This window comes from Allobosea sp. NPDC055353 (genome assembly GCF_053644975.1).
This window is the reverse complement of record NZ_JBSHMC010000001.1, coordinates 1942319-1999231: the sequence shown is the minus strand read 5'-3', so window position 1 is coordinate 1999231 and position 56913 is coordinate 1942319. Positions and strand designations below refer to the sequence as shown.

48 protein-coding genes and 1 pseudogene (2 of these 49 only partly in view) are annotated in these 56913 nt (G+C 67.6%); 24 read left to right on the top strand and 25 right to left on the bottom strand.

The window, feature by feature from the left end:
- The 4 genes from ACWIEX_RS09200 to ACWIEX_RS09185 form a co-directional block, all read left to right on the top strand.
- Positions 1-801 carry the 3' portion of an amino acid ABC transporter ATP-binding protein gene (locus ACWIEX_RS09200; protein WP_454032753.1) on the top strand. 12 nt of this gene lie to the left of the window's left edge, so the window shows 801 of its 813 coding nt (coding positions 13-813); its start codon lies beyond the left edge, outside the window; it ends in the stop codon at positions 799-801.
- 7 nt (positions 802-808) lie between these two features.
- Positions 809-1297 (top strand): RidA family protein, encoded by a 489-nt coding sequence (locus ACWIEX_RS09195; protein WP_454032752.1) that lies wholly within the window; start codon positions 809-811, stop codon positions 1295-1297.
- Between the two features lie 52 nt (positions 1298-1349).
- Positions 1350-2549, top strand: coding sequence for an aminotransferase class V-fold PLP-dependent enzyme (locus ACWIEX_RS09190; RefSeq protein ID WP_454032751.1), 1200 nt, complete (start codon positions 1350-1352; stop codon positions 2547-2549).
- 214 nt (positions 2550-2763) lie between these two features.
- Positions 2764-3606 (top strand): IclR family transcriptional regulator, encoded by an 843-nt coding sequence (locus ACWIEX_RS09185; RefSeq protein ID WP_454032750.1) that lies wholly within the window; start codon positions 2764-2766, stop codon positions 3604-3606.
- 104 nt (positions 3607-3710) lie between these two features.
- On the opposite strand, the gene ACWIEX_RS09180 is transcribed toward ACWIEX_RS09185, so the two are convergent.
- The gene (locus tag ACWIEX_RS09180; protein WP_454032749.1) at positions 3711-5021 is read right to left on the bottom strand and encodes an amidase family protein; all 1311 of its coding nucleotides are present in this window, start codon (positions 5019-5021) and stop codon (positions 3711-3713) included.
- Between the two features lie 342 nt (positions 5022-5363).
- On the opposite strand from ACWIEX_RS09180, the gene ACWIEX_RS09175 reads away from it, so the two are divergent.
- From ACWIEX_RS09175 to purU, 4 genes are all read left to right on the top strand, one after another.
- Positions 5364-6827, top strand: a complete 1464-nt coding sequence (locus ACWIEX_RS09175) for an NAD-dependent succinate-semialdehyde dehydrogenase (protein WP_454032748.1) — start codon at positions 5364-5366, stop codon at positions 6825-6827.
- A 154-nt stretch (positions 6828-6981) separates the two neighbouring features.
- On the top strand, positions 6982-7752 hold the full coding sequence (locus ACWIEX_RS09170; protein WP_454032747.1) for a DeoR/GlpR family DNA-binding transcription regulator: 771 nt from the start codon (positions 6982-6984) through the stop codon (positions 7750-7752).
- A 74-nt stretch (positions 7753-7826) separates the two neighbouring features.
- Positions 7827-10241: a GcvT family protein gene (locus ACWIEX_RS09165; RefSeq protein WP_454032746.1), complete on the top strand. Its 2415-nt coding sequence runs from the start codon at positions 7827-7829 to the stop codon at positions 10239-10241.
- Positions 10242-10258: 17 nt separating this feature from the next.
- The gene (gene purU, locus ACWIEX_RS09160) at positions 10259-11164 is read left to right on the top strand and encodes a formyltetrahydrofolate deformylase (protein ID WP_454032745.1); all 906 of its coding nucleotides are present in this window, start codon (positions 10259-10261) and stop codon (positions 11162-11164) included.
- A 5-nt stretch (positions 11165-11169) separates the two neighbouring features.
- Here purU and ACWIEX_RS09155 read toward each other — a convergent pair whose 3' ends face one another.
- Together ACWIEX_RS09155 and pbfA are read right to left on the bottom strand one after the other, a co-directional pair.
- The gene (locus ACWIEX_RS09155) at positions 11170-12183 is read right to left on the bottom strand and encodes an NAD(P)-dependent oxidoreductase (protein WP_454032744.1); all 1014 of its coding nucleotides are present in this window, start codon (positions 12181-12183) and stop codon (positions 11170-11172) included.
- Between the two features lie 6 nt (positions 12184-12189).
- On the bottom strand, positions 12190-13551 hold the full coding sequence (gene pbfA / locus ACWIEX_RS09150) for a (R)-1-hydroxy-2-aminoethylphosphonate ammonia-lyase (protein WP_454032743.1): 1362 nt from the start codon (positions 13549-13551) through the stop codon (positions 12190-12192).
- 144 nt (positions 13552-13695) lie between these two features.
- On the opposite strand from pbfA, the gene ACWIEX_RS09145 reads away from it, so the two are divergent.
- Entirely contained in the window at positions 13696-14565 is an 870-nt protein-coding gene (locus tag ACWIEX_RS09145; protein WP_454032742.1) for a LysR substrate-binding domain-containing protein, read from the top strand.
- Between the two features lie 6 nt (positions 14566-14571).
- On the opposite strand, the gene ACWIEX_RS09140 is transcribed toward ACWIEX_RS09145, so the two are convergent.
- From ACWIEX_RS09140 to ACWIEX_RS09110, 7 genes are all read right to left on the bottom strand, one after another.
- Positions 14572-15303 carry a metallophosphoesterase family protein gene (locus ACWIEX_RS09140; protein ID WP_454032741.1) on the bottom strand — a complete coding sequence of 244 codons (732 nt, stop codon included), beginning with the start codon at positions 15301-15303 and terminating at the stop codon, positions 14572-14574.
- 9 nt (positions 15304-15312) lie between these two features.
- Positions 15313-17028, bottom strand: a complete 1716-nt coding sequence (locus ACWIEX_RS09135; RefSeq protein ID WP_454032740.1) for a putative 2-aminoethylphosphonate ABC transporter permease subunit — start codon at positions 17026-17028, stop codon at positions 15313-15315.
- Positions 17025-18116, bottom strand: coding sequence for a putative 2-aminoethylphosphonate ABC transporter ATP-binding protein (locus ACWIEX_RS09130; protein ID WP_454032739.1), 1092 nt, complete (start codon positions 18114-18116; stop codon positions 17025-17027). The genes ACWIEX_RS09135 and ACWIEX_RS09130 overlap by 4 nt, the downstream gene beginning before the upstream one ends.
- A 120-nt stretch (positions 18117-18236) precedes the next feature.
- Positions 18237-19256, bottom strand: a complete 1020-nt coding sequence (locus ACWIEX_RS09125; protein ID WP_454032738.1) for a putative 2-aminoethylphosphonate ABC transporter substrate-binding protein — start codon at positions 19254-19256, stop codon at positions 18237-18239.
- Positions 19257-19363: 107 nt separating this feature from the next.
- Positions 19364-20815 (bottom strand): phosphonoacetaldehyde dehydrogenase, encoded by a 1452-nt coding sequence (phnY, locus tag ACWIEX_RS09120; RefSeq protein ID WP_454032737.1) that lies wholly within the window; start codon positions 20813-20815, stop codon positions 19364-19366.
- 1 nt (position 20816) lies between these two features.
- Positions 20817-22064, bottom strand: a complete 1248-nt coding sequence (gene phnA / locus ACWIEX_RS09115) for a phosphonoacetate hydrolase (RefSeq protein ID WP_454033489.1) — start codon at positions 22062-22064, stop codon at positions 20817-20819.
- A gap of 17 nt (positions 22065-22081) precedes the next feature.
- Positions 22082-23227: a 2-aminoethylphosphonate--pyruvate transaminase gene (locus ACWIEX_RS09110; RefSeq protein ID WP_454032736.1), complete on the bottom strand. Its 1146-nt coding sequence runs from the start codon at positions 23225-23227 to the stop codon at positions 22082-22084.
- A gap of 108 nt (positions 23228-23335) precedes the next feature.
- Between ACWIEX_RS09110 and ACWIEX_RS09105 the strand changes: the two genes are divergently transcribed.
- Positions 23336-24214, top strand: coding sequence for a LysR substrate-binding domain-containing protein (locus ACWIEX_RS09105; RefSeq protein ID WP_454032735.1), 879 nt, complete (start codon positions 23336-23338; stop codon positions 24212-24214).
- Between the two features lie 64 nt (positions 24215-24278).
- Here the strand turns inward: ACWIEX_RS09105 and ACWIEX_RS09100 are convergent, their stop codons facing one another.
- From ACWIEX_RS09100 to ACWIEX_RS09085, 4 genes are read right to left on the bottom strand one after another with little or no spacing between them, the layout of a single operon-like run.
- The gene (locus tag ACWIEX_RS09100) at positions 24279-24926 is read right to left on the bottom strand and encodes a sarcosine oxidase subunit gamma (protein ID WP_454032734.1); all 648 of its coding nucleotides are present in this window, start codon (positions 24924-24926) and stop codon (positions 24279-24281) included.
- On the bottom strand, positions 24919-27903 hold the full coding sequence (locus ACWIEX_RS09095) for a sarcosine oxidase subunit alpha family protein (protein ID WP_454032733.1): 2985 nt from the start codon (positions 27901-27903) through the stop codon (positions 24919-24921). Before ACWIEX_RS09095 ends, ACWIEX_RS09100 begins: the two co-directional genes overlap by 8 nt.
- On the bottom strand, positions 27900-28175 hold the full coding sequence (locus ACWIEX_RS09090; protein ID WP_454032732.1) for a sarcosine oxidase subunit delta: 276 nt from the start codon (positions 28173-28175) through the stop codon (positions 27900-27902). The genes ACWIEX_RS09095 and ACWIEX_RS09090 overlap by 4 nt, the downstream gene beginning before the upstream one ends.
- 24 nt (positions 28176-28199) lie before the next feature.
- A complete protein-coding gene (locus tag ACWIEX_RS09085) occupies positions 28200-29450 on the bottom strand; it encodes a sarcosine oxidase subunit beta family protein (RefSeq protein WP_091855324.1) in 1251 nt (416 codons plus the stop codon).
- Between the two features lie 70 nt (positions 29451-29520).
- Between ACWIEX_RS09085 and ACWIEX_RS09080 the strand changes: the two genes are divergently transcribed.
- The 7 genes from ACWIEX_RS09080 to ACWIEX_RS09050 all read left to right on the top strand — a co-directional run bounded on the left by ACWIEX_RS09080 (position 29521) and on the right by ACWIEX_RS09050 (position 36786).
- On the top strand, positions 29521-30507 hold the full coding sequence (locus tag ACWIEX_RS09080) for a GlxA family transcriptional regulator (RefSeq protein WP_454032731.1): 987 nt from the start codon (positions 29521-29523) through the stop codon (positions 30505-30507).
- An 89-nt stretch (positions 30508-30596) separates the two neighbouring features.
- The gene (locus ACWIEX_RS09075; protein WP_454032730.1) at positions 30597-31415 is read left to right on the top strand and encodes a transporter substrate-binding domain-containing protein; all 819 of its coding nucleotides are present in this window, start codon (positions 30597-30599) and stop codon (positions 31413-31415) included.
- A gap of 161 nt (positions 31416-31576) precedes the next feature.
- Entirely contained in the window at positions 31577-32317 is a 741-nt protein-coding gene (locus ACWIEX_RS09070; RefSeq protein WP_454032729.1) for an amino acid ABC transporter permease, read from the top strand.
- A complete protein-coding gene (locus ACWIEX_RS09065; protein WP_454032728.1) occupies positions 32314-33165 on the top strand; it encodes an amino acid ABC transporter permease in 852 nt (283 codons plus the stop codon). Before ACWIEX_RS09070 ends, ACWIEX_RS09065 begins: the two co-directional genes overlap by 4 nt.
- Positions 33162-33920: an amino acid ABC transporter ATP-binding protein gene (locus tag ACWIEX_RS09060; protein WP_454032727.1), complete on the top strand. Its 759-nt coding sequence runs from the start codon at positions 33162-33164 to the stop codon at positions 33918-33920. The genes ACWIEX_RS09065 and ACWIEX_RS09060 overlap by 4 nt, the downstream gene beginning before the upstream one ends.
- An 80-nt stretch (positions 33921-34000) precedes the next feature.
- Positions 34001-35611, top strand: coding sequence for an FAD-dependent oxidoreductase (locus ACWIEX_RS09055; protein ID WP_454032726.1), 1611 nt, complete (start codon positions 34001-34003; stop codon positions 35609-35611).
- A gap of 8 nt (positions 35612-35619) precedes the next feature.
- Positions 35620-36786, top strand: a complete 1167-nt coding sequence (locus ACWIEX_RS09050; protein ID WP_454032725.1) for an NAD(P)/FAD-dependent oxidoreductase — start codon at positions 35620-35622, stop codon at positions 36784-36786.
- Positions 36787-36807: 21 nt separating this feature from the next.
- Here the strand turns inward: ACWIEX_RS09050 and ACWIEX_RS09045 are convergent, their stop codons facing one another.
- The 3 genes and pseudogenes from ACWIEX_RS09045 to ACWIEX_RS09035 form a co-directional block, all read right to left on the bottom strand.
- A complete protein-coding gene (locus ACWIEX_RS09045; protein ID WP_454032724.1) occupies positions 36808-37971 on the bottom strand; it encodes a serine hydrolase domain-containing protein in 1164 nt (387 codons plus the stop codon).
- Complete coding sequence (locus ACWIEX_RS09040; RefSeq protein ID WP_454032723.1) at positions 37968-39548, bottom strand: ABC transporter substrate-binding protein; 1581 nt, start codon at positions 39546-39548, stop codon at positions 37968-37970. The genes ACWIEX_RS09045 and ACWIEX_RS09040 overlap by 4 nt, the downstream gene beginning before the upstream one ends.
- A gap of 111 nt (positions 39549-39659) precedes the next feature.
- Positions 39660-39761, bottom strand: a pseudogene (locus tag ACWIEX_RS09035) (AtuA-related protein); the annotation flags it as partial.
- 49 nt (positions 39762-39810) lie between these two features.
- On the opposite strand from ACWIEX_RS09035, the gene ACWIEX_RS09030 reads away from it, so the two are divergent.
- Positions 39811-40701 carry a LysR family transcriptional regulator gene (locus tag ACWIEX_RS09030; RefSeq protein ID WP_454032722.1) on the top strand — a complete coding sequence of 297 codons (891 nt, stop codon included), beginning with the start codon at positions 39811-39813 and terminating at the stop codon, positions 40699-40701.
- A 126-nt stretch (positions 40702-40827) separates the two neighbouring features.
- Here the strand turns inward: ACWIEX_RS09030 and ACWIEX_RS09025 are convergent, their stop codons facing one another.
- The 7 genes from ACWIEX_RS09025 to ACWIEX_RS08995 are packed head-to-tail and all read right to left on the bottom strand — an operon-like array spanning position 40828 to position 49489.
- Complete coding sequence (locus ACWIEX_RS09025) at positions 40828-41964, bottom strand: M24 family metallopeptidase (protein WP_454032721.1); 1137 nt, start codon at positions 41962-41964, stop codon at positions 40828-40830.
- On the bottom strand, positions 41961-43181 hold the full coding sequence (locus ACWIEX_RS09020; RefSeq protein ID WP_113585843.1) for a M20 family metallopeptidase: 1221 nt from the start codon (positions 43179-43181) through the stop codon (positions 41961-41963). The genes ACWIEX_RS09025 and ACWIEX_RS09020 overlap by 4 nt, the downstream gene beginning before the upstream one ends.
- Positions 43182-43197: 16 nt before the next feature.
- Positions 43198-44814, bottom strand: a complete 1617-nt coding sequence (locus tag ACWIEX_RS09015) for a dipeptide ABC transporter ATP-binding protein (RefSeq protein WP_454032720.1) — start codon at positions 44812-44814, stop codon at positions 43198-43200.
- A gap of 3 nt (positions 44815-44817) precedes the next feature.
- The gene (locus tag ACWIEX_RS09010) at positions 44818-45642 is read right to left on the bottom strand and encodes an ABC transporter permease (RefSeq protein ID WP_061963484.1); all 825 of its coding nucleotides are present in this window, start codon (positions 45640-45642) and stop codon (positions 44818-44820) included.
- Positions 45635-46582 (bottom strand): ABC transporter permease, encoded by a 948-nt coding sequence (locus ACWIEX_RS09005; RefSeq protein ID WP_454032719.1) that lies wholly within the window; start codon positions 46580-46582, stop codon positions 45635-45637. The genes ACWIEX_RS09010 and ACWIEX_RS09005 overlap by 8 nt, the downstream gene beginning before the upstream one ends.
- Positions 46583-46601: 19 nt before the next feature.
- Entirely contained in the window at positions 46602-48155 is a 1554-nt protein-coding gene (locus ACWIEX_RS09000) for an ABC transporter substrate-binding protein (RefSeq protein ID WP_454032718.1), read from the bottom strand.
- Positions 48156-48166: 11 nt separating this feature from the next.
- Entirely contained in the window at positions 48167-49489 is a 1323-nt protein-coding gene (locus ACWIEX_RS08995) for a M20 family metallopeptidase (protein ID WP_454032717.1), read from the bottom strand.
- A gap of 135 nt (positions 49490-49624) precedes the next feature.
- On the opposite strand from ACWIEX_RS08995, the gene ACWIEX_RS08990 reads away from it, so the two are divergent.
- Entirely contained in the window at positions 49625-50437 is an 813-nt protein-coding gene (locus ACWIEX_RS08990) for a GntR family transcriptional regulator (protein WP_454032716.1), read from the top strand.
- Between the two features lie 51 nt (positions 50438-50488).
- Here ACWIEX_RS08990 and ACWIEX_RS08985 read toward each other — a convergent pair whose 3' ends face one another.
- Positions 50489-51394 (bottom strand): GNAT family N-acetyltransferase, encoded by a 906-nt coding sequence (locus tag ACWIEX_RS08985; RefSeq protein ID WP_454032715.1) that lies wholly within the window; start codon positions 51392-51394, stop codon positions 50489-50491.
- Positions 51395-51677: 283 nt separating this feature from the next.
- Between ACWIEX_RS08985 and ACWIEX_RS08980 the strand changes: the two genes are divergently transcribed.
- The 5 genes from ACWIEX_RS08980 to ACWIEX_RS08960 all read left to right on the top strand — a co-directional run.
- Entirely contained in the window at positions 51678-52601 is a 924-nt protein-coding gene (locus ACWIEX_RS08980; protein WP_454032714.1) for a 2-hydroxyacid dehydrogenase, read from the top strand.
- Positions 52602-52631: 30 nt separating this feature from the next.
- Entirely contained in the window at positions 52632-52991 is a 360-nt protein-coding gene (locus tag ACWIEX_RS08975) for a cupin domain-containing protein (protein WP_454032713.1), read from the top strand.
- Positions 52992-53120: 129 nt separating this feature from the next.
- Positions 53121-54584, top strand: coding sequence for an aldehyde dehydrogenase family protein (locus tag ACWIEX_RS08970; RefSeq protein WP_454032712.1), 1464 nt, complete (start codon positions 53121-53123; stop codon positions 54582-54584).
- A 12-nt stretch (positions 54585-54596) separates the two neighbouring features.
- Entirely contained in the window at positions 54597-55640 is a 1044-nt protein-coding gene (locus ACWIEX_RS08965; protein ID WP_454032711.1) for a tartrate dehydrogenase, read from the top strand.
- 13 nt (positions 55641-55653) lie between these two features.
- Positions 55654-56913, top strand: the 5' portion of a protein-coding gene (locus ACWIEX_RS08960; RefSeq protein ID WP_454032710.1) for an NAD-dependent succinate-semialdehyde dehydrogenase. The gene runs 201 nt beyond the window's last position; only the first 1260 of its 1461 coding nucleotides appear in the window; it begins with the start codon at positions 55654-55656; its stop codon lies off the right edge, out of view.

The window sequence follows — 56913 nt, the reverse complement described above, 5'->3', positions numbered from 1 at the left end:
GATGCCCGTGCTTCCGCCGCGACCCCGGTGATCGCGATCGAGGGCCTGACCAAGGCCTTCGGCGCCAATCAGGTGCTGAAAGGCGTCGATCTCACCGTCGGCAAGGGCGAGGTCGTCGCGATCATCGGCCCCTCCGGCAGCGGCAAGACCACGCTGCTGCGCTGCATCAACTTCCTGGAGGAGTATGACGGCGGCTCGATCCGGATCGACGGCACCGAGGTCGGCTATCGCGACGGCGCGGGTGGCCGCAAGCGCCGCAGCGACCGCGAGCTCGCCGCGATCCGCGTCGATGCCGCGATGGTGTTCCAGCAGTTCAACCTGTTTCCGCATCTCACCGCCGCGCAGAACATCATGCTGGGCCTGATGAAATCGCGCGGCCGCCCCAAGGCCGAGGCCCGCGCCATCGCCGAGAAATGGCTCGCCCGCGTCGGGCTGGCGGCCAAGGTCGATGCCATGCCCTCGCAGATGTCCGGCGGCCAGCAGCAGCGCGTCGGCATCGCGCGTGCGGTGGCGATGGAGCCGAAGGTGCTGCTGCTCGACGAGATCACCTCCGCGCTCGATCCGGAGCTCGTCGGCGAGGTGCTGGCCGTGGTGCAGGAACTCGCCGCCGAGGGCCGCACCATGATCCTCGTCACCCATGAGATGGCCTTCGCGCAGGAGGTGGCGGACCGCGTCGTCTTCACCGACCAGGGCCGGATCGTCATCGACGCGCCGCCCGCGAAGGTGTTCGGCGAGCAGCCGCATGAGCGGCTGCGCTCCTTCCTGTCGCGCTTCGCCGGCTTCCGCCCCAATCCGGCGTGAGGACACCATGAGCGCCGTCCTGTCCACCCTGCCCGACACCGCGCCCTACCGGCGCCTGGCGGAGCTTGGCCTCATGCTTCCGGCGCTGCCGCGGCCGATCGGCAATTTCGCCACTTATATCCGCGAAGGCGACCTGATCTATCTCTCCGGCCAGGGGCCGACGCATGAGGACGGCCGGCTCCATACCGGCAAGGTCGGCCGCGATGTCGGCATCGCCCAGGCCTATGACCATGCCCGGCTGACCGGCCTCAACCTGCTCGCCGTGCTGCATGGTGCGCTCGGCGACCTCGGCCGCGTCAGGCGCGTCGTCAAGCTGCTCGGCATGGTCAATGCCGAGCCGGATTTCAGCGACCATCCCGCCGTCATCAACGGCTGTTCCGACCTCTTCGTCGCCGTGTTCGGCGAGGCCGGAAAGCATGCCCGTTCGGCTGTCGGCTTCGGCTCGCTGCCCCGCCAGATCACCGTCGAGATCGAGGCGATCGTCGCCGTGTCCTAGAGCATCGAGCCTAACCGGGGCAGAAGCCCCGCCCGCCTTCCAGGAGAAACCGATGACCGCCCCCGATATCCGCCCCTCCCTCGGCCTGCGCCCCGTCATCAACGTCTCGGGTACGATGACCGCGCTCGGCGCCTCGATCGCCGTGCCGGAAGCGATCGCGGCGATGACCGCGATCCTGCCGCAATTCGTCGAGATCGACGATCTCCAGCGCAAGGCCAGCGCGGTGATCGCGCGGCTCTGCGGCAGCGAGGCCGGCTTCGTCACGGCCTCCTGCTCGGCCGGGATCACGCTGGCGATCGCCGGCGCGATGACGGGCGACGATCTCTACGCCGTCGAACAGCTGCCGGATGCCAGCGGCCTCAAGGACGAGGTCGTGGTGATGATGGGGCATATGGTCGGCTATGGCGCGCCGGTCGAACAGGCGATCCGGCTTGCGGGCGCGACGCCGATCGTCGTCGGGCAGGCCACCAGCGCCCGCGCCTATCAGCTCGCCGGCGCGATCTCGGAGCACACGGCGGCGGCGCTCTATGTCGTCTCGCACCATACAGTCCAGTACGGGCTGCTGCCGCTTGAGGAGTTCGCGGCGATCTGCCACGAGCGCGGCGTGCCGGTCATCGTCGATGCGGCCTCCGAATACGATTTGCGCGGCTTCCTCGAGGCCGGCGCCGACATCGTGCTCTATTCCTCGCACAAGTTCCTGGGCGGGCCGACCGGCGGCATCGTCGCCGGGCGCAAGGCGCTGGTTCGCGCCGCCTTCATCCAGAATGGCGGCATCGGCCGCGGCATGAAGATCGGCAAGGAAAGCGTGCTCGGCACGATGGCCGCGCTGGAAGCCTGGGAGAAGCGCGACCATGCCGGCATCAGGGCGCGCGAGCAGCGCGCGCTCGATCTCTGGCTCTCCCGTTTCACCGAGCGGCCCGGCGTGACGGCCGTCATCGAGCCCGACCCGACCAACAATCCGCTCGACCGGATGAAGCTCTCCGTCGATCCCGAGCAGGCGCATATCACCGCCTGGGACCTGGCCGACGCGCTGGCCCGTGGCACGCCGCCGGTCATCGTCAGGGATCACGAGGTCGAGCACGGCCATTTCTTCCTCGATCCCTGCAACCTGCATCCGGATGAGGAAGAGATCGTCGCCGCGCGCATCGTCACCGAACTGGAGACCGCGCGGCGCAGCAACACGATCATCGCAAGCCCGCTGATCGAGCGCCGCAACCGGCGCGCCGCCTCGCTGGCGAAATGGCCGGACTAGAGTATCGGACTGAATTTCGTATTCAGTCCGATACTCTAGCTCTTTGATCTTGCATCGGCTTTGCCCGAAAACCGGATGCCACTTTTCGGGCCGATGCTATAGCGACCGGCGTTGACGAAACTGGCGGCAAAGCGGAGAGGTTCGCGGCCCCGCCGGAAACCCCTGCGGGACACCGCCGTTTGAGTCGATACGCGGCAGGGATGAAAGCCCGGACATGACCAAAGCCACGACGACGGAAGCCAGCGGAGACGAGCCGGAGCGCGCGCCGCAGCGGCGCTCGCGCGTCAGCGGCATCGACCGCGCCGTGCAGATCCTCGACCATCTCCAGCAGGAGGGCCGGGCCCAGACGGCCTATGAGGTCGCCCGTGCGATCGGCGCGCCGCTTTCGACCGTCTACGCCATCGTCGAGGATCTGCTCGACAAGAGCCTGCTGGCGCGCTCCGGCGATGGCGGCGTCTGGCTCGGTCCCCGGCTCTACCATTACGGCCTCGCCTATGCCCGCGACCTCCAGGTCATCAATGTCGCGACACATGAGATGCATGTGCTGGCACGCGAGGTCGGCGAGACCGTGCAGATCTGCGGCCGCGACGGCGGCATGATGGTGGTCGAGGCGATGGCCGAGGGCCCCGGCCATTTCGTCATCACCTCGCGCGTCGGCACGCGCGTACCGCTGAACTGGACCGCCTCAGGCCGGCTGCTGGTCGCCGGGCTGGACGATGCCGAGCGGTCCGCGCTCTTCCGCAGGAGCGCCAAGGCCTCGCCAACCGGGCGCGCCGTCACCGATCCCGCCGCCTTGCTCGCGCAAGCGCGCGACGCGCTCGCGGCCGGCGTGTCGATCCAGGCCGGCGAGTCCGACTATGCGGTTGCCTGCATCGCGGCGCCGGTTCTGGACGAGGCCGGCGCCTGCCCGATCACCGTCTCGATCGTCCTGCCCGAGTTCCGCGTGAACGAGGAGCACGCGAACTTCGTCGAGGCGGTCAAGGCAGCCGCCCGGCGGATCGAGGACAAGCTCGGCTGGCGCGTCGGCCCCTTCGCCAACGGGCGCAGATACGGCTAGACCGCCGCGCCTCCAGCCGAGCGTAAATCGGCCGATCCCCCGGCGTTGATCGGCTGGATTCCGGCGGGATCGGGGAAGCGGTGTTTCCGGCTTCCCCTGTTCGCTCACACGCGGGCGAGCGCGACCTCGGCGCTTGCAGCCATTGCCAGCAGCGGACGATCCGCGCCACGCCTGCCGATCAGCATCATCCCGACCGGGAGGGCGCCCGCCGGGACCGGCAGAGGCAGCGAGAGCGAGGGGGCATCGAGCAGATTGCCGATGCGGGGATTGCGCAGGACGAGGCCGTTGGCATGGTGGAAGCCGGCATCGTCGGCGACGGATGCCAGCAAAGGCGCCCGGATCGGGGTCGTCGGCACGAGGTAGACGGTATCGTCGGTCATCGCCGCCGCGAAAGCCGCGACAGCCGCCGCGCGCCGGCGCTGCATGCGGACATAGTCGACACCGAGGATGCCGGCGCCGGCCTCGATGCGCACGCGGGTCTTGGGGTCGACCTCGTCGAGGCCGTCGACGCCGAGATCGCGCAAGGTCGCGCCGAGCTCGATCGATGGGAAGCCGCCGATCTTGTCGAGCGCGGCCAGGGCATCGAGGCTCGGGTCGAGCGAACCATCCTCAACGCTGAGGCCGGCACGCCGCAGTCGGTCCAGCCCCGCCTCGAACGCCTCGGTGACCTCCGCCTCCATTGCATCGAACAGGCGCCCACGCGCCACCACGAAGCGGGCCTGCGGCCGCGGCGCCAGCGGCGATGGCGCCTGCCCTGCCAGAACGGCATCGGTCAGGGCGCAATCGACGACGGATCGGGCGATCGGGCCGACCGTGTCGAGCGTGCTCGAAAGGGAGAAGGCGCCGGTCGTCGGAACGCGGCCGGAGGTCGGCTTGAAGCCGACCGCACCGGTCAGGGCCGCCGGGATGCGGATCGAGCCGCCGGTGTCGCTGCCGATGGCGATCTCGGCCATGCCGTCGATCACCGAGACGACGGCGCCCGAGGACGAGCCGCCCGGCGCGCGGCTGCGATCATGCGGATTGCCGGCAACCGGATCATGGGCGTTGGTGCCGAGCGCCGAAAAGGCGAATTCGGTCATCTGCGTCTTGCCGACGATGACGGCGCCGGCGGCGCGCAGACGCTGGACGATCGGCGCGTCGGCCGTGGCCGGCGGCTGGCGGCGCAGGACAGCTGCTCCGGCGCGCGTCGTCTCGCCGGCCACGTCGAACAGGTCCTTGATCGAGACGATCCGGCCATCCAGCGGCCCCAGCGGCTTTCCAGCAGCGACCCGGGCGTCCGACGACTCGGCCTCGCGCCGTGCCGAGGCTTCATAGAGCGTGGTGAAGACCTTGCCGCCTTCGAGCTTGGGATCGCGAATCCGGCCGAGAGCCTGGTCGAGGCGCGCAGCGGCGGACGGGCGGAGGCTTTCGGTCATCTGAACACCTTTCTCGAACCATGGTGACGGCTGCATCGGGCAGAGGCCGGCATCGAAGGGAATCGGGGTGAGCGTATCCGCTGCGCGCGCACCGTAAATGGCCACGCGCGACGAGGGGCAATGTCGAAACCGCGGCCGGTCCGCCAGACGGTTGCCGCGATGATGCCGAGGCAGCAGCAGATCGCCGCACCGGGCAGAGCGCCCAGCTTGTTCACATAGCGCCGGCTGGCGACTAGAAAGGACTCGCGACGTCCCGTCCGCAGCAGAACCTCACCGTCAACGCACGCCTTGTCCGCAAGGGCAAGCAACCGTGCCTCCCCCGCATTTCCGAAAGGCTGAATCATGTCCCAGTGGAGCGATTTCAAGCGCGACGCGATCTTCGTCGGCGGGCGCTGGCTGGACAAGGCATCGGGCGGAACGATCGACGTCACCGATCCGGCGACGGGCAAGTCCATTGGCACGGTTCCCTCGGCCGGCGTGGCCGAGACGCGCGCCGCGATCGAGGCCGCGCATGCCGCCTTCCCGGCCTGGGCCGCCAAGACCGCGCAGGAGCGCGCCGTGCTGCTGCGCAAGCTCGCCGACGAAATCCTGAAGCATCAGGACGCGCTGGCCGAGCTCCTGACCCGCGAGCAGGGCAAGCCGCTGGCCGAAGCCAAGGGCGAGGTCGGCATGAGCGCGGCCTATGTGCTCTGGTTCGCCGAGGAGGCACGGCGCGTCTATGGCGACGTCATCCCCTCGCCCTGGGCCGACCGGCGCATCATCGTGACCAAGCAGCCGCTCGGCGTGGTCGGCGCGATCACGCCCTGGAACTTCCCCTCCTCGATGCTGGCCCGCAAGATCGGCCCGGCTCTGGCCGCCGGCTGCACCATCGTCGCCAAGCCGGCCTCGCAGACGCCCTATTCGGCGCTGGCCTGGGGCATCCTCGCCGAGAAGGCCGGCATCCCGGCCGGCGTCGTCAATGTCGTGACGGGTGATGCCCGCACCGTCGGCGGCGAGCTCACCGGCAATCCGCTGGTGCGCAAGATCACCTTCACCGGCTCCACCCCGGTCGGCAAGGTGCTGCTGAAACAGGCGGCCGAGACCGTGAAGAAGGTCTCGATGGAGCTCGGCGGCAACGCGCCCTTCATCGTCTTCGACGACGCCGATCTCGACCGCGCGGTCGAGGGCGCGATCGCCGCAAAATTCCGCAATTCCGGCCAGACCTGCGTCTGCACCAACCGCTTCTACGCGCAGGCCGGAATCTACGACGCCTTCGTCGAAAAGCTGACCGCTGCCGTGAGGAAGCTCAAGCTCGGCTCCGGGCTTGAGACCGGCGTGACGCAAGGCCCGCTGATCGACGACAAGGCGCTCGCCAAGGTCGAGGAGATGGTGGCCGACGCCACGGCCAAGGGCGGCACCGTCGCGACCGGCGGCAAGCGCTCGGAACTGGGTCTCAGCTTCTACGAGCCGACCGTGATCGCGGGTGCGACCGGCACCATGCTGTTCGCGCGCGAGGAGATATTCGGGCCCGTCGCGCCGGTCTTCCGCTTCGAGACCGAGGAGGAGGCCCTGCGCCTCGCCAACGACACCGAATACGGGCTCGCCTGCTATTTCTACACGCGCGATCTCGGCCGCACCTTCCGGGTCTCGGAAGCGCTGCAATACGGCATCGTCGGCGTGAACGAGGGGCTGGTCACGACCGAGGTCGCGCCCTTCGGCGGCGTCAAGGAATCGGGACTGGGTTCGGAAGGCTCGAAATACGGCCTGCAGGACTATCTCGACGTCAAGTACACCTGCATCGGCGGACTTGGCGCCACAGCGCGCTAGCCTTTCCGAAAGGGCGCAGCTTCGACGAGCCGCGCCCTTTTCGCTTCCCGGCTGAAAAACAGCGGCACCGCCGTTTCGATTGCCAAGCCCGGATCAACTTCCTATCCCTGCCCTGCCGGACCTGAAGCCGGCGAGCAGGGCTGGCCCGGTTTCCATGACACGCGACATCGCAGCGCGACGGCATCACGCCATCATGGCGAAGCTCGACGAGACCGGCTCGGTTACTGTCGAGGAGCTGGCGCAGGCGCTCGACGTCTCGCGCGAGACGGTTCGGCGCGATCTCAAGGCCCTCTCGGCCGGCAGCCTGCTCGCGATCGTCCATGGCGGCGCGATCCGCAACGAGCGCTCGGAAGCCTCCTTCGCCAGCCGCCGCACCGTGAACCGCGCCGGCAAGGAGACGATCGCCGATCTCGCGGTCTCGCTGATCGGCGACGGCATGACCATCCTGCTGGATTCCGGCACGACGACCGAGGCGCTGGCGCGCGCCTTGGCACGGTCCGATCGCAAGCGCCTGATCGTGCACACGACCTCGCTGGAGAATGCCCGGCTCGTCAGCCGGTTGGCCGGCGCCCGCGTCTTCCTGATCGGCGGCGAGTTCGATCGCAACGAGGATGCGGCCACCGGCCCGGAGACGCTGCGGGCGATCGCACGGCTCTCGGCGGATTTCGCCTTCGTCAGCGTCGGCGGCGTCGATCCGGAGGGACACGTCACCGACTATACCCGTGCCGGTGCCGCCACTCGCACAGCCCTTTTGAATGCGGCTGAACAAGGCTTCGTGATGGCGGATCACAGCAAGTTCGGGCTCGTCCTGCCCAGCCGCATCGGCGGCGACAAGCCTTGCGCCGGGCTTCTGGTCGATCAGGCCCCGCCCGCCCCGCTCGCCGAGAAACTGGCCGAGCAAGGGGTCCGAATTCAGGTCGGATGAATTGACTGTTTTTGTGGTTTTTTGTTGTTTTCTGATTTCGACGCGCTAAGCTGCCTTCCATCGCGGAGGCGCTCATGTCCATTCCCACCCAATCCCGTGTCGTCATCATCGGCGGCGGTATCATCGGCTGCTCGGTCGCCTATCACCTGACCAAGCTCGGCTGGCGCGACGTATTGCTGCTGGAACAAGGGCGCCTCTCCTCCGGCACGACCTGGCATGCGGCCGGCCTCGTCGGGCAGCTCCGCAGCCAGTCCAGCATGACGCGGCTGATCCGCTATTCGACAGAGCTCTACGCCTCGCTGGAGAGCGAGACCGGCCTGGCGACGGGCTGGAAGCGCTGCGGCTCGGTCTCGGTTGCGCGTACTGAGGAGCGCATGACGCAATTGCGCCGGACGATCTCGGCAGCACGCGCGCAGGGCGTCGAGATCGAGGAACTCAGCCCGCAGGAAGCCGGCGATAAATGGCCGGTGATGCGCACCGACGACCTCGTCGGCGGCGTCTGGCTGCCGGGCGACGGCAAGGCCAATCCCTCCGATATCACGCAGGCGCTGGCCCGCGGCGCCCGCAGCGGCGGCGCAACCGTGCGCGAGGGCATCCGCGTCACCGGCATCGAGACCGAGAAGGGCCGGGTCAAGGCGGTGCAGACCGATCAGGGCCGGGTCGAATGCGAGGTGCTGGTGATCTGCGCCGGGCAATGGTCGCGCACGATCGGCCAGATGTGCGGCGTCTCGGTGCCACTGCATTCGGCCGAGCACATGTACATCGTCACCGGCAAGATCGCCGGCGTGACGCCGGACCTGCCGGTGATGCGCGACCCCGACGGCTATATCTATTTCAAGGAAGAGGTCGGTGGCCTCGTCATGGGTGGCTTCGAGCCGGATGCGAAGCCCTGGGGCATGGACGGCATCCCCCACCCGTTCGAGTTCCAGCTCCTGCCCGACGACTGGGACCAGTTCGGCATCCTGATGGAGAACGCGCTGGAGCGCGTGCCGGCGCTGGAGACAGCCGAGATCAAGACCTTCCTCAACGGCCCCGAGAGCTTCACGCCGGACAACAACTTCCTCCTCGGCGAGGCGCCGGAGGTGGCGGGCGTCTATGTCGGGGCCGGTTTCAACTCGATGGGCATCGCCTCGGCCGGCGGCGCCGGCCGGGCGCTGGCGGAATGGATCGTCGAGGGCGAGGCGACGAGCGATCTCTGGCCGGTCGATATCCGCCGCTTCGCCGATTTCAACAACAACCCGGCCTGGCTGAAGGACCGCATCAAGGAGACGCTCGGCCTGCATTACGCCATGCCCTGGCCGAACCGCGAGCTCGATACCGCCCGCCCCTTCCGGCGCTCGCCGCTCTATGACCGGCTCGCGGCCAAAGGCGCCGTCTTCGGCTCCAAGATGGGCTGGGAGCGCGCGAACTATTTCGCCCGCACCGAGGCGGAGCGCTCGATCGGCTATTCCTTCGGCCCGCAGAACTGGTTCGAGACCGTCGCGGCCGAGCATCGCGCCTGCCGCGAGGCGGCCGGCCTCGTCGACATGTCGAGCTTCGCAAAATTCCTGCTGCAGGGACCGCAGGCCGAGGCCGCCTTGCAGCGCCTCGCAGCCAACGATGTCGCCGTGCCGGTCGGCACCTCCGTCTACACGGCGCTGCTCAATGCCCGAGGTACGTTCGAGAGCGATCTTACCGCCGCCCGGATCGCTCCCGACGCCTATCTCCTGCTCACCGGCACGGCGCAGGCGACGCGCGACGCCCACTGGATCAGGCGCCAGCTCCCGGAAGGCGTGACGCTGACGGACGTGACCGCTTCCTATGCGGTGCTCTCGCTCGCCGGGCCGAAGGTCCCCGAGCTTCTGGCCCGCCTCTCGCCGACATCGTTCGACCTCGCCGACTTCCCGGCCAACGCGATCCGCAAGATCACGATCGGCTATGCCACGACCTGGGCCTGCCGCCGTTCCTATCTCGGTGACGGGTTCGAGCTCTATGCGCCCGTCGAGTTCACGGCTGCGATCTACGACGCGCTGCACGAGGCCGGGGCCGATCTCGGACTGGTGGATGTCGGCTATTACGCCGTGGACTCGCTGCGCATCGAAAAGGGCTTCCGCGCCTGGGGCCGTGAGCTGACTCCGGACGTCAATCCCTACGAGGCCGGGCTCGGCTTCGCCGTGAAGCTCGGCAAGGGCGAGTTCCTCGGCCGCGGGGCGCTCGTTGCCGCCAAGGCCGCGCCGCGCACGAAACGCCTGATCGCTGTTGTCGGGCCGCGCCCGGACGGGCAAATGGCCTGGGGCGGCGAAGCGATCCTCGCGGATGGCAAGCCGGTCGGCGAGATTACCTCGGCGGCCTTCGGCGCGAGCCTCGACGGCATCGTGGCGCTGGGCTGGGCTTCAAGCGACCAAGCGATCGACCAGGCCTGGCTCGATGCACGGAGCTGGTCTATCGACCTCGCCGGCACCACCGTTCCGGTCAGCGCCAGCCTCGCGGCGCCACTCGACCGCAAATAGATCCGGGACGAGAGACGATGACTGAAGCCCATTCCGCGCATGCCCCGGCCCCGGGGCGGGACTTCAAGGTGCAGAAGCCCGACCGCATCCTGACCTTGTCCTGCGAGGACCGGCCGGGCATCGTCCATGCCGTCAGCGGCGTGCTCTACCGCCATGGCTGCAACATCCTGGAGAGCGCGCAGTTCAGCGATCCGCGCGACGGCCGCTTCTTCATGCGCGTCGCCTTCGCGACCGGGGAGCGCTTCGACGAGGCTGCATTCCGGCGCGAGTTCGACGGCGTCGCTGGCACCTTCCGCATGGAATGGGACGCGATCGACGCCGCCGCCCCGGCGCGGGTGCTCCTGATGGTCTCGCGCTTCGGCCATTGCCTGAACGACCTGCTGTTCCGGCAGGCGACAGGCAATCTCAACATCGAGATCCCCGCCATCGTCTCCAATCACCGCGATTTCGAGGCGCTGGCCAAGAGCTACGGCATCCCGTTCCACTACCTGCCAGTCACGCCCGCGACCAAGGCGGAGCAGGAGGCACGGCTGCTCGAGATCGTCGCCGAGACGAACTCCTCGCTGGTCGTGCTCGCGCGCTACATGCAGGTTTTGTCGAACGATCTTTGCCGGGGGCTCGACGGGCGGGCGATCAACATCCACCATTCCTTCCTGCCCAGCTTCAAGGGCGCCAAGCCCTATCACCAGGCCTATGATCGCGGCGTGAAGCTGATCGGCGCGACCGCGCATTACGTCACGCCCGATCTCGACGAAGGCCCGATCATCGACCAGGACGTCGGCCGCGCCGACCATTCGCTGGCGCCGGACGATCTGGTCAGCGCCGGCCGCGATATCGAGGCGGTGGTGCTGGCGCGAGCGCTCAAGCTGCATATCGAGCGCCGGGTGATGCTCGCCGGCCGCCGCACGGTGATCTTCCGCTAGCTCCTTCAGGCGAAGGCGACGTTCCGCGTCTGCGCCCGCAGGCGCGGGTCATGCGAGCGGATCTGGACCGGTCTGCCGTCGAGGATCTCGAAGCAGCGTGCCAGCGTGTCGTCCGAGAGCCGCCGCATCGCCTCGGCGGTGAAGAAGGTCAGGTGCGGGAACAGGATGACGTCATCGCGGCCGAACAGGGGGCTGAGCGGATGCCCGTGCCGGGCGAGCGGCTCCTGGCTGTAGACGTCGAGCCCGACGCCGCCGAGCTTGCCCTCCAGCACCGCCTCGGCCAGCGCCGCCTCGTCGATCAGCGCGCCGCGCGAGACGTTGACGAGGATGGCGTCTCGCTTGAGACAGGCAAGCTCAGCCCGCCCGATAATATGACGGGTCGCGTCGTTCAGGACGCTGTGCAGCGAGACCATGTCGCATTGCCCGAGCATGGCGTGGAGGTTATCGACCTTCTCGATCCCGGCCGCCGCCATCGTCGCGGCATCGACATGCGGATCGTAGCCGAGGACGCGCGCCCGGAACCCCTGCCCCGCCATCCGCGCCATGCTGCGGCCGATCTTGCCGGTACCGACGAGCCCCAGCGTCGCGCCGGCGATGTCGCGGCCTAGCCAGCGCGACGCCGGCCAGATCCAGCCTTCACGGTCCATCGCCCGGCCGATCTCCGGCAAGCGCTTCGTCAGCGCGATCATCAGGGCGAAGGCGCCCTCCGCGACCGTCTCCTCGGCATATTCGGGCACGTTGACGACGGGGATGCCGCGCGCGATGGCGGCGGGAATATCGATCGCGTCGATGCCGACGCCGTACTTGACGATGCCCCTGAGTTTCGGCGCCGCCGCGATCACCCGTGCGGTGACCGGCGTGTAGCACATCAGCAGGAGATCGGCGTCGGCGACCTCTCGCATCAGCGCCTCCTCCGAAATCCCGTCGGGCAGCGTGACGAGCTCGACGCCGCGGGCGCGAAGCCCTGCATCGATCTCCGGGCATTCCAGTTCCCGGTCGGTGCGGACAGCCTTCATCATCGCCCCTCAGCCGGCCAGGATCGCCTGCTCGACGATGCCGAGCGCGCGTTCGAGGTCGGCCCGCGCGATCACCATCGGCGGCGACAGGGTCAGCACATTGCCCTGGCTGATCTTGAAGCTCAGACCCGCTTCAAGGCAGCGGTAATAGACACGCTCGGCCAGGGCATTGTCAGGCGTCCAGGCATCGCGATCCGATACGAGTTCGACGCCGAAGAGCAGGCCGCGCCCGCGCACATCGCCGACGGCCGGGCAGCTCGCGCCGAAATGGCGCAGGCGCTCCATCGCATAGGCGCCGAGTTCGGCGGCGCGCTCGGTCAGCCCCTCCTCGCGGATTATGTTGATCGTGGTCAGTGCCGCGCGGGTGGTGACCGGGTTCTTCTCATGGGTGTAGTGGCCGATCGCATAGCCGCCGGCGACATCGAGATCGCGTCGCGCCATGACCGCGGCGATCGGCAGGATGCCGCCGCCCAGCGCCTTGCCGAGCACGACCATGTCGGGCTGCACCTCGTCATGTTCATGGGCGAAGAAGCGCCCGGTCTTGCCGAGCCCGGTCGGGATCTCGTCGAAGATCAAGAGCGTGCCGTGACGGTCGCAAGCCTCGCGCACGCTCTTCCAGAAGCCGGGCGCCGGCGGATAAGGCGTCGCCCGCATCGGCTCGGCGACGACCGCGGCGACATCCCCTTCCCGCGCCAGCACATAGGAGATCATGCGGGCGCAGGCGCGCGCCGAATCCTCCAGATTGTCATGGCCATAGGCGCAGTTGCGGGTGCCCCAGGGCGCGACATGCTCGGCGCCCGGCAAGAGCGGCCCGGCGATCCCGGAGCGGAATGTCGCCTCGCCACCGACGCTGGAGGCGCCGAAGCCGGCGCCATGGAAGGCGTCCCAGAAAGACAGCGTCTTGAACCGGCCGGTCGCGGCGCGGGCGAGCCGGAGCGCAACCTCGATCGCGTCGGAGCCGCCAGTGGTGAAGAGCACCTTGCCGAGATCGCCCGGCGCCATCTGCGCCAGAGTTTCGGCCAATTCGACGGCCGGCTCGCAGGTGAAGCGGCGCGGCGCGAAGCAGAGATCGTCGAGTTGCGCCTTGATCGCCTCCTTCAGACGCGGATGGCCATAGCCGATATGGTGGACGCTGTTGCCATGGAAATCCATGTAGCGGCGCCCCATCGTGTCCTCGATCCAGATGCCCTCCGCTTTGGCAATGGCGGTGAGGCACGGGCTCGACAGGCTCTGGTGCAGGAAGGTGGCGGAATCGCGTGCGAGCAGTTCGCGCGTTCCCGCGTCGCCGATGCCGGCGGACCAGTCGCTGCGCGCCGCGGAGGTGTTGGATTCGCCTTCGGTGTGGACGATGGCAGCGGTTTCGACGTGCATGGCAGGGCCTCGGTTCGCGCCGGTGGAGCGCTGTCGAGGCTCAGAATGCCCTCGCTTCATCGATCTGAAAAATCGCTATTTCATATCCAAGTATAAATTTCAGCGATATCATTCCACATCGACTTTCCCGAGGCTTTTCCTGCCATGCGTCACGTCCAGCTCCGGGCTTTCCATCAGGTCGCGCTGTCCGGCGGCTTCTCGAAAGCGGCAGCCGCGCTCAACCTCACCCAGCCGGCGATCTCGGATCAGGTCCGCAAACTGGAGGAGGAATACGACGTCGCGCTGTTCAGCCGCCGCCATCGCCAGATCGTCCTGACACCGGCCGGCCAGAGGCTGCTCGTGGTCACGCATCGCCTGTTCGGGGCCGAGGGCGAGGCGCTTGAGCTTCTGCAGGAGGAGCGCTCGCTGCGGACCGGCGCGCTCAGGATCGTCGCGGATTCCGTGCATCATGTGCTCGATGTGCTGACCGCCTTCCGCGAGCGCCATCCCAGCATCCAGGTCTCGATCGCACAGGGCAATACCGGCAGCATCGTCGAGACGCTCATCGGCTACGATGCCGAGATCGGCGTGCTCGGCGAACTCGCCGACGAGCGGCCCTTCGAAGTGCTGCCGCTCAACGTCTCGCCGATCATCGCCTTCGCCGCGAAGGGCCATCCGGCCGCGGCGCTGCCGACGCTTTCATTGCAGGACCTGGCGAACTGGCCGCTGGTCATGCGCGAACGCGGCTCGCGCACGCGCCAGTTGCTGGAACAGCGGGCCGCGGAACAGGGCGTCGCGCTCGCTTATGCGGTCGAGGCGGAAGGACGCGAGGCGGTGCGCGCCATCGTGGCGGCCGGCGGCGGGATCGGCTTCGTCTCGGCGGCAGAGTTCGGGGAGGACGATCCGCGTCTCACCCGCATACCGCTCGCCGGGCCGCCGCTCCTGATGCACGAGAAGCTGATCTGCCTGCATGAGCGCCGCAACAGCAAGGCCATCCACGCCTTCTTCACGCTGGCGCGGTCCCTGCGCGGATGAGCGGCGCTAGGGCAACGCCCTTCCCGTCCGCAGAGCGTGCGCCCAATCCGTTCGCCCGCTCTCCTCGGCGCGCCGGGCCGAGCGCTCCCAGTCGTAGACGGCGAGGTGATGCTCGATCGTGATCTCCGCGCCGAGCGAGACGATGGCGAAGCGGGCATGGGGCATGCCGCTCTCGGAGACATGGGCGGGCTTGGTATCGCGATAGGCCGGATTGCCGACGCTGCCGGGATTGACGACGATTGCGCCCGAGTTCAATCGGGCGGCACGCGTCTGATGGCTGTGCCCGCAGAGCATCAACGGCGCCGACCGGCCGGCGAGACGCTGCTCGATCGTCGGGATCGGCGACGGCACCAGATAGCCGTTCTGGACCTCCTCCATCAGATAGGCCGAGTCGTTGCCGGGGCAGGCATGGAAGCAGAGCGCGCCTTCCACGGTGATCTCGACCGGCAGGCCGGCGAGCCAGGCGCGAGCCTCGGGATCGAGCGCCTGCCAGGCGTAGCTGTCCGAGGTGCCGAGTTCGTCGGGCGAGGCCGCGCCCATCGCCCGGTCGTGATTGCCCCGGACATGGCTCATCTTGCGGGAGCGCAGCAGCGCGACCGTCTCGACCGGCCAGAGCGGGCTCGAGGCGCAATCGCCGAGATTGACGATGCGATCCGGCGCCAGCGCATCGAGCTTCGCCAGCACGGCTTCGAGCGCCGGCAGGTTGCCATGGATATCGGCGATCACGCCCAGGCGCATACCGACGTCCTAACGCTGGCGCCATTGCTGCAGGCGGCCGAAGACCAGATTGTCGAGGCCGACATGGGCAAGCTTCACGGCGATGGCGGTCGCCATGATGACGCTCGCCATGCCGGCAGCCGAGGCCATGGCGCCCGCCTCGTCCATATGGACGATCGCGATCGAGGCGAGCTTGGTGTCGGCCCCATAGAGGAAGATCACGGCCGAGACCGTCGTCAGGGCGTTGACGAAGACATAGACCGCGATGTCGAGGATCGCCGGCAGGCAGATCGGCGCGGTCACGCGGCGGAAGGTCGACCAGAACGGCACCTTGAGCGAGGCGGAGACCGACTCGAACTCGCCGTCGAGCTGCTTCAGGCTGGTCAGCGCCGTGATGTGCCCGACCGTGTAGAAATGCGCGACGGTGTTGATCACCAGGATCGCCAGCGTCCCGTAGAGGAAGCCGAGCGGGTTCCAGCCGGCATTGTAGAAGAAGACATAACCGAGGCCGAGCACGAGGCCAGGCACCGCCATCGGCAGCATCGCCAGGAACTGGGCGAAGGCGCGCAGGCGCGGAAAGAGCTTCACCTTCTCGATCAGGTAGGCGCCGGTGAAGATCAGCGCCGTGCCGATCACCGCCGTGAGCGAAGCCAGCAGCAGCGAGTTGCGATACGGACCCCAGCCGTCGGGCTCGACCGTCGAGAAGTCGTAATTGCCCAGAGTCAGCGACAGGTTGTAGGGCCAATATTTGACGAAGGAGCCCCAGAAGGCGATCGCATAGGGGCCGACGATGGCGAGCGCGACCAGGCTGACGAAGCCGAGCAGCGCGAGGTCGCGGCGCCGGTCCGGCTTGGGGACATAAGGCACGGCGCGGGCCGAGAGCATGGCGCTCTGGCGTCGCTGCACCACACGGTCGACGAAGAAGGCGAGAACCGCCGGGACCAGCAGGATGATGCCGACGACGGCGCCCATCGGGAAGTTCTGCTGGCCGACGACCTGCCGGTAGGCGTCGGTCGCCAGCACGCTGAACTGCCCGCCGATCACCTTGGGAATGCCGAAATCGGTGATGACCAGCGTGAAGACGACGAAGGTGGCGCTGATCACGCCATAGCGTGCGCCCGGCAGGGTGATCGTGTGGAAGATGCGCCAGCGCGTGGTGCCCATCGCGTCCGCCGCCTCGCGCAGACGGCCGTCGGATAACGCCAGCGCCGTAACGAGGATCAGCATCGCATGCGGGAAGCAGTAGAGCACCTCGGCCGCGATGATGCCGACGGGGCCGTAGAGCGAGGCGCCCATCATCCAGGATTTCAGGATGCCCTGATTGCCGAACAGGTAGATCAGCGCCAGGCCCGACAGCAGCGAAGGCGCGAAGACCGGGACCATCGCCGCGGCGTAGAAAGCGCCCTTGGCCGGAATGCAGCTACGGCGCAAGGCATAGGCGTAGAGGAATGCGAGCGGCACCACGATCGCGGTCGTCACGCCGGCGACCAGCAGGCTGTTCAGCAGCGAATAGAACAGCGACGGCGTCGTCGCGTAGCTGACGAAATTGGCGAGCCCGACGAACTTCCCGTCCGTGTCCTCCAGGCTCTTGGAGAGCAGCGCCCAGAGCGGCAGCGCGATGATCAGCACGAGCACCGCGCAGAGCGCCAGGATCAGCGCTCCGGCGACATGACGCTCGCTGACTCGCAAAGGCGAGATTTTCACGGCTGGTTCGGTCATCGTCAGGGGCTGTGCGAGATCGCTCATCGTCCCTCCCCGGCAAAGACGTGCAGGGCCTCGGGCGGAAAGGCGATGGTGCGCACCTGCCCCGGCGCGATCCCGAGATCGCGCATCGCGTTGGACGAGAAATCGGCGGCGATCCGGGTCGCGCGCGAGCCGGTCGGTTCAAGATGCGCCCGGCAATAGGAGCCGAGGAAGGCAAGGTCCCCGATCGTCGCCTCGAAGCGGTTCGGCGTGTCATCGCCGATGCTGCGGGTGCGGACCTCTTCGGGGCGCATCGCCAGCCTGACCGGCGTACCGACGGCGAAGGGCGCGGCATTGGCGACGACGAGGTCGAGCTCGTCGACGCGGACCTTGCCAGGACCGGTCACGATCGCGTCCATGAAGGTCATGTGCCCGACGAAATCGGCGACGAAGGGCGTCGCTGGGCGACGGTAGATCTCCTCGGGCGAGCCGACCTGCTCGACCGCGCCGTCCCGCATCACGACGATGCGGTCGGCCATGGCGAGCGCCTCCTCCTGGTCATGCGTCACCATGATCGTGGTCACGCCCAGCCGCTGCTGCAGCGAGCGCATCTCGCCACGCAAGCGCTCACGGACCTTGGCATCGAGGGCGGAGAGCGGCTCGTCGAGCAGCAGCAATTCCGGCGAGGTGGCGAGTGCGCGGGCCAGCGCCACGCGCTGCTGCTGGCCGCCTGAAAGCTGAACGGGATATTTTCGGCCCTGCTCTGGCAGGCCGACCAGTGTCAGGAGCTCGGTAACGCGCCTGGTGATCTCGTCGCGGGTGCGGCGGCGGTTGACCAGCCCGTAGCCGACATTGTCTCCGACAGTGAGATTGGGAAAGAGCGCATAGGACTGGAAGACGATGCCGAAATCGCGCTCGGACGGGCTGGCATGCGAGACATCGCGCCCGCCCATAAGGATGGTGCCGCTATCCTGCTGATCGAGGCCCGCGACCGCCCGCAGCAATGTGGTCTTGCCGCAGCCGGAAGGGCCGAGGAAGCAGACGAACTCGCCGCGATGGATGTCGAGGTCGATGTCGTGCAGCGCCCGGAACGCGCCGAAATTCTTGGCGAGATTGCGGATGGAAAGAAACGGGGTCGCATTCGTGGACATCGGACCGGCCTTCATCTGAACGGGCAGAGATCCGCCCCGCGGGCAATGGCGGGGCTTCTCTAGACGTCTTGCACAGACCATGCCGCCGGCCGCCCACGCGGCCGGCGGCATGGCAAAGGCTCAGTTCTTCGGCGCCGCCTTGGACTCGTAGCGCTTCGACCATTCGGCGAGCACGCGGTCGCGGTTGTCGGCCATCCAGCCGAGATCGTTCTTGATCATGCCGGCTTCGGCATTGGCAGGATAGTTCGCCGGCTTCGTCCCGACACCGGACGCAGCGACGATCGCATAGGTCTTCGAATAGAGCTCGTTGGCGCCTTTCGTCGTCGACCAGTCGGCGATCTTCTTGGCCAGCGCGAGGTTCTTCGAGCCCTTGACGATGGCACTGGCCTCCATCTCCCAGCCCACGCCCTCCTTCGGGATCACGACCTCGATCGGCGCGCCCTTGCTCTTCTCGGAGGCGCCGCGCATGTCGAGCGCCAGACCGATGGTGCGCTCGCCGCGTGCCGCCTGGACGCAAGGCGCGGAGCCGGAATGCAGGTAGGCGCCGATATTCTCGTGCAGCCCGTCCATGAACTTCCAGCCCTCGGCCTCGCCCATGCTCTGCAGCCAGCCGGCGACCATCAGGTAGCCGGTGCCCGACGAAGCCGGGTGCGGCATCACGATCTTGCCCTTGAAGGCCGGGTTGAGCAGGTCCTTCCAGGAACTCGGGACCGGCACGCCCTTGGCCTCGGCGGTATTATAGCAGACGACGCCGAGATAGGCGTCCATGCCGGTCCAGGTATAGGGCTCCTTGGCGTCGCGGAAGACGGGTTTCAGCGCATCAGCCCCGGCGGGCTTGTAGGTTTCGAGCAGGCCGGCCTTCTCGAACATCAGCAGGCTCGATGCGGCGAGCCCCATCACCATGTCGGCGCGGGGATTGTCCTTCTCGGCCAGGAATCGGGCGGTGATGACGCCGGTGGAGTCACGGACCCAGACGACCTCCGCCTCGGGCACGGCCTTCTCGATCGAGGCCTTGAACGGCGCGAGCTGATCGTTCTCAAGGGCCGTGTAGACGGTCACCTTGGTCTTCTGTGCGTGAGCCATGCCGGGAAGCGCGAGCGCGATAGCCCCGATGACGCAGGAAGCAAGCCAGTTCTTCATATTCTCATCCCCTCGTTATGGTCAGTCTGAACGCTCTTTGGACGTTTTCTTCCCCTGACAGACGAAAACGCAGGCGGATCGCTCCGCCTGCGCTGGCTTTTCTTGTTTCACGCGGTCCAGGGCATCGACCACGTCTTGACGTTGGTGAAGGATTTCATGGCCTCGACGACACCCTCCTTGTAGCCGAGGCCGGAATCCTTGATGCCGCCGAAGGGGGACATCTCGATCCGGTAGCCCGGGACTTCCCAGAGGTTCACGGTACCGACCTCCAGCTCCGCGACGAAGCGCTGGATGTAATCGTAGCGGTTCGTGCAGATGCCGGAAGAGAGACCATAGGCGGTGGAGTTCGAGATCCGGATCACCTCGGCGATGTCGTCGGGCACGCGGATGATCGGGATGACCGGGCCGAAGGTCTCCTCATGCACCAGCTCGCAGGTATAGGGGATCCTGTCGACCACGGTCGGGTGGAACAGCGCGCCTTCCGCCCGCTTGCCGTGGAGCACCTCGGCGCCCTTGCTCACGGCATCGTCGACGCGGGCCTGGAAGAGCGAAGCCGAGCGGGCATTGATGACGCAGCCGACATCGGTTTCCGGGTCCATCGGATCGCCGCATTTCAACTTCCTGGCCTTCTCGACGACGAGCCTGGAGAAGGCGTCGGCGACGCTCTCGACCACCAGGATGCGCTTCACCGCCGTGCAGCGCTGGCCGGAGTTCTTGGTCGCGCCGGTGACGGCGAGCTCGGCTGCCTTGTCGAGATCGGCATCCTCCATGACGATCAGCGGGTCGTTGCCGCCGAGCTCGAGCACGATGCGCTTGTAGCCGGCCTTGTCGGCGATGTGCTTGCCGACGCGGACCGAGCCGGTGAAGGTCACCAGATCCGCGTCCGTGTCGGTGATCATCGCATCGCCCATGGTCGAGGGATTGCCGGTGACGACGGAGAGCATCTCGGGCGGCAAGCCCGCCTCGTAGAGCACGTCGGCCAGCGCCAGCGCGGTCAGCGGGGTCAGCTCGGTCGGCTTGAGCACGAGGCGGTTATTGGTCGCGATCGCCGGGGCCAGCTTGTGGCTGACCATGTTGAGCGGGTGGTTGAACGGGGTGATCGCCGAGATCACGCCGAGCAGCGGCTGGCGCGTCGTGAAGATCTTGCGCGCCTTGCCGTTCGGCGAGATGTCGCAGGAGAACATCTCGCCATCGTCCTTGATGGTGAGCTGCGCCGCGAAGGACCAGACGTCGTAGGCGCGGCTGGCCTCATAGAGTGAGTCCTTCCAGCACAGACCGGCTTCCGCGGTGATCAGCTTCGCGAACAGCTCCTTGCGGTCGCGCAGCAATTCGGCGGTCTTCTGCAGGATCTGCTGGCGCTCGTAGCGCGAGAGCGTCGGCTTGAACGCCTTGGCCTTGGCGAAGGCCTCGCGGACATGCTCGGGCCGGGCGGCCGGGATCAGGCCGACGACGCTATCGTCATAGGGGTTCCTGACCTCGACCATGTCGTCGGTCGTGACCAGCTTTCCGGCGATGCGCATCGCCTCGCGCCGCACCGGCGGCTTCACCGTCGCGTTCATCTCAGTTCACCAGGTTCAGGGCGACGTCGAAGACGTCGAAATTGCGGAGCGTGCGGCCCTGCGGCACCGTGATCGGCCGGTTGGCGATCATCGGCACGCGCTGCTCGGTGATGCCGCCATGCGAGCGCAGCGGCTCGGTCAGGCCCGAGAGATCGTGCCGGTCCGGCGAGGTGCCGATCACCTTCTGGCGGGTCGAGACGACCACGACATCGCCGATCCGGTCGGCCGGCAGTTCGAAGCGCTCGCAGGCTTCCGCCGACGTCACCGCCAGCGCGATGCCCTCGATCCCGGAGATGCGGGCTGCGACCTCCTCCTGGCTCGCGCCATCGGGCAGATAGACCGTGGCGAAGGAGCCGAGCGCGCCGTGATGGACCACGTAAGGGTCGGTGATCGGCAGGATCACGCGCATCGTGCCCTTGCCATACCACTCGTCCATCAGGCTCTGGAGATAGACGACATCCGGCTCGCCATTGGCGAGGTGCTTGTCGTTCATGCCGTGATCGGCAGTGATGACCAGCGTGCAGCCGAGCGCGTCGAGCTTGCCGACATAGCCGTCGAACATGGCGTAGAAACTATCGGCCATCTCCGAGCCGGGCGCAGCCTTGTGCTGCACATAGTCGGTGGTCGAGAGATACATCAGGTCCGGCTTGAAGCTCTCCAGCAGCTTGACGCCGGCGGCGAAGACGAACTCCGAGAGATCGGCCGAATAGACCGACGGCACCGGCATGCCGACGAAATCGAGCACGTCCGCGATGCCGTTCTCCGCCTTGTTGGCCTTGTCGGCCTTCTCCGAGGAGAAGGCGATCGCGCTGCCGGATCCGAAGTCGAGCCCCTTGCCGAGCAGGGTGCGCAGCTTGTCCTTGGCGGTGACCATCGCGACCTTGAAGCCGGCCTTCTGGAACTCGGCCAGGATGGTCGGCGCCCGCAGGAAGCGGGCATCGTTCATCATCACCTCTTCCCTGGCTTCGCGGTCGTAGAAGAAGTTGCCGGCGATACCGTGCACGGCCGGCGGGCGGCCGGTGATGATCGAGAGGTTGTTGGGGTTGGTGAAGCTCGGGATCACCGAATAGGCATGGGTGCTGGCGCCGGTCTTCATGATCCGGTCGAGGTGCGGCGTCAGCCCCTTGGCGCTGGCCGCCTCGATATAGGCCGGCTCCGAGCCGTCCATGCAGATCACCACCGTCGGACGCTGCGGGCGCGCATATTCGCGCCCGTTCGCAACAACATCCGAACCGATCTTCGCGTGCATTGTCATCTCAGGGCTCCTTACGCGGCCGACTTCAGGCCGACGCCCATCTCATCAAGGACATCCGACACTGTGGCGACGAAAGCGCGCATGTCCTGCGCACCGAGCGCACCGATGCAGCCGATGCGGAAGCTGTCGGCGACCGTCAGCTTGCCGGGATAGATGACGTAGCCGGCATCCTTCAGCGCGTCGTAGAAGCGCTGGAAGACGAAATTCTTGTCCTCCGGCATGTGGAAGGTGACGATGATCGGCGCCTGCCGGGCTGCCGGCAGCAAGGTGCGGAAGCCGAGCCCCTCCATGCCCTCGATCAGGATGCGGGCGTTCTCGGCATAGCGCTCGCCACGCCCAGCGACGCCACCCTCGGCCCAGAACTCCTGCAACGCCGCGTGGAAGGCGACGATGACGTGGATCGGCGGGGTGAAGCGGTACTGGCCGGTGCGCTCGAAGCCGGCATTCTGGTCGTGGAGATCGAGCACCAGCGTGGTGGCGTTGCCCTTGGTCTCGGCCAGCGCGCTCTTGCGGGCGATGACGAAGCCGAGGCCGGGGACGCCCTGGATGCACTTGTTCGAGGAGGCGGCGACCGCGTCGAAATGGACCTCGCGGCTGTCGAGCGGCAGGGCGCCGAAAGCGCTCATCGAGTCGACCAGCAGGCGCCGCCCATGGCGCTTGGCGAGCGCGGCGATCGCCTCGACCGGGTTGCGGATGCCGCTGGTCGTCTCGCAATGGACCGTGAAGATATGGGTGATGGCGGTGTCGGCCACCAGCATGCGGTCGACCTCGGCGAGATCGGGCGGGGTGTCCTCGGCGGTCTCGTGCACCGCGACCGCGCGGCCGGCGATCTCGACGATACGCTTGGCGCGCTGACCATAGGCGCCGTTGATCAGGATCAGGATCTTGCCATCGCGCGGCACGAAGGTGGTCAGCATCGCCTCGACGGCGAAGGTGCCGGAGCCCTGCATCGGCACGGTGACGAAATCCTCGCCGCCATGGATGATCTTCGGCAGCTCTTCCAGGACCGCCTTGTTGATGCCGACGAAGGTCGCGTCGCGCGAGCCCCAGTCATGCACCATCGCTTCCTTGATGGCCTTGCTGGTGGTCAGCGGGCCAGGGGTCAGGAGGAGCGGATCACCGGTTTCGGAGGAGGCAGGGCGGCGGGCCTGGGCCATGATGGTCTCGCGATGTCGTTGCGGCGGATGATCGCGAAGCTAGGAGAGCCGTTGACATAGGTCCAATACATCGTTTCCATATCTCCTATAGACAGGATCTATAGAAACATGGCCATCAGCTATTCCGGCCTCGCCGCCTTCCATGCCGTCGCGGAGGCGCAGAGCTTCACCGGCGCGGCGAAGACACGCCATGTCAGCCAACCCACCCTCTCCGCCCAGGTGCGCGGGCTGGAGGATGCCTATGGCGTCAGGCTCTTCGACCGCGCCGGACGGCAAGTGAAATTGACCCCGCTCGGGCAAAGCCTGTTCGTGGTCACGACGCGGCTATTCGCGGCGGAGGACGAGGCGGAATCGCTTCTCGCCGGCAGCCGCACGCTCCAGCGCGGCCATCTGCGGATCGCGGCCGACAGCGCCACCCATGTCATGCCGGCGCTGGCCCGGATGCGCGAGCGCTATCCCGGCCTGACCTTCTCGCTGACGATCGGCAATTCCTCGGAAGTCGTCGACCAGATCATGGATTTCGCCGCCGATGTCGCGATCACGGCGCGCGCCAATTCCGACCCGCGCATCCACAGCGTCCGGCTGCGCTCGGACGATCTCGTCGCCTTCGTCTCGGACCAGCACGAGCTGGCACGGCACGATCAGATTCCGATCGAGGCCTTCGCCGGACAGGATATCGTGCTGCGCGAACGCGGCTCGATCACGCGGGAGGTCTTCGAGAGCCGGCTTTCGCTCGCCGGAATCAAGCCGTCGAACCTGCTGGAGGTGCAATCGCGCGAGGCCGTGCGCGAGGCCGTCGCCTTCGGCTTCGGGATCGGCGTGGTCTTCGCCGCCGAGTTCAAGCCGGATGCCGGCCTGAAGCGGATCATCATCACCGGGGCCGATTTCGATGTCGGCGAGTACATCGTCTGCCGGGCCGAGCGCCAGCGCCTGCCGCTGGTGCGCAGCTTCTTCGAGACCGTTCAGGACGTGATCGGCTCGCGCTGAGAAAGCCAGCGCACACGCTTGTCCGAAAGCCTGTCGGCGGAAAGTTCTTTGCGGGTTTCGGCCCCTATCGCGGCCTTGCGACCGGAGCTGCCGCGACCGCGCAACCGAACTCCGCCGCCGATGCGGTGAACCAGGACCAGAAGCTTCCCGCCATGCTGCGCGGGACCATGATCTCGAACACCGAACCATCCGGCCCGTCGGCGAGCCGCCAGATCTGCACGCCGATATAGGCGATGCTGGTCAAGGCGACATCGCCCACCGCGAAGGCTGCAGGGTGGAGATCGAGCATCACGCCCTTCGCCAGCACGTCGCGGACACGCGGCCCCGAGAGCCTGACGGCGGCGCGCGCATCGCTCTGGTCGCTGACGGCGCCATGGGGCGCGAGTTCGGCAAGGAGCCCGGCAAAGCCGCCGCGCGAGGCGGCGCGCAGCAGCCATTGGTCCGGGCCGGCCCAGATCGCGTCATGAGCCTGGCCCGAGGCGATCTTCGGCGTCAGCGGCAGCGCAATACCCAGCCGCGCCTCGACGGTCCGCGACAGGGCCGGTGCCGCGCCCGGCGCGGCGATCAGGGTCGCCAGGCCGAAGCCGTCGAGCAGGGTCGCGGTGACGCCGGCCACTCCCGCCGGGCCGAAGGAGCCGGGCTGCGCGATGCCGGCCCAGGCGCCGCGCGGCGCCCAGGATATCGCTGTCGATACGGTCGCGATCTCAGCCATGGAGGCGGGCTCCTTCCGGATCGACGAAGACGGGCGAACAGATCTCGACGACGACATCGCCGTTGCGGACGGGATCGTAGGCGCGCACGCGCTCGCCGACGCGGGCTGCGCCCCCCTTGATCAGGCCCAGCCCCATCCAGTGGTTCAGATGCGGGGAATAGGCGACGGAGGTCATGTAGCCCTCGTCGTTCTCCATGATTTCCGCCTTGCCGATGCCGATGAAATGGGCGCCGGCGCGCAGGCGCTGCGTCGGATCGACCGGCCTGAAGCCGACGAAGGACGGCCTGTCCTTCTCGACGAGCGCCTGGCGGCCCGCCATCAGGCGGCCGAGATAGTCCTTCTTCGCCGACATCATCTTGCCGAGGCCGAGATCGCGCGCCGTGGTCTGGCCGTTGAGCTCGTTGCCGGCGACATGGCCCTTCTCGATGCGCATCACGCCGAGCGCCTCGGTGCCGTAGGGCGTAATGCCGAAGGGTTCGCCCGCCCGCATCAGGGCCCGCACCATCGCGTCGCCAGAATCGGCGGCAACGGCGAGCTCATAGGCCAATTCGCCCGAGAAGGAGATCCGGAACAGCCTGGCCGGGATGCCGCCGCCGACAGTGACGGCGCGCGCCGCCAGATAGGGTAAGGCTTCGTTCGAGATATCATGCTCGGGATCGACGACGGCGCGCAGGGTCTCGCGCGCCTTCGGCCCGGCGACAGCGACCTGCGCCCATTGCTCGGAGACCGAGACCATGCGGATGTCGAGTTCCGGCCAGAGCACCTGATGGCAGAATTCCAGATGCTGCATCACCTTGCCGGCATTGGCCGTCGTGGTCGTCATCAGGAAATGACTTTCGCCGAGGCGGGAGGTCGTGCCGTCATCCATGACGAAGCCGTCCTCGCGCAGCATCAGGCCGTAGCGCGCCTTGCCGACCGGCAGCGCCTTCCAGCCGTTGATGTAGACCCGCTCCAGGAATTCGGCGGCGTCCGCGCCCTGGATGTCGATCTTGCCCAGCGTCGAGACATCGCAGAGGCCGACGCCGGCTCGCACGGACTGGACTTCGCGATTGACGGTGGTCAGCCAGTCGTTCTCGCCGGGCTTCGGGTAGTATTGCGCCCGCAGCCACGGGCCGGACTCGATGAAGACGGCGCCCTGCTCCTTCGACCAGTCATGGGTCGGCGCCAAGCGCACCGGCCGGAACTCCTTGCCGCGGTGATGGCCGGCAAGCGCGCCGATCGCCACCGGCGTATAGGGCGGCCGGAAGGTCGTGGTTCCCGTCTGCGGGATCGTCCGGCCCGTCTGCTCTGCCATGATGGCGAGGCCGGAGAGGTTCGAGGTCTTGCCCTGGTCGGTCGCCATGCCGAGGGTGGTGTAGCGCTTGAGGTGCTCGACCGGCCGGAAGCCTTCGCGCGCCGCGAGCTCGACATCCTTGTCGGTGACGTCGTTCTGGTAATCGACGAAGGCCTTGCCTTTCGCGCCCGTCACCCGCCAGACCGGCTGCAGCGCCGTCGTCTCGGGATCGGTCGTCGGCACCGGCCCCGCAGCGGCCGGCTTCAGCCCTGCCTCGGCGGCGGCATCGCATCCAAGCCGGGCACCATCCTCCAGCGCCTGCGCCAAGGTGAAGCGACCGGCCGCGCTGCCGGCAACCGCCAGCCCCGCCGGCAGGGTTCCCGGCACGAAGCATTGCAGATCCTCGTCCCAGACCGCCTTGCCGTTCTGATGCGAGGTCAGGTGCAGCGTCGGGTTCCAGCCATTCGAGACGGCGAGCAGATCGCAGGCGAGCACCGTCGTCGCGCCGGAGGCATCGCGAATGGTGACGCCGTCGAGCTGACGGCCGCCCCGCGTGCCTTCGATCACGCCGCCGGCAAACAGCCGCGCGCCCAGCTTGTCGGCGAGCGCCTTTCGTGCCGGATCGGTGCCGGTGCGGGCATCGACGATCGCCCCGACCTTGCCGCCGGCCACCGCGATGTCACGCACTGTGGCCCAACCATCGTCGCCGGCCGTGAACAGCACGGTCTCGCGTCCCGGCAAGACGCCGTAGCGGTTGACATAGGTACGCGCCGCGCCGGCCAGCATGACGCCCGGCACATCGTTGCCGGGGAAGACGATCGGCCGTTCCAGGGCGCCCGCGGCGAGGATCGCCCGCCTGGCATGGATGCGCCAGCCGCGCTGACGCGGCTGATGCGGCGCCGGCTCGGGCAGATGATCGCCAACGCGCTCGACGGCGCCGTAGATGCCGTGATCGTAGAGGCCGAAGACGGTGGTGCGCGACATGATCCGCACCTCCGGCAGGCTTTCGAGCTCGGCCAGCGTCGCGGCCAGCCATTCGGCGGCCGGCTTGCCGTCGATGTCGCGCTTCTCCGCCAGCAGGCGCCCGCCGAGGCGGAAATCCTCGTCGCAGAGGATGACGCGGGCGCCGCTGCGGCCCGCCGCCAGCGCAGCCGCAAGGCCGGCAGGGCCGCCGCCGATCACGAGCAGGTCGCAGAAGGCGAAGGCCTTCTCGTAATGGTCCGGGTCTTCCAGGCCGGCCGCACGGCCGAGGCCGGCGGCGCGGCGGATCAGGGGCTCGTAGAGCTTCTCCCAGAACGCTGCCGGCCACATGAAGGTCTTGTAGTAGAAGCCCGCGACGAGCGCCGGCGAGACCAGCCCGTTGAGCGAGAGCAGATCGAAGGCGAGCGAGGGCCAACGGTTCTGACTGGCGGCATCGAGGCCATCGAACAGCTCGGTGACGGTGGCGCGGGTATTCGGCTCGCGGCGCGCACCGGAACGCAATTCGACGAGCGCGTTCGGCTCCTCCGGTCCGGCCGAGAGCACGCCGCGCGGGCGATGGTATTTGAAGGAGCGCCCAACAAGGCGCACGCCGTTGGCGAGCAAGGCCGAAGCGAGCGTGTCACCGGCAAAGCCCTGATAGGACTTGCCGTCGAAGCTGAAGCTCAGGGCCTGCTCGCGATCGACGAGGCCGCCTGAGGCCAGGCGGAAGGACTGCCCGCTCATGCTGCCGCTCCGGTCTTGCGCGGCTTGGCGGTCTCGACCGCGGCGATCGCATGGGTGCGGGTGTCGCGGGTCACGACCAGCCAGGCATGGCAGCCGGCGCCGTGATACCAGAGCTCGCGATGCGGACCGGCAGGGTTTTCACGCTGGTAGACATAATCGGTCATCGCGGCTTCGGTCGCCGCCATGCCGTCGGGCCGCTTGAGATCGGCCGCGCCGAGATAGGTGAATTCCTGGGCGTCGCGCGCGCCGCAATGGGGACAGGTGATGCGCATGGCAAGGTCCTCGGCAGCGCGCGGTCAGTGCAGGTTCGGCTGGGCGCCGGCGCCCTTCTCGTCTATCAGTCGCCCGGTGGCGAAGCGATCGAGCCGATAGGCGGCCGCGACCGGGTGCGGTTCCCCCGTCGCAATCAGATGGGCGAAGCAGAAGCCTGAGGCCGGCGTCGCCTTGAAGCCGCCATAGCACCAGCCGGAATTGAGGTAGAGGCCGTCGACCGGCGTCGTGTCGATGATCGGCGAGCCGTCCATCGACATGTCCATGACGCCACCCCAATGGCGCAGCATGCGCACCCGGCCGAGGCCCGGCCACAGCGCCATGGCCGATTCCATCACGTCCTCGATCACCGGCAGGTTGCCGCGCTGGGCGTAGGAATTGTAGCCGTCGATATCGCCGCCGAAGACCAGCCCGCCCTTGTCCGACTGGCTGATGTAGAAATGCCCGGCGCCGAAGGTGACGACGGTGTCGATCAGGGGCTTGAGCCCCTCCGACACGAAGGCCTGAAGCACGTGAGTCTCGATCGGCAGGCGCAGGCCCGCCATCGCCGCCACCCGCCCCGAGTTTCCGGCGACTGCCATGGCGATCTTCTTCGCCCGGATCGGCCCGCGCGAGGTCTCGACGCCGACCGCCCGCCCGCCGACCATGGTGATGCCGGTGACCTCGCAGTTCTGGAGCATGTCGACGCCGCGGCTGTCGGCGGCGCGCGCATAGCCCCAGGCGACCGCATCGTGCCGGGCCGAGCCGCCGCGGCGTTGGAGAAGTCCGCCCTGAACGGGGAAGCGGGCATTGTCGTAATCGAGATAGGGCAACATCGCCCTCACCTGCTCCTGGCCGAGCAGTTCGGAATCGACCCCGGCGAGCCGCATCGCGTTGCCGCGCCGGGCGAAGGCGTCACGCTGCGCGTCGGAATGATAGAGATTGATCACGCCGCGCTGGCTGACCATGGCGTTGTAGTTCAGGTCCTGCTCCAGCCCTTCCCAGAGCTTCATCGACAACTCGTAGAACGGCGTGTTGCCGGGCAGGAGATAGTTCGAGCGGATGATCGTGGTGTTGCGGCCGACATTGCCAGAGCCGAGATAGCCCTTCTCCAGCACCGCGACATTGGTGATGTCGTGCCGGCTGGCGAGGTAATGCGCCGTGGCGAGGCCATGTCCGCCGCCGCCGATGATGATGACGTCGTATTCCGCTTTGGGCTCAGGGTCGCGCCAGGCCGGCGTCCAACCCTTATGGCCCCGGAAAGCCTGGGCGAGCAGCGAGAAGGCGGAATAGCGCATCGGATGATCCGGTCGATCTTGTCATCGAGAGATTGACCGACATAAGTTCGGCGACATGCTTGATAGCGACATGCGATTGCCTGGAAGCGACGACGGTACGCCGACCCATGTCGGCTTCCTGCTGATCCCCGATTTCGCGTTGCTGCCCTATGCCTCGTCGATCGAGCCGCTGCGGGCCGCCAACCGGCTGTCGGGGCGCCCGCTCTATCGCTGGAGCCATATCTCGATCGACGGAGCGCCTGCCCCCGCATCGAACGGCGTCGCCATCGCGGCGGATGCTCCCGTCGGGGCCGAGCTCCGGCTCGATTACCTGTTCGTCTGCGCCGGAGGAAACCCCGCGCTCTTCCTCCACCAGCCGACCTTCTCCTGGCTGCGGCAACAGGCGCGGCGGGGCGTCCGGATCGGCGGCGTCTCGGGCGGCCCTTATCTGCTGGCGCGGGCCAATCTGTTGAGCGGCTACCGGTTCACGATCCATTGGGAGCATGCGGCCGCGTTCCTGGAAGAATATCCTCGCCTCGACCTGCGCCGCTCGCTTTATGAAATCGACCGCGACCGGCTGACCTGCAGCGGCGGCACGGCCCCGCTCGACATGCTGCACGCCGTGATCGCCCGCGAGCATGGCAGCGACCTCGCGCTCGCCGTCAGCGAGTGGTTCCTGCAAACGCAGGTCAGGGAGGGCGCAGGGCCGCAGCGCATGCCACTGCGCGAACGGCTGGGCATCGCGCATGCGCCACTGCTGCGGGTGATCGGCCGCATGGAACAGACGCTGGAGGACCCGGAGCCGCGCGAAGCCCTCGCCCGCCTGGCCAATGTCTCGCTGCGCCAGCTCGAACGCCTGTTCCGCCAGCATCTCGGCCGCTCCCTCGGCGAGCATTACCTGGCCCTGCGCCTCGGCCGGGCGCGCGACCTGCTGCGGCAGACCAGCCTGTCGATCCTCGAAATCGCGCTTGCCTGCGGCTTCGCCAGCGCCAGCCATTTCTCCCGCAGCTATAGCGGGCGCTTCGGCCATCCTCCCCGATCGGAGCGGCTAACCCACCACCCCATCGCTCGGCGCTAAACGTCAAGAATGCGTCGCATGGGAGCAATTCCGCGCGCCGATCCCCTTGAAGTCTAGGGCTTCAAATAAAACACAGGGGATCGTGACCGATGAACAAGCTCACCGCTCTCGCGCTGGCGGTCGCCGCCACGCTCGCCGCCGCACCTGCCATGGCGCAGGACACCCTCGCCAAGATCAAGGAGAAGGGCGTCCTCACCGTCGGCGTGAAGAACGACTACAAGCCCTGGGGCTTCCTCGATCCGTCAGGCAAGATCGTCGGCCTCGAGATCGATCTCGCGCAGGAGGTTGCCGCCAAGCTCGGCGTCAAGCTGGAGATGGTGCCGGTCATCGCCGCCAACCGCATCGAGTTCCTGCGCCAGGGCCGCATCGACATGATCGCCGCCACGCTCGGCGACACGGCCGATCGGCGCAAGCAGATCGGCATGATCGAGCCGAACTACTATGCCGGCGCCACCAACGTGCTCGCGCCCAAGAGCGCCGGCCTCAAGAAATGGGAAGACCTGAAGGGCCGCAAGGTCTGTGCCGTGCAGGGCGCCTATTACAACCGCCGCGTCTCGCAGGTCTACTCGCCCGAACTGGTCGTGTTCCCGTCGGTGCCGGACGGGCTGAACGCGCTGCTCGGCAATAACTGCGTCGCCTTCCTGTTCGACGACACGCTGATCGTCTCGACGCTCTCGGGCGGCGACCCGAAATGGGCGAATTACGAGATGCCGCTCGTCTCGGAAGATCCGCAGCTCTGGGCGATCGCCGTACGTCTCGACGATCTCGACGGCGCTTTCGGCAAGCTGCTCAAGGAGATGTCGGTCGAGTGGCACAAGAGCGGCAAGCTGCTGGCGCTCGAGACCAAATGGGGCATCAAGCAGAGCCCCTACCTGATCGAGACCAACAAAAAGCTGAAGGGCTCGTAGCTGCGGCGCGTAGATTCCACCCGCGCCGTCATCCCGGACGGAGCGCAGCGGAGATCCGGGATCCATGCCCGAACCTCTTCCGTCTGCGTTCCGGCATGGATCCCGGGTCTCCCTTCGGTCGCCCGGGATGACGGCGTGGCCAGCGACGGGCCGATGATATTATGATCGCAGCTTTCTTCGAGCGCCTGAACGATACGCAGGGGCTCAATTTCTCGATCTTCTACGATGCTTTCGATCGCTCCCGCTTCCTCACGGGACTGTGGACCACGACCTATATCTGCATCGTCTCGATCGTGGCTTCGCTGGCGATCGGGCTTCTCGGCGTCTGGGTCGCGGGCAGCGGCTCGCGGCTCGGCCGCCTGGTGGTGCGGGTCTATGTCCAGTTCTTCCGCAACACGCCGCCGCTGGTGCAGCTCTCCTTCTTCTACTTCGCCGTCGGCAGCCTGCTGCCGACGGTCTCGGACGGTTTCGGCGGGCAGTCCCCGCTGGTCAGCGGCACGGGCTGGGCGATCATCGCCTTCTCGCTCTTCGCCGGGGCGTTCAATGTCGAGATCTTCCGCGCCGGGATCGAGGCCGTGCCCGAGACGATGGTCGAGGCTGCGGAATCGCTCGGCTACACCCGCTTCCAGCTCTGGCGCCAGATCGTGCTGCCGCTGGCCTTCCGGATCTGCCTGCCGGCGCTCAACAACAATCTCGTCAATCTCGTGAAGACCACCACCCTCGCCTATGCGATCGGCGTGCCCGAACTGCTCTATGCGGCATCGCAGATCTGGTCGGAGATGTTCAACGTCCGCGAGATGATGAACGTGCTGCTCGTCGTCTATGTGCTGCTCGTCGCGGTGCTGGTCTGGGTGATGCATCGCTGGGAGAAGGCCATGCGCATTCCGGGCTACATGCCATGAGGACCGGCGCCACCGATCTCCCGGTCCTGAAACCGTTCCGCGCCGCGCCGATCGCGCCCAGCGGCCTTGCCGCACCGGCCCTGCTGAGCGCCGGCCTCGTCGCGGGCACGGCAATCGTCTTCGCCGCCTCGCTGGCCGTGGCGCAGGCGGCCGCGCCGGCCGCGCGCGACGGCGCCGTGACCATCCTGTGGCGCTGGGCGCCGCTGATCTTCCAGGGCTTCCTGTTCAACCTGCTGATCAGCTTCCTCTCGATGGCGCTGGGCACCGCGGTCGGCGTGCTGTTCGGCATCGGCCAGGTCTCGCCATCCGCGGCGCTGCGCAAGCCGGCCTGGGCCGCAACGCAGTTCTTCCGCAACGCGCCCTGGCTCGTCCTGCTGTTCTACGCGATGTTCCTGTTGCCCTTCGAAATCAGGCTCGGCCCGGTCACCATCGCCTTCCCGGCCTGGATCAAGGCGATCATCGGGCTGGCGCTCCCGGTGGCGGCGAACGTCTCCGAGATCGTGCGCGGCGGCATCCGCTCGATCCCCTCCAGCCAGTGGGAATCGGCCGAGGCGCTCGCCTTCACCCGCCGGCAGACGATGTGGATGATCATCCTGCCGCAGGCCTTCAAGCGGATGATCCCGCCCTGGATGAACCTCTATGCCATCCTGACCATGGCGACGACGCTGATCTCGGTCGTCGGCATCCAGGACGGGCTGACGGTGACGCGCGCCGCGCTCGTCGCCGAAAGCCGGCCGGAGCTGATGCTGCCGATGTACCTGCTGCTGCTCCTGATGTTCTTCGCCTATTGCTACCCGATCGCACGCCTCACCATGGCGCTCGAACGCCGCTTCAACGTGAAGGGATGACCATGGTCGCCAGACACCAACTCGGCGAGCCGGTCGTCGTCATCGAAGGGGTCGAGAAGGCCTTCGGCGCCTTCCCGGTCCTCAGGGATGTCAGCCTCACCATCCGCCGCGGCGAGACCGTCTGCGTCATCGGCCCCTCCGGCTCCGGCAAATCGACGCTGCTGCGCTGCATCAACGCGCTGGTGCCAATCAACAAGGGCTCGATCACCCTCGCCGGCCGTCAGGTGAACGATCCCGCGCTCGACAAGCTGGCGCTGCGCCGCGACGTCGGCATCGTCTTCCAGCAATACAATCTCTTCCCGCACAAGAACGCGCTGCAGAACGTGATGATGGCGCCGATCCATGTGCTGAAGCAGGACCGGGCTGAGGTCGAGGAGCGGGCCAGGCGCCTGCTCGCCAAGGTCGGGCTCTCGCACAAGCACGATGCCTATCCGGGCGAGCTCTCGGGCGGTCAGCAGCAGCGCGTCGCCATCGCCCGCTCTCTGGCGATGAACCCCAAGGTGATGCTGTTCGACGAGGTCACCGCCGCACTCGACCCCGAGACCAAGAAGGAGGTGCTGGTCGCGATCCGCGATCTCGCCGCGGAAGGCATGACCTGCATCCTCGTCACCCACGAAATGGGTTTTGCCCGCGAGGTCGCCGACCACGTCTATTTCACCGATGGCGGCGTCATCGTCGAGCATGCGCCACCGGCCGAATTCTTCGGCGCACCGCGCGAGCCGCGCACGCGCGCCTTCCTCGAACAGGTGCTCTGACACGCCACGCCGCACCAACCGGGCCGAACCTCAGCCGGTATCGACCCGAGACCGAACAGCGTCATTCGCAAGGGTGATCCATGAACATTCCGGCCTCAGACCCCAAATCCGTCACCGGCAAGCCCCTGCCCATCGACGAGAAGGTCGACGTGCTCGTCGTCGGCGGCGGGCCGGCCGGGCTCCAAGCCGCGATCGGGGCCGCGGCGCGCGGGCTCGGCGTCCTGCTGGTCGACGAGAACCCGGTCGCGTTCACGACGATGGGCGACGATGTGCCCCTGCATTTCGGGCAGGGCATGGCGGCGAATGCCCGCAACCGCAACGCCATGATGGAGGCCTTCATCGCCTCCGAACCGCGGATCGAGGAGGCTTTCGAAGCGGGGGTCGACGTCCGCCTCGGGACGGCCTGCTGGGGGCTCTACGCGAACGGGCCGACGCTCGGCTGGATGCCCGGCCTCGTTGCGGGCCTCGCCGACGGAGAGCGCAGCGTACTGGTGCAGGCCCGGCACGTCATCCTCGCCTGCGGCCGGCGCGACATGGGCCTCGGCTTTCCCGGCTGGGAGAAACCGGGGGTGATGGGCGCCACGGCTGCCCTCAATCTGGCGACACGCTACGGCGCCTTCGACCCGCGCAAGGTGGTCGTTCTCGGCTCGAACACGGAAGCGCTGGCCACCGCGATCGCCTTGCGCGAGGCAGGCGTCACGATCGCAGCGATCGTCGAGCAGGCGCCCGAACCGGTGGGCGACGCAGACCTGCTGGCCAGCCTGCGCGAAGGCGGCACGGACATCCTGACCGGCCATGTCGTGCGCGAGGCGACGGGCCGCGACGCGGTCGAGGCGGCAATGGTCGCTGGACTGGACGAAGCCGGCCGGCCGACCGGCGACGAGCGCGCCATCGCCTGCGACGGCATCGTGCTCGCCGTCGGCACCACGCCGGTCGTCGATCTGCTCGATGCGGCCGGCGGCAAGGTATCGTTCCAGGCCGAGCGCGGCGGCTATGCGCCCGTGCTCGATGCCGATCAGCGCACCGGCATCGCGCATGTCCATGCAGTCGGCGACTGCGCCGGTATCTGGCCGGCCAAGACCCGCGACCGCGCGGTCGCCGAGGCGGAGGCCGCGCGCGCCGTGGCGGCGCTGGGTAAAGTTGCGACGGGAAACAAGCCCGAAAGCCCTCCGGCGCCGGCTTACGATATCGGCGGCTATCGCCTGGCCTGGGTGCGGGCAAGTGTGATCGAGGCACGTGCCGAATTCCATGTCTGCCAATGCGAGGAGGTGACGGCCCGGGAGATCCTCGAGGTTCGCCCGCCGCGCTATCTCGACTGGCGGGACGAACGCCGCAACGATCGCTCGCTGTCGGCGCTGCTCGGCGAAGGCCCGCCCAATCCCGACCAGGTCAAGCGGCTGACGCGGGCCGGCATGGGCCCCTGCCAGGGGCGCCGTTGCCGCGAGCAGGTCGCAGGCCTGCTCGCGCTGGGTGCCGCACAACCGCTTTCCGCGATCCCGCTCGCCGGCTACCGCGCCCCGGTCAGGCCGATGCCGCTTTCGATGACCACGCAGGTGCCGGAGGCGCCCGAGCAGGCCGAGCATTGGGACACCTGGTTCGGCATGCACGCGCAGTGGGTGCCGTTCTGGGAAGCCCCGGAGCGCTACACCGTCGCGAGCAACGACGCGACCGGCCCCGTCGCGAGCGAGTGAGAGCCGGCATGAGCGAGATCAAGGGAGCCTCCGTCGTCATCGTCGGCGGCGGCGTCACGGGCCTCTCCGCCGGCTGGTGGCTGGCGCGCGACGGCGTCGACGTGCTGGTGCTGGAGAAGGGCCTGATCGGCTGGGAGGCTTCCGGCCGCAATGGCGGCGGCTGCTCGCACCACCATTCGCCGCTCTTCGCCGAGGAGCAGCGGCTCTGGCCGATCATGGACGAATTGCTCGGCTATCCCACCGAGTTCCGGGGCGAGCGCATCCGCCTCGCCGCCAGCGAACACCAGATGGCGCTCTATGGGCGCGCGCTGCGGAATGCCGAGCGGCAGGGCTTCCAGTCCGCGGTGCTCGACCTCAAGCAGGCCAAGGAGATGGTGCCGCTGGCGGGCGACACCGTCGTCGGCGGCTATCACTACAAGTTCGGTGGCCACGCCAATCCGCACCGCACGCTGCAGGGCTATGCCTGGGCGATGCAGGACCATGGCGGGCGCATTCTCCAGCACACCACCGTCACCGGCTTCCGCAGCGAGGGCGGGCGCGTCACGGCGGTCGAGACCGATCGCGGTCCGATCGGCTGCGACAGCCTCGTGCTCGCGGCCGGCCCGCAGACCGGACGGCTCTCGGCAATGCTCGGACAGGAGGTGCCGGTGCAGTCCGCCCGCTGCGAGATGATCGTGACGGAGCCCCTGCCCCTGATGCCGCTCGGCGGCGTCGACGGCTGCGGCCTCTATGGCCGCCAGACGCTGCGCGGCAACCTCGCCTATGGCGGCGGGCCGCATGAATGGCTGGCCATGGCCGAGGAAGGCACGCCGGCGAAGCCGACCACCCCGCTGATGCTGCACATGGGCAAGCGCCTCGCCGAATTGCTGCCGAAAGCAGCCCATGCCCGCATCATCCGCTCCTGGGCCGGCGTGATCGAGAACACGCCGGACGGCCGCCCGGTGATCGACCGGCTCGATGCACAGACGAACGTCGTGGTCGCGACGCTGTCGAGCGTCGGCTTCGGCCTGTCGCCGGCGAGCGGCCACGCGATCCGCGATCTCGTGCTCGACGGGACCTGCAGCTTCGCCGACATCTCCTCCTTCAAGCTGTCGCGCTTTGCCGCACTGGAGCCGGACTGGCGCGAGCTGCAGGGCTGGCAGGCATCAGCCGCGACGGCCATGCTGAGTGCGTGAAGCCCCGCTCGACGGCCGTTGTCAGCCGCCCTCCCGGAGACGGTCGAGCACCGCGCCCTTGAAGGCAAAACGTTCGGACCTGATATCGATGTCGTAGCTGGCTGCGAACGGAGGCTGGGGCTGGCACGACAGCGTCACGATGACGACGTTGGCCTTGCGGTTCACATAAACCGTCTGCCCGGCGAAACCCACGGCGACCATGGCGCCGTCGGGGTCGATCCACCAGCTGTAGCCGTAGCCATCGGCACCATAGCTGTTGGTCGACGGGTCGAGGGTGAACACGCGCGAACCGGCGTCGTCGAGCCAATTCGGTGGCAGGACGGTCTCGCCGCCGATCACACCGCCATGCAGCAGAAAAAGCCCGAACCGGCCGAAGTCCCGCAGCGCCATGCCCGCACGGCTGCCGCCGATCTCCTGGCCGCCCTCGGACTCAAGCGTGTAGAAGGCATCGAACTCCATACCGAACCGCGACCAGATCTTGCTGGACATGTAATCGGCCAGCGTCCGGCCCGTGGCTGCCGAGAGCAACGCCCCGAGAACATAGGTATCGCCGGTGTTGTAGAGAAACTGCGAGCCCGGCTTGTGCAGGCCGCGCACGCTTCGCATCAGCGCCAGGACCCCTCCCGGGACCTTGTCGCCGAGCGACTTGCTGTAACGATTCACATGGGAATTGCGGTCGGTGTAATCCTCGTTCCAGTCGACGCCCGACGACATGGTGATGAGATTGCGGACGCTGACCGCATCATAGGCGCTGCCGCGCAGCGCCGGCAGATAGAGCGAGACCGCATCGTCGAGGCTCGCGATGGCCCCGTCCTGAAGGGCGGCGCCGACCAGCGTCGTCGTCAACGACTTGATCATCGACATGGATGACCATCGCAGATGCTCCTCCAGGCCCAGCGCATAGCGCTCGAGCCGGATCGCATCGCCCTGCAAGACGAGAAGCCCGGCGACATTGGCCCGATAGATATAATCGTCGATGCCCCGGCGCTCGCCGCCCGTCTCGTATTCGACCGCGATTTCGGCAGCCCGCGCGAGCGGAAAGGCCTGCTGGCCTCGCCGAATGGACCGGGTGGCGAACATGCTGTCGACATTGCGGTAGGCATAGGCCTGCCATGTCGGCGAGAGCAGCAGGAAATCCTCGCCCCGCGGAACGAAGCGACGCGGCTCCGCCTTGTCCGTGCTCATGTCCGGCGCACTCCATAGAACAGCGGCAGGCCCTTCTGCACGCCCGTCAGATTGCTGCGATAGGCGGTCTGCTGGTAGTAAAGACCGGTCGGTGCATAGGGCACCGCCTCGAAGGCGACCCGCTGGATTTCGGCGCAGATCGCGGCCTGGGCCTTTTCGTCCGCGGCCCGGAACCAGTCCATGCGGAGTTCCTCCAGCCGCGGGATATCGGACCAGCCGAAGATGGCGGAGGTGCCGCTCCCACGCAGGAAGTTGTTGCTCGACGGGTTGAGCAGGCCGACGCCGGCGGTGAACGTCCCGACAATGTGCCACCCGCCCTTGTCGGGCGCCTCCCGGTTGTTCGCACGGGCGAGCACCGTGCCCCAATCCATCACCTGCATGTCGATGTTGAAGCCCGCCCGCTTGAGCGCGTCCGTCACCACCTCGCCCTGGGCCTTGAGCGTGGCGATATCGCCCGGCACGAGATAGACGAGAGGCTCTCCCTTGTAGCCGGCCTCCTTCAACGTGCGCTGCACGAAGTCCCGATCCGGCGGCTCCTTCTGCACGTCGAGACCGATCGTGCTGGCCATCGGTGTGCCGGGAAGGAAATACCCGACCTTGTCGCGCCAGTATTTCGGGTCCTCGCCGATGACCGCGGTCATCACGTCCTTCTGGCTGATGGCTGCCAATGCGGCCCGCCGGACGCGCACATCGCTCGTCGGCCCCTGCAGGAAGTTGAAGCGGATCACCCCGGCCGAGCCGAAGGTGTCGATCAGGTCGAGCTTGACGTTGTCCTTGGAGGCGAGCAGGTCCCAGTAATCGGAGGCGGGCTGCTCCCACCAATCGATTTCCCCGGTCTGAAGCGCCGAGGCGGCGGTCGCGACATCCGGCATGACCACCCATTCGACCCTGTCGAAATGAGCGATCTTGGGGCCAGCCAAAGCACTGGTCTGGCCACCCTGACGCGGCACGTAGCCCGCGAATTTTTCATAGGCGAGGCGACTGCCCGGCACCCTCTCCCCGGCAACGAAGCGATAGGGACCGCTGCCGACCATCTCCGTCACCTGGACGGTCGCCTCCGTCAGCGCGAGCCGCTCCGGCATGATGACCGCGTTGTTGGTTCCGAACTTGCCGAGAGCATCCGGCAGCATCGGGAAAGGCGCCTTGAGCCGGAAACGGACAGCCCGGTCCGAAACGGCCGAAAGCTCGTCCGTGAGCGCCGCCAGAACCTGGCCGACATTGTCGCGCTTCCACCACCGTTTCAGGCTGGCGACCACGTCGCGGGCGAGAACCGGCGAGCCGTCATGAAAGCGTAGCCCGTCCCGCAGGGTGAGCGTCCACTGCAACCCGCCCTGCTCGACGAGATGGCCCTCAACCATCTGCGGCTGGGCCCGGTTATGCTCGTCGGCTCCATACAGCGTGTCGAAGATCAGCATCGCGTGGTTTCGCGTGACGTAGGACACGCTCATGATCGGGTCGAGAATCGCGACGTCCGATTGGGGGGCGAATTTGAGGACAGAGGCTCCTTGGGCTCGCACGATGGACGGCATGCTCAGGGTGGACGCCATGCCGGCGAGAAATCCGCGTCTTGTGGCCATTGTCGTTCCCCTCCAGGATTTGCTTGTCGTCATGTCAGCGGCTGCCGCCCGGCGCGCGTGCCGGTTCCGGCAGGTCGAGATCGAGCGGTGCCGAACTGAGCCCTTGCCGTGGGCGTCGAGCGCCAGCGAGCGTGTCACGCCGCCTCCCAGCGCGCCCCTCATGACGAAATTCAGGGCGCCGAGCTCAGCATACCGCGCAGGCTGAGGGCTCAGCGGCGATTAAACAATTGAAATAATTCAATCTCTACAATAGCTTTTGTCTATGGATGTCAGCCTCCGTCAAATCAAGGCTTTCGTGGCCGTCGCGCGATTGAACAGCTTCACGCGCGCGGCAGCGTTGCTGCATGTCGCCCAGCCGACCTTGACGGTGCAGATCCGGAAGCTCGAGGAGGCGCTGTCGGTCCGGCTGTTCGAGCGGACGTCGCGGTCGGTCACCCTGACCCAGACCGGGCGTGACCTGCTGCCGGTTCTCGCGCGTCTGGTCCAGGATCTGGATGGCGTGATCGGCGACGTCCGCAACCAGGGGACCGGCTACCAGGGCCTGGTCAGGATCGCCACGCTGCCGACCGCCGCCGCAGGCGTGTTGCCCCGAGCCATCAAATCGTTCCGCACGGCCCATCCCGGAGCCGATTTCCGCATTCGGGATGTGATCGCACGCCGCATCCTGCCCCTGGTCGAGGCCGAGGAGGTCGATCTCGGGATCACCGGCGGTCCGACGAACACAGGCAATGTCGACGTGCTGCTGGCTTTCGAGGACAGCATGCATGTCGTCTTCCCCCAGGCTCACCCGCTGGCGGAGGCGCAAGCCGTGACGCCTGATCTGCTTCTGCTCTACCCGCTGATCATGATGGACCCCGATACGAGCGTCCGGGCCGTGGTGGAGGCGGGCTTCCACGCCGCCGGCCTGATCCCGACGGCGGCGGGGGAAGCCACGTATATGATGACGGCAGCCGGGATGGTGCAGGCCGGGCTGGGCATCACCTTCCTGCCTTCCTCGGCAAAGGAGATCGATGCATTTCCAAACCTGCGCTCGCGCCCGATAGAGGCTGTCGGCTTCGTCAGGCAGATCAGCCTCGTCAAGAAAAGCGGCAGGCCGCTGCCTTCGCTTCCGGCCCTGTTCGCGCGCCATCTGCGCGAGATGATCGGTGCCTGATCGCGAGCGTCGCAAGAGCCGTCACCCCAACGGCACCCGGCCAGTGTCGCAACGGGCGATCGCTCATCAAGGCAGCTTGGCCGCCTCGGCGCGAAGCGCGACGACCCGAGACTGGATCAGCACGACCTACCGCGAGGCGGTCGAAAGCAGCGCGCGCGGCGCCGACGTCAGGCGTCGCCCACCGCCCGCCTCCACGACAACGGTCTCGCTGAAGCCCAGGCCACCTGCCGACACATACATGTGAAAGACCATGCCTTCCTCCAGCTGCCAGCGCGCGTTCGGCAGGAAGACGCGGGAGAAGTCGCTGGTGCGCGGCGTGCGGCCATAGAGGCCGAGCGCATATCCGGTGACGTTGTCGTAGACCGGGCGCAGGCCCTCCACGAGCACGGCGCCGCGCAGGATCGCATCGACCTCGCAGGCCAGGGCGCCCGGCCGCATCGCCGCAATCTGCCGATCCTGCAAGGCGACGAGACGCGCGGCGAGCGGCGACAGCCCGCGCCGGTCCGCCCCGATCAGCACCGGCCGCATCAGCCGCGCGCCGTAGTTGCGACGCTTCGGGATCAGCTCGACATGCAGGATGTCGCCATCGGCCAGCGGCTGGGCCGTCATCACGCCATGAAGGAATTCGTGATCGCCGACGCCCGGCACGATCGGGCCGGTCTCGCCGGTATCGGCTCCGTTCTCCAGGAAACAGGCGGCCGCGACCGCAGCCGCGGCACGCGGCGAGATTCCCGGCAGCGCCTTCGCGACAATGGCCGCCATCGCCTTGTCGGCGATTGCCGCCGCCTCTGCGATCAGGGCGATCTCGGCCGGCGACTTCACCGCCCGCAACAGGTCGCTCGCACGCGGCAGGTCGACGAAGCGCGCATCGGGCAGGAGCGCGGCAAGGCGCTCGCGCGTCGCCGCGGTGAAACCGTAGGAGGCGTGGTCGGCGCCGATCCGAGCCTGCGCGAAACCGCGCCGGCGGATCTCGTCGGCCATGGCCTGATGCGGCTCCGATGTATCCGCGAAGCCGACGATATCCCCGAACCAGCAGGCATCCCGGCACGGGCCGGCGTCGAGTTCGCGCAGCACGAACCAGGGCTCGCCCTCCCTTGGCAGGAAGGCGGCCCGGTACATCGTCTCGGAGACCGTGTAGCCGGTCAGCCATGCCAGGAACTCGGCATGGTCGACGAGCAGCAGTTCGGCGCCCGCCTCCGTCATCGCCGCACGGGCCTTGGCGACCCGCCCTGCGAATTCCTCAGGCGGGAAAAGCGGGCTCACGCCACCTCGCAGATGTCGAGGATGGTCAGCAGGTAGATGCGGACCATGTCGAGGAAGTCGCGGATATCGACGCGCTCGTCGGGCATGGTGTTGTAGCGCCCGCCCGGCCCGCAGACGATGCCCTCCATCCCGGCCTCGGCATAGAGATGGCCGGCATCGGTGCCGAAGAAGCCCGGCGGCTTGATCGCGCCGGTCGGCTGCTTCTCGCCGCGCACCGCCTCGTAGGCCGCGTTGACGGTCTTGACGATGCGGGCGTCCTTGGCGACCTCGAAGGCCGGCATCGACTGGTGTCCTTCCTTCTTCTCGACGCGAATGGAGGTCTTCAGTCCCGGGAAGCGCTGCTCCAGCCCGGAGAGTTCGCGCTGCATGTCGGCGAGCGCGCCCTCCTGCGTCTGCCCGGGCGCGAAGCGGCCTGAGCCCTTGAGCTTGCAGTAATCCGCCACCTGCGGCGCGCGCCATTCATGCAATTCCTTGCCGAGCGCGCCGTGGACGACGCCGACATGGACGCGGTTGATCGATTCATGCTCGGCCGACGGCGCGCCCGAGAACGTCATGGCGTTGAGCCGCGGAATCAGGTCGCAGGCTGCCATGATCGCGTCGACCGCCTGCTCGCGCTTGGAGAGATGGCGGGTGTTGCCGGTGAGTTCGATGATGAAGGAGAAGGCGCAGGCATGCATGGTCACGGCCTGCAGGTCGGTCGGTTCGCTGTTGACGAAGTAGTCGGCGCGGATGCCGTTGCGGATCGCCGCGACCGTGCCGACGCCGCCCTGCAATTCGCCGACGACGAAGGTCAGGATCACGTCGCCCTTCAGCTTCACGCCGGCGTCGATCAGCGTCTTGACCGCACAGTAATAGGCTGCGTCGCCCGCCTTCATGTTGGAGACGCCGATGCCGTAGATGAATTCGTCGTCGACCACGCCGCCCCAGGGATCGACGGTCCAGCCCTCGGTCGCCGGATTGGTGTCGAGATGGCCGTTGAACAGCAGGCTCTTGCCCCCGCCCGTGCCCTTCCAGCGGCCGATGGCGTTGGCGCGCCGGCCCTCGTCGAAGGCTTGCGCCTCCGCCTCGATCCCCATCGCCTTCATCTGGCCGACGACATGGTGGACGAGCGCCTTCTCGCCCTCGGTCTCCGAATAGCTCTTGTGCTTCACCCAGTCGGAAAGGAGCGCGAGACAGGCTTTTTCGTCAAGCGAATGGATCAGGTCGCGGGGATTCATGCTATGGCCTCGAATGTCAGGCGGCCGTGGCCGGGGCGGGCACGGCTTCGAGCAGGGATCGGGTGTAGGGGTGAAGAGGACCGGTCGAGAGCGCCGCGATATCGACGAGGTCGACGAGGTCGCCGCGATACATCACCGCGATCCGGTGGGCGATCTGGCGCACCAGATTGAGATCGTGGGTGATGAACAGATAGGCCGTGCCGAAGCGCTTCTGGAGATCGACCAGAAGCTCGACGACCGAGGCCTGCACCGAGACGTCGAGCGCAGAGGTGATCTCGTCGCAGATCACGAGCCTGGGCTTCGAGGCGAAGGCGCGCGCAATGGCGACGCGCTGCTTCTCGCCGCCGGACAACTGATGCGGATAACGTTCGGCATAGGAGGCAGGCAGCCTGACCTGCTCGAGCAATTCACCGATCGCAGCCGCGTCCCGGCGAGCGCCCGGCTCGCCATAGAGCGCGAGCGGCCGTGACAGGATCTCGCGGATGCGCTGGCGCGGGTTGAGCGAGGAATCCGGGTGCTGGAAGATGATCTGGACATCGCGGCGATAGGCCCGGTCCATATCGCCGAGGCCGGTGATCCGGCGGCCGCCGAAGCGGATTTCGCCCTCGAAGCGATTGAGGCCCGTCATCGCCCTGGCGAGCGTCGACTTGCCTGAGCCAGACTCGCCGACGATGCCGAGGATTTCTCCGGGCATCACCGAGAGGCTGACCTCGCGATTGCCGGTGAACTGCGTGTTCGCCCGCCCGAGCAGGCTGCCGAGGAAGGGCTTGCGGCCATAGAGCACGCTGACCTTCTCGACCTCGACCAGCGGCTTCGTTGCTTCGGGCGCGCTCGTCTCGACCAGCCGGCGGTCCGGCCGCGGCACGGCGGCGAGCAGCTTGCGGGTGTAGGTATCCTGCGGCCGGGCAAAGACGTCACCGAGCCCGCCCTCCTCGACGATCCTGCCGCGATGGATCACCGCGACCTTCGTGGCGATCTGCGAGACCAGCGCGAGGTCATGCGAGATGTAGAGCGAGGCGACGCCGGTCTCGGCCTGCAGCTCCTTGAAGAGGTCGAGAATCTGCCTTGCCGTGATGACGTCGAGCGCCGTCGTCGGCTCGTCGAAGATGATGCATTCCGGCTGGCAGGCAAAGGCGGTGGCGATGACCACGCGCTGCTTCTCGCCACCCGACGCCTCATGGGGGTAACGCCGCATCATCTGCTTCGGGATTTTCAAGCCGACACGCGCGAGCCGTTCCTCACCCTCGGCCCAGGCCTGCTTCCGCGTCAGGCCGCGATGGCGCACCAGCACTTCGGCGAGCTGCTCGCCGAGCGGCAGGGTCGGATTGAGCGAGGTGCTCGGGTCCTGGAAGACCATGCCGATGCGCTTGCCGCGGATCGCCTCGATCTCGGTCTCCGGGGCCTTCAGCAGATCCTGCCCGGTCAGGCGGATGGCGCCCGTCTCGCGCGCGCTCGCCGGCAGGTAGCGCATGATCGCCCAGGCAAGCGAGGTCTTGCCCGAGCCGGATTCGCCGACGAGGCCGAGCACCTCGCCCTTGGCGACCTGGAGCGTCACATCGTCGAGGGCGCGCATGAAGCCGGTTGGCGTCGCGTAGTCGAGACCGTAGCCGGCGATGTCGAGGATCGTGCTCATCGCTCAGGTCCTCGGGTTCAGTGCGTCGCGCAGGCCGTCGCCGAGCAGATTGAAGCCGATCGCGACCAGCGCGATGGCAAGGCTCGGCCACAGGATCATCCAGGCGCTCAGATGCATGAAGCGGCGCGCCTCCGAGACCATCAGCCCCCATTCGGACGCCGGCGGCTGCGCGCCCAGGCCGAGGAAGGACAGCGTCGCGAACAACATCACCGCGAAGGCGACGCGGATCGTCATCTCGACGATGATCGGCGCCACCACGTTCGGCAGCATCTCGCGCCCGACGATGAAGGCCGCGCTCTCGCCGCGGGCCACCGCGGCATTGACGTAATCCTGCTTGCGCACGGACAGCGCGACCGAGCGCGTCACCCGCGCCATGCCCGGCGCGAAGGCGAGCGCGATGGCGAGCAGCGCGTTGAGGCTGCTCTTGCCGAGCAGGTTCACGATCAGGAGCGCCAGCAGCAGGCTCGGGATCGACATGATCGCGTCGACCGTGCGCATGATCGCCTCGTCGCTGCGCCCACCGAGGAAGGCGGAGACGGTGCCAATCACGGCGCCGACCAGCGTGCCGAGCGCCGTCGCCAGCACCGCCATCACGACGGTGGCGCGTGCGCCGTGCAGCAGCCGGCTGAGGATGTCGCGGCCATACTGATCGGTACCGAGCCAGAACTGCGCGCTCGGCGGCTTGTAGCGCATCAGCGGCGCCATCTTCTCCGGGTCCTGCGGCGCGACCCAGGGTCCGGCGATCACGACGAGCAGGATCAGCCCGACGATCAGGAGGCCGAGCGCGCCCTGCGGCGAGCGCAGCATGCGCCTGAGGATCTCAATCATACTGGATCCTCCGGTCGAGCCAGGCGTAGGCGATGTCGGCAAGGAAATTGGCGACGGCATAGGTCGTCGCCATGATCAGCGCGCCTGCCTGGATCGAAGGCAGGTCGCGCGCCTGGATCGCGACGATGAGCTGGCGGCCGATCCCCGGCAGGGCGAAGATCTCCTCGACCACGATGACGCCGCCAAGCAGATAGCCGACATCGAGCGCGACGATGGTGATCGTCGGCAGCAGCGCGTTGCGCAGGCCATGCTTGAACAGCACCTGCCGCTTCGACAGCCCTTTCAGGCGTGCGGCGCGGATATAATCGGAGTGCAGCACGTCGATGAGCTCGGAGCGCACCATGCGCGAGACATGCGCGATCAGGATCATCGACACCGTCAGCACCGGCAGGACGAGATGCTTCAAGCCGCGCAACGGGTCCTCCGTCAGCGGCACGTAGCCCGTCGCCGGCAGCCATTGCAGCCAGTCGGCCAGAACGAGCACGACCAGCGTCGCCGTGACGAATTCCGGTACGGAAACGCCGACATAGGACAGGAAGCTGACGCCGAGATCGGCCGCCCTGCCCCTTCTCACCGCCGCGACGATGCCGAGCGGGATCGCGACCGCCAGCATCAGCAGGATCGAGAACAGGGCGAGCAGCAGCGAGCGGCCAAGCGCCTCGATCATCGCCGGCGCGACCGGCTGGCCGGTGCGCATCGAAACGCCGAAATCGCCGCGGACGACGCCGCCGAGCCAGTGCAGATATTGCATCCAGATCGGGTCGTTCAGCCCCATCTTGGTTCGCAGCGCCGCCAGCGCATCAGGCGTCGCGTTCTCGCCCAGCATCATGACGGCGGCGTCCGCCGGCAGGACCTGGGTGATCGCGAAGACGATCAGCGACACGACAAGGAGCGTGTAGCCGATCAGCAGGATCCGCTTGAGGATATAGGCCGGCGACACGCTGGCTCGCCCCGCTTGCTCAGCTACGCTTCGGCGCGTTGGCGCCGAGCGAGACATGGTCGAGCCGGAACACCGCGCCGCGCGGGTGAAGCTGATAGCCCTCAACCCATTCGCGCTGGGCGCCGAGCAGGTCGAAGAAGGCCGGGATGATCGAGGGCACCTCGGCATTCATCAGCTTCTGCGCCTCGGCATAGAGCGCGCGGCGCTTGGTCTCGTCGACGGTCGCCCGTGCCTCGAAGACGACCTTGTCGAAGGCCGCATTGTTCCAGCGCGTCTCGTTCCAGGCTGCGTTCGAGGTGTAGAGCAGCGAGAAGATGGCGTCGGCCGTCGCCTGCATGTTGTAGAAGCCGACATAGAAGGAGCCCTTCTTCCAGACCTGATCGAGATAGGTCGCGTGCGGCATGGTCTCGACCTTGATGTCGAAGCCGGCGGGCTTGGCCATTTCGCGCAGCGCGACCGCGAGCTGGGTGCGCTGGCCCGGCCGGTCGGAGGCGATCAGCGTCGCCTCGAGCCCCTTCGGATAGCCGGCTTCCGCAAGCAGCGCCTTGGCCTTGGCGATGTCGGCCTTTTTCGCCGGCAGATCGGCATAGAAGCGATAGGCCGGGTTGAGCGGCGTATCGTTGCCGGGCGAGCCGAAGCCCTCGGTGACGAAATCGACCATGGCAGCGCGGTCGACGGTGAGAGCCAGCGCCTGGCGCACGCGCACATCGTTGAAGGGCTTCTGGTCGCAGCCGAAATTGACGTTGCAGAACTGGCCCGACGGCACGCGCAGCGCCTTGACGCCGCTCGCCTTCTGCAACCGGCCGAATTCGGTCGGCGGGGTCGTGCTGATCAGGTCGGTATCGCCCGCGATCAGCGCGGACGCCTCGGCGCTGACATCCGGGAAGACGAGAATCTCGATCCGGTCGAGATAAGGCCGGGCCTTGTCGTAATAGGCATCGTTGCGGGCGACGACGATCTGCCGCTCCGGCTCGAAGGAGACGAGCTTGAACGGGCCCGTGCCGACGGCTTCGCGGTCGAGCTTCTGGAGACCGCCCTTGATGACCGCGGCCGGCACGATCTTGGCGTTGGTGTAGGCGAGCGTCACCGGCAGGTCGGCGAAGGGTGCCGAGAGGCTGAAGACGACGGTCGTGTCGTCCTTGGCCACGACCTTGGCGATCGGGCCGACATTCTGGCGGGCCGGCGAAGCGGTCTTGGCGTCGAGGATCGCCTCGAAGGTCGCGACGACATCGGCCGCCGTGCAGGGCGAGCCGTCATGGAAGCTCAGGCCCTTGCGCAGGGCGAAGGTCCACTCGGTCAGGTCGGCGGAATTCGTCCAGGATTCAGCGAGATCGGGCTCGGCGCTCATGTCGGGCTTGAGCCGGGTCAGGTTGGAGTAGAGCAGCTCGGCGACGAGATATTCCGGGTTCACGCGGGTGACGAGCGGATTGAGCTTGGAAACCGCCTGGTCGACGCTGACGCGCAGCGTGCCGCCCCGGCGCGGCGTCTGCGCGAAGGCCGGAACGCCGGACATGGCGAGGCCGCTGAGAGCGGCGGAAGCGGCGAGGAAATCGCGACGATGGATGCTCGGCATGGAACGCTCCTTCAGCTCTTGGGGGATCGATCGGGGTTGATGTCGGGCCTGAAATCGGCGGCGAGATAGGACAGCACCGCCTGCGCCAGCGAGACGATGTCCGGCACCGTGGTGTATTCGCCGGGCGAATGGATGTTGCGGTCGGGCCGGCCGAGCCCGCCGAGCAGCACTTCCTGCCGGCCGGTCGCGCGCTGGACCCAGCCGAAATCGGAGCAGCTCGCTGCCCCCCATTTGCGGAAGTCCTCCGGCGCATAGCCAAAACCCTGCCCCATCGCGGCCTGCCAGCGCGGCCAGTGCGGCCCGGCCGGGTCGGCGGTCGGCATCAGATGCCCGACCAGCGCCGTCTCGACGGAAAGGCCCGGCACGGCGGCGGTGCTGCGGCGGATCACCGCCTCGATCTCGGCCAGCGCATCCTCGAAGCGCTCCTCCGGGGCATAGCGCCGGTTCAGCGTCAGCTCGACGAGGGCCGGAACCTGGCCGCCGGCCGTGCCGCCCTGGATCGCGGCGAGGTTGAGCTGCGCCGCCAGCGCCGGCTTGCCGGGCGGCGGCGGCAGGGCCGAGATCCGGGTCGCGATCTGCGCCTTCAGCTCCGTCAGCGCATTGAGCAGCGGCAGCGCCCCGTCGATCGCATTGAGGCCGGAGCCCTTGCGGTTGCCTTCGCCGGCATGGACGGCCTGGCCATGGATGCGGACGAGGAGGTTGAACAGGCCGAAGCAGCCGGCCCAGACCCGCGCCTCGGCGCTGCCGTTGAAGTTGAGGATGTGCTCCGGGAGGCGGCCCTGCTCGGCGAGGTAGCGGATGCCGGGATAGAGGCCGCCTTCCTCGTCGGTGCAGAACAGCAGCATCGGATCATAGGCGAGTTCGACACCGCAGGTCCGGGCCGCGCGCAACGCCAGCAGGATCGCGGCGACGCAACCCTTCATGTCGGCCGCGCCCAGGCCGATCAGCCGATCGCCGTCGCGCTCCATGCGCAGCGGATCGGTTTCCCAGCCCGCCGCAGCCGGCACGGTGTCGACGTGGAAATAAAGGCCGCAGATCGGCCGCCCGCTCAGACGGCTGGCGATCAGATTCGTGCGCGGGCCTGCTGCCGGTCCATTCGGCACTTTCCACAGGCTCTCGGGCACCATGACCCGTTCGGCCTCGAAGCCGAGCGGGGCGACGAGTTCCTCCATCAGCCCGGCGAAATCATCATAGCCCAGGCCGGGCGGGAACGAGGTGTCGACCGCGATCATCCGGCCGAGCCCGGCAACGGCATCGTCCACATTGGCGGCAATCCAGCCGCAGGCCTCGGCCAGCGCCGTCTCGTTTCGCCGGAGGGATGCGGGCTCGACCATCGTTCAGCCCAACGACGCCGCGCTTGTCCGGCGCCCGTACGATCTGCGATGGAGCGATCGAAATGCCGCTTCTGGCAATGCCATTTGCGGTCCCTTCTCTTTCATATAAACTATATAGAAATAGGACTCAGCGGCATGCCCCCTGTCAATGCCAAAAATGCGACGGCCGTTGCGGTCGGAACGGGCAGCGCTGCCAGAGCCGCGGCGCCGGCCCTGCCGAATTTCGGCGCCGGCGAAGCCGCACCGCTCTACGAGCGCGTGAAGCGACACATGTCGGAAGCGATCCTGGTCGGCGAATGGCAGCCGGGGATGGTTCTTCCCAGCGAAACGTCCCTCGCCCAGAGCTTCGGTATCGCCGTCGGCACGGTGCGCCGCGCGATGAGCGATCTGGTGGCGGAGGGGCTGCTGACGCGCCGCCGCAAGACCGGCACGGTCGTGACCGGCCGGACGCCGCATCACAGCCTGCGCTTCTTCTTCCAGTATTTCCGCCTGCACCGGGCCGATGGCAGCCTTGTGCGCTCGACCAGCCGTTTCCTGAGCGTCGAGGCCCTGCCTGCCACGCCGGCACAGGCGGAGGCGCTGCAGATCAGGGCCGGAGGCGTGATCAGGATTCGCCGCATTCGCCATGTCGATGGCCGCCCGGTGATGCACGACAGGATGATCCTGGCACAGGAACGGCTGCCGGACTGGCCGTGCGGCACCACCGACCTGCCGCCCCTGCTCTATCTCCACCTGCTGGAACGCTACGGTATCCGGATTTCCGCGGTTCGCGAACAGATCACCGCCGATCTCGCCGATGACGAGGATATCGCGCTGCTCGAGCTCGGCGGGCGCGAAGCCGTGCTGACGATCGACGAGGTCGCCTACGATCAGGCGGGCGTGCCCACGATCCTCGGATGGCATCGCGCGACGACAGCCGCTCACGCCTATGTCAACGAAGTCAGATAGGCCCGCGCCCCATCCGGGCATGGGCCCGGCGCCAGCCTCCAGGCGGCCTCGCTAGCCGAGCGCCTGGCTGGCGAGCGCGATGCGGCGGGGACCGCCCGGGATCGACGGCATATAGGCGGCCCGTCCCAGCCCCATCGATGTGGCGCTGTCGTGGATCTGCATGCCGCTGGCGACGAGGAAGTTGGTGAAGGCGGTATTGCAGGCCGGCGTGTCGGCTCGCAGGAACCTGCCGGCATGAACCTCGACATAGGGGCGCGAGACCGCGACCGCATCGGCCTCGGTCGCAGCGATGACCGGGCCGATGACGTGCCCTCGTCCGAACGGCCGGCAAAGGGCGAAGGCGACGATCTCCTCGTTGCGGATCAGGACATGTCCCTGGGACACCGGAAGCAGGGAACCGAAAACGGCGGAGCGATCCAGGCCGATCGCCGCGCAGTCGAGCCGCAGAAGGCCGTCGTGATCCTCGGCTTGGAGCGCACGAAGCGAGCCTTCGGTCCTGGCGAAAGGCGTGATCTTTCCAGGATTGAGCGCATCCGGGGCGGCTTCCCCCTGGCAACGCAGCACCTTCTGCTCGTACCCGTAGCCGAGCGAGCGATAGAGCCGCTTCGCCTCCCGCGTCGCGGTGAGCCCGAAAACGACTCCCGGATTCAGCTCATGCGCTTTCTCCATGAGCCAGCTTCCCGCCCCTTGCTCCTGGAGGCGGGGCAAGGTGATGAGCATGCAGACCATGGCGAAATCCGGCCTGTACCGGAGCCACATCACGGTTCCGACGACCCGTCCGATCTCGTCGACGGCGGCGAGCCCCTGCCCCAGATCGAGCAGCATCTGCCAGTCGCCTTCCCGATGCGGCCATCCCACCGAAACGGACAGCGCATGCAGCAGCGTGGGATCGACCTGCCTGATGTCGCGCAAGCTGAACTCGAACGTATCGATATGCAGTCGGGCGATCGTCTCCAAATCGCTAGCCTCCGCCGTGTCCACGGCTCTGCCCGGCGGCCGATTCCAGCCGGGTACCCATCGGTTCTAAACCAATCCCGCAACAGGAAGCACCGTTATTCCGCGGTAATTCGGCAGGGAAGTCCGCGAGGTGGTGCCGAAACGATGCGAAGGCCGGTGCGCCGGCCCTATCATGTCGCCAACGCCGCCTTGACCCGGAGCCGCCCGTGACGGGATGCGCGAACGGCTCGGTGCATAATTCGCGCAGGAAACAGCCTGATCTTCCGATCTCACGGAGCTCGCCTTGACCTTCCTCTTCAACTCCACCGATGAGCGGGCCCGGGTGTTTTCGGCGCGCTTCGCCGAGGAATTGCCGGATATCCGCTTCCTCAAGGCCGGCGATGCCTATGATCCCGCCGATATCCGCTATCTCGTCACCTGGACGGCCCCGGACGATCTCCACCGCCTTGCCAATCTCGAAATCCTGTTCTCGATCGGCGCCGGCATCGACCAGATGAAGACGGACGGATTGCCGCCCGGCGTCCTCGTCGTCCGAATGGTCGAGGAGGGCATCACCCGGATGATGCAGGAATACGTGACGCTCGGCGTGCTCGCCCTGCATCGGCAATGGCCCCTCTACATCGCCCAGCAGAGCGCCGCGCATTGGGAGGCGTATGATATCGTATCCGCCACCGAGCGCCGGATCGGCGTGCTCGGCCTGGGCATGATGGGATCGGCCGTCATCGACCGCCTGAAGCCCTTCGGCTTCCCGATATCCGGCTGGAGCCGCTCGCCGCGATCGATCGACGGGATTCGCTGCCTTCATGGCTCGGCGGGCCTGTCCACCCTGCTCGCCGAGACCGATATCCTGATCTGCCTGCTGCCGCTCACGCCCGAGACGACCGGCATTCTGGATGCGGAGCTCTTTGCGCAACTCCCCGCGGGGGCCGGCCTCGTGCATGTCGGCCGCGGCCAGCATCTCCACCAGGACGCCCTGCTCGATGCCCTCGACAGAGGCTATCTGTCCGGCGCCGTGCTCGACGTCACGGAGCCGGAGCCGCTTCCGCCCGGCCATCGCCTGTGGAGCCATCCCAAGGTGATCCTGACGCCACATATCGCCAGCAAGGTCGAGGCCGAGCCCGCGGCGAGGGCCGTCATCGAGAATATCCGCCGCCATCGCTCCGGCTTGCCGCCGATCGGCCTCGTCGATCGCGGCCGCGGCTACTGAATCACATCGACCAGAACGAAAGGTTCTTCCATGTCTCTCCTCGTCAAGCTCGACCTTGCCCCCACCGGCGAGCCCAAGCATTCCAAGGCGGCCCCGGATCGCCTGATTTCCGGAGACCCATCATACAAGACCTGGGCGCAGGACGAGTCCCGGGAGGGCACGGGGAAGGTCCGTACCGGTGTCTGGGAAGCGACGCCGGGTGAGAACCATTCGATCAAGGGCGAGACGATGGAATTCTGCTACATCCTCTCTGGCGTCGTGGAGCTGACCGAGGAAGGCCAGCCGCCGCGCATCTTCCGCGCCGGCGACAGCTTCGTGATGAAGCCCGGCTATGTCGGCGTCTGGAAGACGATCGAGACCGTCCGCAAGATCTACGTCATTGCCGGCTGACGCCGCGCCGAAGAATCGGCCGCGCCGGGCGGGGCAAACGGGATTTCCGATCGGCGCCGACACGTTCAGAGGCGCAAACTGCGGGTGTGGTCGATCTAGCCTGACACGACCGCCACCTGGAGATCCGCCGTGTCGCTGAGTTTCGATCCCGCCTCGGTCACGCTCCCGCGCGGCCACTTCATCGCCGGCGAATGGGTCGATGCCAAGGATGGCATCGACCTGCATCGCCCTTCGGACGCGGCCGCTTTCGCCGCTTGCCCGGTCGGCGATGCCGACCTCGTCGACCGCGCCGTGTCCGCCGCGAAGGCAGCCCTGGCCGAGAGCGGCTGGGGCCGCCTGGCGCCGCGCGAGCGTGCCCGCGCGCTGCATCGCTGGGCCGACCTCATCGAGGCGGAAGCGGAAACGCTGGCGCGACTGGAGGCCGTCGCCTCGACCCGGCCGATCTCCGAGCTGATGGCGGGCGATGTTCCGGTGACCGCGGAGCAGATCCGCTTCTTCGCCGAATTCGCCGACAAGGAAGGCGGCAATCTCGTCCCGACCGGCCCCGACAGCTTCGGCATGATCGCGACAGAGCCCTATGGCGTCGTCGGCGCGATCACGCCCTGGAACTTCCCGATCAACATGGCCGGCTGGAAGCTCGGCCCCGCACTCGCGGCCGGCAATGCCGTCGTGCTGAAACCTTCGGAGATGACGCCTTTCGCGACGCTCCATCTGGTGGAACTGTCGGTTCGCGCCGGATTGCCGGCGGGCCTGGTCAATATCGTGCTCGGCGATGGCCGGACCACCGGCACGGCGATCACCGGCCATCCCGACATCGCCAAGGTCTCGTTCACCGGCTCGACCGCCGCGGGCGCCGCGATCATGGAAAACATCGCCCGTACCGGCATCAAGCCGATGACGCTCGAACTCGGTGGAAAAAGCCCGCAGCTCGTCTTCGCCGATGCCGACCTGCCGCTGGCGGCCGGCGTCATCGCCCGCAGCATCCTCGGCAATGCCGGCCAGGCCTGCGTCGCCGGCTCGCGGCTGATCGTGGCGGAGAGCGTCGCGGAGGAGCTCGTTGGGCTCATCGTCGAGCGTATGGGCGCGGTCCGGCCAGGTCCGACCTGGGACGCCGCGAGCGCCTATTCGCCGATCATCTCCGAGCGGCAGATCGGCCGGATGGCTGGCATCGTCGATGCCGCGGTGACGCGCGGCGCCAATTGCCGTCTGGGCGGGCAACGCCTCAACCATGCCGGCTATTTCTATGCGCCGACCGTGCTGGAGGGCGTCGACGCCAGTTCACCCGCCGTGACCGAGGAAATCTTCGGGCCGGTCCTGACCGTCCAGACCTTCCGGGAGGAGGAGGAAGGGCTCCAGCTCGCCGATCATCCGACCTACGGGCTCTGCGCCGGCCTCTACACGCGCGACCTGTCGCGGGCGCTGCGTGCGATCGACCGCCTCCAGGCCGGCACTGTCTGGGTCAATCGCTATGGCCGCTCGCGGGATCACATCCTGCCGACCGGAGGCTACAAGCAGTCCGGCCTCGGCAAGGATCTCGGCCGCGAGGCCTATCTCGCCAACCGCAAATCCAAGAGCGTCCTGATCGCCGTCTGAGGAGACTGCACCGTGAAATCCTACAAAATCGCCCTGATCCCGGGCGACGGCATCGGCACCGCCGTCATCGACGCGACCTGGCAGGTGCTGAACAAGGCGGCGGCCGGCGCGGGCTTCGCGCTCGACGGCACGAGCTTCCCCTGGTCCTGCGATTTCTACGAGAAGACCGGCGCGATGATGCCGGCGGACGGCATCGAGACGCTGCGCCGCTTCGACGCGATCCTGCTCGGTGCGGTCGGCTGGCCGAAGCGCGTGCCGGATTCGGTCTCGCTTCACGGGCTCCTGCTGCCGATCCGCAAGGCCTTCGTGCAATACGCGAATATCCGCCCGCACCGGCTGCTGCCGGGCGTCGAGGGGCCGCTGCGCGCCAGCGCCTTCGACATCCTCTGCATCCGCGAAAACACCGAGGGCGAGTATTCGGGCGCCGGGGGCCGCATCCATAACGGCACGGACGACGAAGTCGCGGTCGAGACGGCGATCTTCACCCGCAAGGGCGTCGAACGCATCCTGCGCTTCGGCTTCGAGCAGGCCCGCAAGCGCCGGGGCAAGCTCGCCTCGGTGACGAAGTCGAACGCGCAGAAATACTCGATGGTGTTCTGGGACGAGGTCACCGCCCAGGTCGCGGCCGACTATCCCAATGTCGAGGTCGCGAACTACCATATCGACGCCATGGCGGCGCGGATGGTGATGGCGCCGGAAAGCCTCGACGTCGTCGTCGCGTCGAACCTCTTCGGCGACATCCTGACCGATCTCGGCGCCGCCATCCAGGGCGGGCTGGGCTATGCGGCTTCCGCCAATATCAACCCGGAGCGCAACGCGCCCTCGATGTTCGAGCCGGTACATGGCTCGGCCCCCGACATCGCCCATCTCGGCATCGCCAACCCGATCGCGGCGATCTGGTCCGGCGCGATGATGCTGGACCATCTCGGGGAATCGCGCGCGGCAGCCGCCGTGATCGGTGCCATCGAAGTCGCGACCGCCCGCGGCATCGGCACGAAGGCAGGCCAGCACAAGACAACCGAGATCACCGGCGCCATCGTCGCGGCGCTGGCTTGAGAGGACAGCAGAGATGACCATCGAAGGCCTTCGCGACCCCGGACTCGTGCAGGAAGCCTGCCTTGTCGGCGGCCAGTGGATCGGCGCGGCCTCGGGCCGCAAGCTCGACGTCGTCGATCCTGCCACGCAAGCGGTTTTCGGCACGGTGCCGGACGCCGGCACGCCTGAGACCCGCGCCGCGATCGACGCCGCCACGGCCGCTTTCGAGAGCTGGCGCGCCAAGACCCCGGCCGAGCGCGCTGTGCTGCTCGAAGCCTGGCATGGTCTGATGCTCGAACATCTCGAGGATCTCGCGCTGATCCTGACCCGCGAGCAGGGCAAGCCGCTCGCCGAGTCCCGTGGCGAGATCCGCTATGGCGCCTCCTTCGTGAAGTGGTTCGCCGAGGAAGCCCGTCGCATCTACGGCTCGACCATCCCCGCCCCGACTGCCGACCGGCGCATCGTGGTGATGAAGCAGCCCGTCGGTGTCTGCGGCATCGTCACGCCCTGGAACTTCCCGAACGCGATGATCACCCGCAAGGTCGCGCCGGCGCTTGCCGCCGGCTGCACCGTCGTGATCAAGCCTTCGGAGCTGACGCCCTATTCGGCGCTGGCGCTCGGCGTGCTGGCGGAGCGGGCCGGCATCCCGGCCGGCGTCGTCAACATCGTCACCGGCCTGCCGACCGAGATCGGCGCCGAGCTCACCGGCAATTTCGGCGTTCGCAAGATCTCTTTCACCGGCTCGACGCGCGTCGGCGCGCTCTTGATGCGGCAAGCCTCCGACAGCATCAAGCGGCTGAGCCTAGAGCTCGGCGGCAACGCACCCTTCATCGTCTTCGACGATGCCGATCTCGACCTCGCGATCGACGGCATCCTCGCCTCCAAATTCCGCAATGGCGGCCAGACCTGCGTCTGCGCCAACCGCATCCTGGTGCAGGACGGCATCTATGACCGCTTCGCCGAGAGGCTTTCGGCCCGCGTCACGGCGATGAAGGTCGGCCCGGGGACCGATTCCGGCGTCGATATCGGCCCGATGATCAATGCCGCCGCGCTGGAGAAGATCGAGCGCCATGTCGACGACGCCCTCGCGAAGGGCGCCAGGCGTCTCGCCAGCGCGGCCGGGATACCGAACGGCAAGCAATACGCCACGCCGACCGTCCTGGGGGAGGCGACGACCGAGATGCTGCTGGCGAGCGAGGAGACGTTCGGCCCGGTGGCGCCGCTCTTCCGCTTCCGCAGCGAGGCGGAGGCGATTACCGTCGCCAACGGCACGCCCTTCGGCCTGGCCGCCTAT

Bases quoted from the DNA above. Each gene is read 5' to 3' on its own strand.
- ACWIEX_RS09195 (WP_454032752.1), top strand. From the start codon at position 809: ATGAGCGCCGTCCTGTCCACCCTGCCCGACACCGCGCCCTACCGGCGC.
- ACWIEX_RS09190 (WP_454032751.1), top strand. From the start codon at position 1,350: ATGACCGCCCCCGATATCCGCCCCTCCCTCGGCCTGCGCCCCGTCATC.
- ACWIEX_RS09185 (WP_454032750.1), top strand. From the start codon at position 2,764: ATGACCAAAGCCACGACGACGGAAGCCAGCGGAGACGAGCCGGAGCGC.
- ACWIEX_RS09180 (WP_454032749.1), bottom strand. From the start codon at position 5,021: ATGACCGAAAGCCTCCGCCCGTCCGCCGCTGCGCGCCTCGACCAGGCT.
- ACWIEX_RS09175 (WP_454032748.1), top strand. From the start codon at position 5,364: ATGTCCCAGTGGAGCGATTTCAAGCGCGACGCGATCTTCGTCGGCGGG.
- ACWIEX_RS09170 (WP_454032747.1), top strand. From the start codon at position 6,982: ATGACACGCGACATCGCAGCGCGACGGCATCACGCCATCATGGCGAAG.
- ACWIEX_RS09165 (WP_454032746.1), top strand. From the start codon at position 7,827: ATGTCCATTCCCACCCAATCCCGTGTCGTCATCATCGGCGGCGGTATC.
- purU (WP_454032745.1), top strand. From the start codon at position 10,259: ATGACTGAAGCCCATTCCGCGCATGCCCCGGCCCCGGGGCGGGACTTC.
- ACWIEX_RS09155 (WP_454032744.1), bottom strand. From the start codon at position 12,183: ATGATGAAGGCTGTCCGCACCGACCGGGAACTGGAATGCCCGGAGATC.
- pbfA (WP_454032743.1), bottom strand. From the start codon at position 13,551: ATGCACGTCGAAACCGCTGCCATCGTCCACACCGAAGGCGAATCCAAC.
- ACWIEX_RS09145 (WP_454032742.1), top strand. From the start codon at position 13,696: ATGCGTCACGTCCAGCTCCGGGCTTTCCATCAGGTCGCGCTGTCCGGC.
- ACWIEX_RS09140 (WP_454032741.1), bottom strand. From the start codon at position 15,303: ATGCGCCTGGGCGTGATCGCCGATATCCATGGCAACCTGCCGGCGCTC.
- ACWIEX_RS09135 (WP_454032740.1), bottom strand. From the start codon at position 17,028: ATGAGCGATCTCGCACAGCCCCTGACGATGACCGAACCAGCCGTGAAA.
- ACWIEX_RS09130 (WP_454032739.1), bottom strand. From the start codon at position 18,116: ATGTCCACGAATGCGACCCCGTTTCTTTCCATCCGCAATCTCGCCAAG.
- ACWIEX_RS09125 (WP_454032738.1), bottom strand. From the start codon at position 19,256: ATGAAGAACTGGCTTGCTTCCTGCGTCATCGGGGCTATCGCGCTCGCG.
- phnY (WP_454032737.1), bottom strand. From the start codon at position 20,815: ATGAACGCGACGGTGAAGCCGCCGGTGCGGCGCGAGGCGATGCGCATC.
- phnA (WP_454033489.1), bottom strand. From the start codon at position 22,064: ATGCACGCGAAGATCGGTTCGGATGTTGTTGCGAACGGGCGCGAATAT.
- ACWIEX_RS09110 (WP_454032736.1), bottom strand. From the start codon at position 23,227: ATGGCCCAGGCCCGCCGCCCTGCCTCCTCCGAAACCGGTGATCCGCTC.
- ACWIEX_RS09105 (WP_454032735.1), top strand. From the start codon at position 23,336: ATGGCCATCAGCTATTCCGGCCTCGCCGCCTTCCATGCCGTCGCGGAG.
- ACWIEX_RS09100 (WP_454032734.1), bottom strand. From the start codon at position 24,926: ATGGCTGAGATCGCGACCGTATCGACAGCGATATCCTGGGCGCCGCGC.
- ACWIEX_RS09095 (WP_454032733.1), bottom strand. From the start codon at position 27,903: ATGAGCGGGCAGTCCTTCCGCCTGGCCTCAGGCGGCCTCGTCGATCGC.
- ACWIEX_RS09090 (WP_454032732.1), bottom strand. From the start codon at position 28,175: ATGCGCATCACCTGTCCCCATTGCGGCGCGCGCGACGCCCAGGAATTC.
- ACWIEX_RS09085 (WP_091855324.1), bottom strand. From the start codon at position 29,450: ATGCGCTATTCCGCCTTCTCGCTGCTCGCCCAGGCTTTCCGGGGCCAT.
- ACWIEX_RS09080 (WP_454032731.1), top strand. From the start codon at position 29,521: ATGCGATTGCCTGGAAGCGACGACGGTACGCCGACCCATGTCGGCTTC.
- ACWIEX_RS09075 (WP_454032730.1), top strand. From the start codon at position 30,597: ATGAACAAGCTCACCGCTCTCGCGCTGGCGGTCGCCGCCACGCTCGCC.
- ACWIEX_RS09070 (WP_454032729.1), top strand. From the start codon at position 31,577: ATGATCGCAGCTTTCTTCGAGCGCCTGAACGATACGCAGGGGCTCAAT.
- ACWIEX_RS09065 (WP_454032728.1), top strand. From the start codon at position 32,314: ATGAGGACCGGCGCCACCGATCTCCCGGTCCTGAAACCGTTCCGCGCC.
- ACWIEX_RS09060 (WP_454032727.1), top strand. From the start codon at position 33,162: ATGACCATGGTCGCCAGACACCAACTCGGCGAGCCGGTCGTCGTCATC.
- ACWIEX_RS09055 (WP_454032726.1), top strand. From the start codon at position 34,001: ATGAACATTCCGGCCTCAGACCCCAAATCCGTCACCGGCAAGCCCCTG.
- ACWIEX_RS09050 (WP_454032725.1), top strand. From the start codon at position 35,620: ATGAGCGAGATCAAGGGAGCCTCCGTCGTCATCGTCGGCGGCGGCGTC.
- ACWIEX_RS09045 (WP_454032724.1), bottom strand. From the start codon at position 37,971: ATGAGCACGGACAAGGCGGAGCCGCGTCGCTTCGTTCCGCGGGGCGAG.
- ACWIEX_RS09040 (WP_454032723.1), bottom strand. From the start codon at position 39,548: ATGGCCACAAGACGCGGATTTCTCGCCGGCATGGCGTCCACCCTGAGC.
- ACWIEX_RS09030 (WP_454032722.1), top strand. From the start codon at position 39,811: ATGGATGTCAGCCTCCGTCAAATCAAGGCTTTCGTGGCCGTCGCGCGA.
- ACWIEX_RS09020 (WP_113585843.1), bottom strand. From the start codon at position 43,181: ATGAATCCCCGCGACCTGATCCATTCGCTTGACGAAAAAGCCTGTCTC.
- ACWIEX_RS09015 (WP_454032720.1), bottom strand. From the start codon at position 44,814: ATGAGCACGATCCTCGACATCGCCGGCTACGGTCTCGACTACGCGACG.
- ACWIEX_RS09010 (WP_061963484.1), bottom strand. From the start codon at position 45,642: ATGATTGAGATCCTCAGGCGCATGCTGCGCTCGCCGCAGGGCGCGCTC.
- ACWIEX_RS09000 (WP_454032718.1), bottom strand. From the start codon at position 48,155: ATGCCGAGCATCCATCGTCGCGATTTCCTCGCCGCTTCCGCCGCTCTC.
- ACWIEX_RS08995 (WP_454032717.1), bottom strand. From the start codon at position 49,489: ATGGTCGAGCCCGCATCCCTCCGGCGAAACGAGACGGCGCTGGCCGAG.
- ACWIEX_RS08990 (WP_454032716.1), top strand. From the start codon at position 49,625: ATGCCCCCTGTCAATGCCAAAAATGCGACGGCCGTTGCGGTCGGAACG.
- ACWIEX_RS08975 (WP_454032713.1), top strand. From the start codon at position 52,632: ATGTCTCTCCTCGTCAAGCTCGACCTTGCCCCCACCGGCGAGCCCAAG.